The organism is Paenibacillus oenotherae (assembly GCF_019443105.1).
GTDB lineage: Bacteria > Bacillota > Bacilli > Paenibacillales > Paenibacillaceae > Paenibacillus_Z > Paenibacillus_Z oenotherae.
The window spans coordinates 1-57671 of the sequence record NZ_JAHZIJ010000019.1 but is presented as its reverse complement, the minus strand read 5'-3'; the positions used below and the strand labels follow the sequence as shown (position 1 = coordinate 57671).

Genomic DNA, 57671 nt, shown 5'->3' with positions numbered 1-57671 from the left:
GTTTTAATTCAGCAAGCGTCTGGCTTCGCCGATGACGCTGCTCTGAAGAGGTGCATAGCGATCGATCATAGATACAATCGGGATAAGCGAGATCCTTCATACACCACTGCCCATTCTCAAGTGTGTACCCAGCTATGCCTGTTCTTTCGGGATGGAAGCATGATGAAGGATCAAACACGTATACCAGCATCCCAAGCTGCTTCCCAAGTTGGCAGAGCTTGCGGCAGAAAGCATCCTCCGGCACGGCAATCGGCCCGCCGGATGGCTGCTCAAGCAGACCTGGCCGCTGACTAGCCATAATGCCAATCGTTGTATTCACTGTCTTTGATCGCATCATGCTTCAACCCTCCTTGCAAGTCGATCATCTGGATTAGCGGCTAAATGGAGCATCATATGGTCAGAAATCAGCCAAATGTCTGGCGTAACGTATCATATTGCGGACGGATGGCCGAATCTTCTGATCCTGCAAGGGAGTATTATCGTTCTTGGATGGCTTGGAGTTGACCTCCAGCAGCCAGACTCGGCCGTTGGTGTCAAGGGCCAGATCGATGCCAAGCTCGCCGAAATGAGCGGGAATGTTGGCGTCGATTCCTTTGGCGATTTCGAGCGCAGCGCGCTGGAGCCGAGCAGGCGCATCATGCCCTTGAGAGGCGGATAAGCAGGATTTCGCAACGGCTTCCCGAACGGTGCTGAGTGTTCCGCCGCGAGCCAAGTTGGATACGAAATGATGGCTGCCTGCCGTTCGGGCAACGATGGAGGTCACCGTCCATTTGCCGGTTTCATTCTTTTGCACGAGCGCCCTGAAGTCAACGGGTCTGCCATGAATGTCTATGAGCTGCAGTCCTTGCTGGATCTGATAGCGTACGGTTTTCATTTTGCCGGAGATGGTTGAGAAGAGTTTGAGCAGGCTGGGGAAATGTTGTTTGCGCGTCCCGCCGACTGTTGTATACAGGGCTTGGTAAGTTTCCTTGTCGATTCTGGAAATACGGATGATTCCTTTGCCGAGACTGCCTCGAACCGGCTTGAGGAACACCACCGGATATCTCGAGCACATTGCCTTGAGCATCGTATAATTGCGCAGAACATGGGACTCAGGCAAGTACTTTACAATGGTCGAGTCCTTGCTTAATGCTTCGAAAACCTCGGGCTTATCAAGGAACTTTTCATTGAATACAACGGTGTTATGGCGGAATTTTACCTCTTTCATAAAATGCTGAACGCTAGGTTTATTCTCCAATTTGCGTGAGGTAAGCCGGTTGTTGACGATGTCGGGCGCTGGCACTGCCGCTTTGCGCCAACCATCCGAATAGATCCAGCCCTCCAGACAATTGTAGTTGTCAGCAATCTGATTCGGTGTGAAAAAATAAACATGAGCGCCTTGTGCGGCACATGCGTCGACGAGCTCCTTGCAGAACATGGTTATGGAGCCGAAAGGCCGATCACGCACATTAGGATCGTCGCGGCTTACGAGTACCCCGATCAATGGGCCGAGTGCAAGTGTTGCAGTCGCACTGCGATATTGGATTCGCAGGGAGGTGCTGGAGTATATGCCCATCTTTCTCGCCAGACTCTGCCCGATACGCAGCCCTTCGAAGCGCTCGACCGGCATCACCTTGACAGGCTGCTTGAGCGCGCCGAATTTCAGCGTGACCGGCTGTCCATGCGGGATCTTCCATTGTTTCAAATAAGCTTCGCCGAGCATGATCGCATCATCCGGCAAGACGCCGGAGCTGATCACCTGTACGGCGACTTTCGATTTCAGCATCGCGGTTCTCCTTCCAAGCTGGAGGATGACGACGTACAGCTAACGGCCTTTAGGTGGTTTACACGAATTAATTCATCATATGAGGACATCTACCCCTTGGTGATTGACCGCTCTTGCACAAAGGTGAAGAAAATTCGGCCATCAAGCATGGAATACTGCGGTTGGACATTGTTGGCCGAAAGGTTTGTCACCCGCTCAAGACGTTGCCGTCTCTGCATTTGATAGGGGAACTGTCCAACTGCTTGCTGCAGCGGCGCTTTGCATGCAGAAGCTATAATATTTGGGCGAAAGCTGACTAGCGTTCCTGTAATGAGTGTCCGGTACCAGACCGGCGAACATGCCTGCAGGAAAGCAGCTTTTCTTTCGTTTCAGCCTGTCTGAAGATGAAATGCCTGCCAAAGTGCAGGTATTCCGTCGTATTCGCCCGATATAGGCCCAATCCGCCATAAATGCCTGCGCTTACGCAGGCATTTGCTCTCAGGGGCTTATTGTGGCCGAAATTCCTGCGCTTACGCAGGCTTCCCTCTCCCTACGAACCGGATATGTTGTAGTTAGTCACTCGCCGATCCGTTGTCAACAGCGGTTCAGCGGCAGCACGTTTGGAGCGCGTGCAGCTCCAGCGAAGTGGGGCGATACGGGGAGGGGGCGGTGGGTGTCAACGCCTGGTTGACTGCCGTACGATGAAGCCAATTGCCTGAATCGATTAGATTTTCTGCATCGATTTTTTCCCCGGTTTCGTATTCGGCATCTTAATGGTGAATGTAACCCCTCGTTCAAGGTCGGAATCCACGGTTACTTGGCCGTTATACCTGGCAGCGCGCTCTCGCACATTGGCGAGATCCAGTCTAGTATGTCCATCCGCTTTGGCGGTTTCGCCAGGCTGGAAGATTTGGTCGATCTGATCGCGTGTCAGCTGGCTTCCTCGATTCGTTACGGTAATATACAGCTCCCCGCTATGGAGATACATCTCCAGTTGAACCTCGCGCTCGGCTGGTGGCAGCATGACGGCTTCATTGAATACGTAATCGACCAGATTGCCGATCATCCGGACGAGATCGATGCTGGTGACGGAGCTGAAGGTCAGCGAGGTTGTATGAATGAGATAATCGAACCGGATCCGCTTTTCAAGCGCAATGGCGGACTTCGCTTGTATGAGCGCAGCCAGTGCAGGAGAGGGGAGCTCAACAACCGCCACATTCATCGATTCAATCTCGTTTACAACCTCCTCCGTATACGTTCGCAGCTGGTCATGCTTCTTCAAAGCGAGCATGGAATACATGACCTGCACATGGTTGGCGAAGTCATGGCGCTGTCCGCGGATGGAGGCGAACATTTTGTTCAAGTCGCCAAGATACGCTTCCTGGGATTGGTGAACCCCTTCGAGACGCGCCTGGGTGATGATCTGAATGATCTTGATGGTCATGTAAATGAAGAGAGCAATAGAGATGATAAATACAATTTGTGTGGTGAGCGTCGTGTGGAGATCATGCGGTCTAATAAAAATTCGGGAAAAAAATGCAAACAGCAAAGAGACTTGAAATATAACTAGAATGAACAATGTTAAATGCGGGACCGACTTGATATGGATAATAAATTGACGAATCTTTTTTGCTGCATAAATCTTTTTCCATTGCATAAATCCGGTTATTAGAGCCATTATGCCAATTGGAGGCCAAAAGAAAAGCATTTTAAATACCGGAATATTGTACAGCACGGCTTCATAACCGCCAAAATATTGATAGATAAAGGCATAAATAATCTCGAAAATATAAAGCAACATTATCATAAAGAGAATAATCAATATTTTTATTTTTGTTTTTAACTCTGGAAAAACCAATGAAACAAATACGAACATAGAAAATATTGCATTTAGCACATGAATCCAGTTTGGTACGATGAAAAAAAATAGATCAACATATACAGCCTGCAGGATACTGTAAATAATAATTCGCTTTCCAAAGCGTTCCGGAAAAAGTCCCAGAATGACAAAACTAAACCACATACTAACAATGTACTGCGGGATGGACATGATAAAGATCAATTGCAGTGTGTTCGAAATATAATCCGGTGGGAATGTCATAACTCAGAGGCCCCTTTATTTGGCTGGCTTTGTTTTTGCCTGCCCTGCGTTCGGTATCTTAACGGTAAACGTGATCCCTCGTTCAAGGTCGGAATCCACAGTGACAGAACCTTTATAGCTGGCAGCGCGCTCCCGCACATTGACCAGACCCAGTCCGGTATGCCCGTTTGCTTTGGACGTGTCGCCAGGCAGGTTGAATTGCGCGATCTCTTCGCGAGTCAGATGGTTTCCCCGATTCGTTACGGTAATAAACAGCTCCCCGTTATGGAGATACATCTCCAGTTGAACCTCGCGCTCGGCTGGAGGCAGCTTGACGACTTTATCGAATGCGTAATCGACAAGATTGCCGATCATCCGGACGAGATCGATGTTAGTGACAGAGCTGAAGGTCAGCGAAGTTGTATGAATGAGATAATCGAACCGGATCCGCTTCTCCAGGGCAATGGCGGACTTCGCCTGTATGAGTGCAGCCAATGCAGGAGAGGGGAGCTCAACCACCGCCACATTCATTGATTCAATCTCGTTTACAACCTCCTCGGTATACGTTCGCAGTTGGTCATGCTTCTTCAAAGCGAGCATGGAATACATGACCTGCACATGGTTGGCGAAGTCATGGCGCTGTCCGCGGATGGAGGCGAACATTTTGTTCAAGTCGCTAAGATACGCTTCCTGGGATTGGTGAACCCCTTCGAGACGCACCTGGGTGATGATCTGCATGATCTTGATGGTCATGTAAATGAAGAGCGTAATCGAGACTATAAATATGATCTGCAAAGTATGTAAATGAAACGGTTTGATGAATGTGTGACTCACAAATAACATGAATAAAAAAACTTGAACGATAACGAGTACAAAAAGCAAAAAGTATGTTTGAGAGCGAATGTGGACAGCAAAATCACGTATTCGGCGTGCGATGTGAATTTTCTTCCATTGCAGCATTCCGGTTATCAGAGCGATGAAGATATACCCTGGCCAGAAATGTAACAATTTGAACCCGATATGATTATATAATACGGCCTCGTAACCCCCGAAGAACTGTAAGAGATACAAATAAAATAAATCGTAACTCATCGTAGCGACCATCATAAAAAATATTACTAATATAATTATTTTGATCTTTAATTCGGGAAACATGACTTTAAGCAATATAAACAAAGAAAGCAATACATTAATAGCATGAGCCCAAGGGGGGATCAAGAAATAAGGAATATCAAGATAGACAGAATGAATAATGCCAAACAGTATAATGCGTTTCGCATAGCGCTCTGGAAAAAAACCAAGGCTAACGAAGCTGAACCATAAGGCTATAGTGGATTGCGGTATAGATAGTATCACGATCAATTGCAGTGTGTTCGAAATATAATCCGGTGGGAATGTCATAACTTAGAGGCCCCTTTATTTGGCTGGCTTTATTTTTGCCTGCCCTGCGTTCGGTATCTTAATCGTAAACGTGATCCCTCGTTCAAGGTCGGAATCTGCAATTACTTGGCCATTATAGCTGGCAGCACGCTCCCGTACATTGGCGAGACCCAATCCGGTATGTCCGTCCGCTATGACCATGTCGCCAGGCAGGTTGAATTGCGCGATCTCTTCGCGAGTCAGATGGTTTCCATGATTCGTTACGGTAATATACAGTTCATGGTTATGAACAAACATCTCCAGTTGAACCTCGCGCTCGGTTGGAGGCAGCTTGACGGCCTCATCGAATGCGATATCGACGAGATTGCCGATCATGCGGACGAGATCGATGTTGGTGACGGAGCTGAAGGTCAACGAAGTTGTATGCATGAGATAATCGAACCGGATCCGCTTCTCGAGCGCAATAGCGGACTTCGCCTGCACGAGCGCAGCCAGTGCGGGAGAGGGAAGCTCGACGACCGCCACGTTCATGGATTGAATCTCGTTTACAACCTCCTCCGTATACGTTCGCAACTGGTCATGCTTCTTCAAAGCGAGCATGGAATACATGACCTGCACATGATTGGCGAAGTCATGGCGCTGCCCGCGGATGGAGGCGAACGTTTTGTTCAAATCGCTGAGATAAGCCTGTTGGGATTGGTGGATCCCCTCGATACGCGCTTGGGCGATGATCTGCATAATTTTGATGGTCATGTAGATAAAAAGCATAATTGAGATAATGAATGTAACTTGCAGAGCATAAATATTAAGAGGCTTGACAAATAGATGAGCAAAGAAAGCCATAAAAATCAATATTTGCAACATAGATAATGTAAATAGCATGAAAAAAGGCTTTGATCTCATATGAATAACGAAATCACGCAATTGACGTGCAAAATAGATTTTTTTCCATTGCATAAACCCGATAAGGAGCGCGAAGACGATAAAGCCAGGCCAGAATAGCAATATTTTAAAAGGTATTGGGTTGTCTAAGGCAGACTGTGCCCCTCCAAAAAAAGGTATAATGAATCCATATATGACTTCATAGCCCATTGAGGAGATCACTATGAAACACAGAGTTATTATTTTTAACTTGAACTTGATTTCGGGAAAAATGAATCGAATACATATAAAAGCTGAGAGTATATGATTGATTAGGGTAGCTCCAACAGGCAGAAAGAAAAATACAATATCGATATAGAGAGCGTGTATGACGCTGTAGATCAAGATTCTCTTCACATAACGTTCCGGGAAAAATCCCATAATGACGAAGCTGAACCACATGCCAAGGATATCTTGCGGCAAGGAAAGTATAAAAAATAATTGCAGCGTGTCTGAAATATAATCCGGCGGGAATGTCATAACTCAGAGGCCCCTTTATTTGGCTGGCTTTGTTTTTGCCTGCCCTGCATTCGGTATCTTGATCGTAAACGTAATTCCTCGTTCAAGGTCGGAATCCACAGTGACGGAACCGTTATAGCTGGCAGCGCGCTCCTGCACATTGGCGAGACCCAATCCGGTATGTACGTCCGCTTTGGCGGTTTCGCCAGGCAGGTTGAATTGCGCGATCTCTTCGCGAGTCAGATGGTTCCCGCGATTCGTTACGGTAATATACAGTTCCCGGTTATGAACAAACATCTCCAGTTGAACCTCGCGCTCGGCTGGAGGCAGCTTGACGGCCTCATCAAATGCGTAATCGGCCAGATTGCCGATCATCCGGACGAGATCGATGTTAGTGACAGAGCTGAAGGTCAGCGAAGTTGTATGAATGAGATAATCGAAGCGGATCCGCTTCTCAAGAGCAATGGCGGATTTCGCCTGTATCAGTGCAGCCAGTGCGGGAGAGGGAAGCTCAACAACCGCCACATTCATCGATTGTATCTCGCTTACAACCTCCTCCGTATACGTTCGCAGCTGGTCATGCTTCTTCAAAGCGAGCATAGCGTACATGACCTGTACATGGTTGGCGAAGTCATGACGCTGCCCGCGGATAGAGGCGAACATTTTGTTCAAGTCGCCAAGATAGGCCTCCTGGGATTGATGGATCCCCTCAAGACGCGCCTGAGCGATGATCTGTACAATCTTGATGGTGATGAGAAGGAAGATTGCAATGGACACGATGTACATCATTTGCAGAAATTGAATAGGAAGCGGCTTAATAAACACATCGGATAAGATAAGCATATACAGCAGTAACTGCAAGAAAATTAGCGCAACCAGCGTGGTGTACGGTTTGGAGCGAATATGAACGACAAGGTTGCGTATCTGGCGCGCCAGATACATTTTTTTGTGCTGCAAAAATAAAGTGATAAGTGCAACGGCAAGGAATCCTGGCCAGAAGAGTGCTATCTTGAAAGGAACGGTGTTATAGAGTACATGCTCATAACCGCCGAAGTGCAAAGAGATATAAGCATAAACCATGTCGAAGATTACGGAGACTGCCATCATAAAAAAAATAATTAATAACCGCATCTTAATTTTTGCTTCGGGGAACAGGAAGGCCAGGAATATGAAGATAGAAGTTTGTGAATGCAGCATATAAGCCCACGAAGGAAGCAGAAAGAAGTTGCCGACGATATAAATGGATTGTACGATGCTATAGACAATAATGCGCTTGGCGTAGCGTTCCGGGAAGAAGCCGAGGCAAACAAAGCTGAACCACAATGATGTTGCGGCCTGCGGGATGGACATAATAAACAGCAGCTGCAGTGTGTTCGAAATATAATCCGGCGGAAAAGTCATGAGGAAAGCCCCTTCGTCAATTAAGCCTGCTTGGTTTTTACCTGCTTGCTATTCGGTATCTGAATCGTAAACGTGATCCCTCGTGCAAGGTCTGAATCCACGGTTACTTGACCATTGTAGCTGGCAGCGCGTTCCCGCACATTGGCCAGACCCAGTCCACAATGTCCATCCGCTTTGGTCGTGAAGCCAGGCTGGAAGATCTGTTCGATCTCTTCGCTGGTCAGATGCTTCCCCCGGTTCGTTACCGTAATATACAGCTCCTGGTTATGGATATACATCTCGAGTTGAACCTCGCGCTCGGCTGAAGGCAGCTTGACGACCTCATCGAATGCGTTATCGACCAGATTGCCGATCATGCGGACGAGATCGATGCTGGTGACAGAGCTGAAGGTCAAGGACGTTGTATGAATGAGATAATCGAATCGGATCCGCTTCTCAAGTGCAATGGCGGCCTTCGCCTGTACGAGCGCAGCCAGCGCGGGTGAAGGCAGATCAACGATGGCCACGTTCATCGATTGAATCTCGTTGACGACCTTCTCCATATACGCCCTGAGCTGGTCATATTTTTTAAGAATAAGCATGGAATACATGACCTGCACATGGTTGGCAAAGTCGTGGCGCTGCCCGCGGATGGAGGCGAACATTTTGTTCAAGTCGTTAATACAGGCTTCCTGGGACTGGTAGATCCCGTCAAGCCGCGCTTGCGCAATGATCTGCATGATTTTGACGGTCATGAAAATAAAGAGCGCGATCGACAAGATGAACATGATCTGCAAAGTATTGATTTGCAGCGGTTTAATGAACGTATGGGAGAAAAATATGAAGAACAGAAATACTTGCAAAAAAACGAGCGAGAACAGCATAATATAAGGCCTGGATCGAATATGGACAGCCAAATCCCGGATTTGGCGCGCGATATGAATGTGCTTCCATTGCATGAAACCGGTTACAAGTGCGGTGCAGAGGAATCCCGGCCAGAACACAGTTAGTTTGAATAAAATGGTGTTGTGCAATACGTTCTCATATCCGCCGAGGAATGAGCTGAGATAAACATAGGTCAGATCGAAGGCGCTGGCGACGACCATCATGAAAAAAATGACCAGAATTCTAAGCTTGATTTTTGTCTCGGGGAAGATGAAAGAAAAGAACAAGAAAGTAGACGCTATCGAATTTATGATATGAGCCCATGTAGGGAGCAGGAAGAAAAGACTGGCAACATAAGTGGATTGCAGGATGCTGTAGATGATCATCCGCTTGGCATAGCGTTCCGGGAAAAATTCCAGACAAACAAAGCTGAACCACAGGGAAGTCAACGTCTGAGGAATGGATATAAGCAACAATAATTGCAGCGTGTTCGAAACATAAGTCATAAGTAAAACCCCTTCATCAATTAAGCCTGCTTGGCTTTTGTCTGTTTTGTATTCGGTATCTTAATGGTAAACGTGACCCCTCGTTCAAGGTCGGAATCTACGGTTACTTGGCCGTTATAGCTGGCAGCACGCTCCCGTACGTTCGCGAGACCCAGTCCGGTATGTCCATCTGCTTTGGTAGTGAAGCCAGGCCGAAAGATCTGCTCGATGGCTTCGCTGGTCAGAATGATTCCCCGATTGGTTACTGTAATATAAAGCTCTTCTTTATGGATATACATCTCCAGCTGCACCTCCCGCTCAGCGGGAGGCAGCTTAACAACCTCATCAAATGCATTATCGACAAGATTGCCGATGATCCGCACGAGATCAATGCTGGTGACGGAGCTGAAGGTTAAGGAGGCCGAATGAATGAGATAATCGAACCGGATTTTCTTCTCAAGAGCAATGGCTGTTTTCGCTTGAATGAGCGCAGCGAGCGCGGGAGAGGGAAGCTCGACGATTGCTACATTCATGGACTGTATCTCTTCCACGACCTCTTGCATGTACGTTCTGAGCTGGTCGTATTTGTTAAGGGAAAGCATGGAATACATGACCTGCACATGGTTGGCAAAATCATGTCGCTGCCCGCGGATGGAGGCGAACATTTTGTTCAGATCGCTAATGTACATCTCCTGAGATTTATAACTCCCCTCAATACGCAGCTTGACGATGATCTGCATGATTTTGATAGCCATATAGATGAAGAGGCCAAAAATGATTATAAATGCAACCTGCAGCATAGGAATGGGGAACTGTTGGAAAAATAAATGAGCAAAAAACAGCATGAAAAGAATGACTTGAACAATAAGGAGTATAAACAGGAAGAAATACGGCACTGACTTTATATGAATAATAAACTGGCGAATCTGTTTCGCAGCATGGATTTTTTTCCATTGCAGGAATCCGGTGATGAGGGCAATCAAGCAAATACCGGGCCAGACTATTGATATTGTGAATGCTGGATAATTGTAGCGAACCGCATCGTAACCTCCGAAGTATTGCGAGATATAACTATAAAATACTTCGAAGCTCGCACAAACGATCATCATAAAGAAGATCACCAAAATTCGCAGCTTTATTTTAAATTCCGGGAAAATGAATGAAATAAAAACGAACATGGACAGCAATCCGTTGATGGCATGAATCCAGGTCGTGATCATCAGAAAAGGAATCGCGACATAGATAGATTGCAGAATGCTGTAGATCACAATGCGTCTGCCGTAGTTCTTGGGGAATAGCCCCATGCAAACAAAGCTGAACCACATTGCTACCAATGTCTGTGGAATATTTATAATAAATACAAGCTGAAGGGTTTTCGAAAAGTAATCTGGCGGTAACGTCATAATTTGGTACTGTCCCCTTTTAACGAATGATGCTTATGCGTTTAAGTTGATAGCTATTGTTAGTTGTCTATGTATCTCTCTACTCTCTAATTTACTTGTTTTCTGCTAAAATGGGAATATGAAAAGCAGCATTATGTATGAGTATTGGGGGAGTTTGAGTGACTTTAGGCCCACAAGGCTTTGACGCGCCAACAAAACACGAGCGTTTGATGCTATATATTGGAAAGCTTGGAATTGGAACGAAAATATCGGTCAGAACAATGGCGGAGGAGCTCGGAGTTAGTGAAGGCACCGCCTACAAAGCAATTAAAGAAGCGGAGACGCTAGGACTTGTCACGACGAAAGAAAGAATCGGTACTGTGCGGATCGAGCGGAAGAAGAGGGGCTCGCTGGATCGTCTGACCTTTGCCGAGGTTGCGGACATTGTAGAAGGCCAGCTATTCGGAGGAGCGGCGGGACTGGATAAGACTCTTCACAAGTTCGTCATTGGAGCGATGGAGCTTGATGCGATGGTCCGCTATATCGATGCAGGCAGCCTGCTTATTGTCGGCAACCGTGAAAAAGCCCACCGATGCGCCATCGAGCAAGGAGCAGGGGTACTTATAACGGGCGGCTTCGGCACAAGCGATGAAGTGAAGAAGCTGGCGGATGATCATGGGCTGCCGATCATTTCCTCCAAGCATGATACGTTTACCGTCGCTTCCATGATAAACAGAGCCATGTTCGACCGCTTGATCAAGCAGAAAATTGTGCTTGTCGAGGATATTGTCACCTACAGCCGTCCGGTTGAGACGATGCGTCTGGGTGAGACCGCCGCCGAATTTCATGAATTGTCCGGACGTACCGGGGGCTCGCGATTCCCTGTACTTGACGACCGCAGGCGGGTAGTCGGAATGATGACGGCCAAGGATGCCGAGGGTGCTTCTCCGGCCCAGCTTGTGGACAAGCTGATGTCCCGCCATCCCATTACGGCTGCGCCCAACATTCCCATCGCATCCGCTGCTCTTACGATGGCGGCGGAAGGGATTGACCTGCTGCCAATTGTGGACAAGAACAGGAAGCTCCTTGCCGCGCTCAGCCGCAGCGAAGTGCTGGAGGCTATGCGTTATACGGGCAAGCAGCTGGAGTCTGGCGATACATTCGACGATCTGATAAGCGCCGGGTTCGAGAAGATTGGCGGTGATCCGGGGGGAGCGTGGATCTACAGAGGGCGGATAACGCCGCAGATGTCCGGCTCGTTAGGCACGATATCCGAGGGCGTTCTTGTTACGCTGATGACGCAAGCCATGCATGGGCTTGTAAGGGAGCTCGGCAAACGGGATCCTGTTGTCGAAAGCATGACAACATACTTTGTCCGGCATGTCCAGCTCGACAGTATCGTTACCATAAAGCCCAAGCTGCTCGAAATGAGCCGCAAAAACGTCAAGCTGGAGATCGAGCTGGAGGATCAGAGCGGGCTGGCCGCCAAAGCGATGCTGACGGCGCAGCTGATTGATCCCTTCTGATGGCGCTCCCGTCAGGGCTTCATCGCGTTGTAGACGCTGTGATTGCGCAGCCCGGCAAACAGGTTGAACAAACCGATCAGCAGAAACAATGATCCGATGATCACTTTTATTGTAGAGCCGCTGTAAGCCAGCATGAAGAAGATAGCGATAAGCAGAAGCATAATTCCCATGCTCATATTCAATCGTGCAGCATACAAGCCGCGCAACCGGACATCATGTTGGCGACGCGCTTTAAGGCTGAAAAATACAGAGAGCAGGGATGTAAAGCAGATCCCGATAACAATAATCCAGTGCAGGGCAGTAACCATAATTGGACGTGCAGCTCCTTATTATTTCGTTGCGTACCTCAATATTGTAACAGAAAGACAGTGAATTGGCGAAATCAGTCATGGATGCTGCAAGCCCGCAAGGAGGCGGCTCCGCTAACCGGGCGGACGTTCGTACAATTTGGCTTTAAACCAGACGCGGAGCACATTATCGACGATCAGCATCGTTTTGATCTCTACCGTGTACTCCTTGCTGCCTGCCTCATATATTTTTCTGTTCAGAAGAAGTCTGGCCAGCTCTGCATTGGAATCAATATCATAAATGCTCGTTCCGATGAATACATTCAGATCTTTCTTTAATCTCCGTTTCAGCTCCGCCTTGGTCAACTCATCCACATTCTTCTTAATCACTCCGTCTTCCCTGGTTTCGAGCAAGATCGGCAGCACATTGTGAATGATAGAATGCTGGTTCCTGTATTGTGTCAATTTATGAATTCGGTCCTCATAGTCTGCCAGCTTGTCCTCAAGCTCGGAATTGGTGCTGCGGAGCGCATTGAAGTTCATCAGAAAGATGGCATGATAGACCATAGCTCCGATCAGCGCTCCTATCAAGGCAACAGCGGCGGCCTGTGTGAAGGATGTGTAGCGGTCAAAGGGGGGCACTCTCATCGTCAGACTGCTCCCTTGCAGAGCCAGCGAATAAGCTCGGTTCCCATGTGAGCGCCAAGAAAAGCGCATGCAATATACCCGATCTGCAGGGCGACCGGATGCAGATGGCCCTCCAGCATGTTGCTCTCAATCACTCTTAGCGGATCGATCGTGCCGCCGACGGCAGCGACGACTGCCCATATTTTGAGCCTTGATGCGGTTTCAAGCATAACAACAGCAGGGGTGGTCAGCACGAACACAGAACCAATGCCTGCTAGCATAGATCCACCGAAGACAACTCCGAAGGCGATGAAGAAGTCGATTGCCGATTTTTGCATAAAGGAATCCATAAGGGTCACCCGCTTTATAAATTCGAAGAGCTACTTGTCCCTTTCATTCTATGGGCTAGGAGAGGGCAATATGATAAACTGGTTAAAACGGACGTTTCGATTGAAAGAAGGAATGTGTAGTGATGAGCGGGGGCAGTGAATTCGTGCATTTGCACGTTCATAGTGAATATAGTTTGCTCGACGGTGCGGTACGCATCCGCGATCTGGTGGCGCGGGCAGCAGAGCTTGGGATGAAGGCGCTGGCGCTTACGGATCATGGTGTTATGTACGGTGCCATTCCTTTCTATAAAGCATGCCTGGAACGGGGAATAAATCCTGTTATCGGCTGTGAAGCCTACTTGACGACGGGCTCGCGATTCGAGAAAGGCACCCGCAAGGATAATCCGACCTATCATCTGATTCTGCTTGCCCGCAACGAGACTGGTTATCGCAATCTGATGAAGCTGTGCTCTATCGGCCATTTGGAAGGCTTTCATTACAAGCCGCGCATCGATATGGAATCGTTAGCTGCGCATGCGGAAGGGCTTATATGTCTCAGCTCCTGCCTGGGGGGCGAAGTATCGCAGCATCTGCTCCACGACCGGATGGAGGAGGCGCGGCGGGCGGCGCTTCGCTACTATGATATATTTGGCGAGGACTTCTATCTGGAGCTTCAGGATCACGGGCTGCTTGAGCAGAAGAAGGTTATGCTGGCGATGATCCAGCTTTCCCGCGAGACGGGAATCCCCCTTGTCGCAACCAATGATGTCCACTATATGAAGGAATCCGATGCCGCCGTGCAGGATGTGCTGATCTGCATCGGCACCGGCAAGACGGTGGAGGACAGTGATCGTCTGAAGATGGGCACGGACCAGATGTATCTCAAGAGTCCGGAGGAGATGGCCCTCTTGTTCAGGCATGTGCCTGAAGCAGTTGCGAGAACGGTCGAGATCGCGGCCAAATGCAAGCTGGAGCTGACCTTCGGGCGGGCGATGCTGCCCTCCTTCCATCCCATACCGAATGAAATGACTTCGGCCTCTTATTTGGCGAGATTGTGCCGTGAAGGGCTGGAGAGCCGCTATGCGGGGGGAGCCGAGTGGAGTGCGGACCCTGCTTTTAAGGCGAAGGCCGTTCAGCGTCTGGAGTATGAGCTCTCTGTGATCGACAGCATGGGGTTTAGCGATTATTTTCTTATTGTGTGGGACTTTATCCGGTTTGCTCATGAGAGCGGCATCCGCACGGGACCCGGGCGGGGTTCCTCTGCAGGCAGCCTGGTCGCCTACACGCTTCATATTACGGATGTCGATCCGCTCAAATATAAGCTGTTGTTCGAACGGTTCCTCAATCCAGAGCGGATCACGATGCCGGATATCGATATTGATTTCAATGATGAGCGTCGTGATGAGGTCATCAGTTATGTATTGGCCAAATACGGCGAGGAGCATGTTGCTCAAATTATTACGTTCGGAACGATGGCGGCCAAGGCGGCGGTAAGGGATGTCGGACGGGCGATGGCAGTGCCCTTCGCTGAGGTGGATCGGGCGGCGAAGCTCATTCCGCATCAGCTTGGCATCACGCTTGAGGAAGCGCTGCGGATAAGCCCTGAGCTGCGTGACGCCTGCGAGCGCCAGCCCCGCACGGACGGCATGTTTAAGATGGCATTGAAGGTGGAGGGAATGCCCCGCCATGTTTCCACTCATGCAGCCGGCGTTGTCATCTCCGGTGAGCCGCTGACGCATTATGTCCCGCTGCAGGAGGGCACGGAGAGCACGCCGCTTACGCAATATTCCATGGAGCATCTGGAGGCCGTAGGTCTGCTTAAGATGGATTTTCTCGGCCTGCGTACGCTGTCGATACTGGAGCGGACGGTAAACTGGGTGAAGCGGCAGCATGGCATTACGATTGATTTCCGCCATATTGAAGACGATGACCCTGCTACGTATGCGATGTTGGCGCGGGGTGAGACGACCGGAATTTTTCAATTGGAGTCCGCCGGGGTCCGCCGGGTGCTGCGGGAGCTGAAGCCGACTGGCTTCGAGGATATTATTTCCGTAGTCGCACTGTACAGGCCGGGACCGATGGAATTTATCCCTAAATATATACAGGGCAAGCACGGGACAGTGGGGATTGAATATCCGCATCCGTCTCTGGAGCCGATTCTATCAGACACCTATGGCATTATTGTATATCAGGAGCAAATCATGCAGATTGCCTCTTCCATGGCAGGCTTCTCGCTTGGTGAAGCAGACTTGCTGCGCCGCGCAGTATCGAAGAAGAAGCGCGAGGTGCTGGATGAGCAGCGTGCGCATTTTGTAGAGGGCAGCTTGAAGCAGGGTTATTCCGCTGACGAAGCGAATTATGTCTATGACATGATCGTTCGTTTTGCGGATTATGGGTTTCCGCGTGCGCATGCCGCTGCATATGGCGTGCTTGCTTTTCAGACGGCGTGGCTGAAGGCGAATCATCCTGTTCCTTTCATGGCGTCCATGCTCGCTTCTGTAACAGGCAATCAGTGGAAGACTGCGGAATTCGTTGATGAATGCCGCCGCATGGGCATCGATGTGCTTCCGCCGGATGTCAATGAAAGCGATGTGACTTTCACGCCAGTGGACGGAGCGGTTCGATTCGGGCTTGCAGCTATCAAGAATGTCGGCACACAGGCTATCGAATCGCTGCTGAAGGAGCGTGCCGAGCGGCCGTTTGACAGCCTGCTTGATCTTTGCCGCCGCGTTGATCTGCGCGTTGTGAACAAGCGGGTGCTGGAATCGCTGGTCCAGGCCGGAGCTTGTGATACATTGGCCGAGCATCGGGCACAGCTTGTCGCTGTTCTGGAGGAGACGGTGGAGGCGGCGTTGAAGTGGCGCAAGGAGCGCGAGGAGCTGCAGATCGAGATGTTCGGATTCGATGAAGTGCAGAACTGGGACATTGCGGTGCCGGATGTGAAGCCGTATACGACCGGACAACTGTTGGCGCTGGAGCGGGATCTGCTCGGGCTCTATCTGTCCGGCCATCCGCTGGATGACTATGAGGAGTCCCTGAGCGAGCTGCCGCTTGACCGGCTGGTCGAGCTGGGCGAAGCTCCGGAAGGCGGCTTGGCGATAGTCGCAGGCATGATTGTAGCAGCGAAGCCTTTCACGACGCGCAAAGGGCAGGGGATGGCGTTCCTCGAGGTCGAGGATCGCATCATGCGCGTCGAAGCGGTCGCGTTTCCGACCGTTTGGAAGCGGCATGCTGCGCTGCTGGAACCGGGCAGTCTCGCCATCCTTCTGGCGAAGGTGCAGCACCAGGACGACGACTTCAAGCTGCTGGTCGAGGACGTCGTCCCGCTTGGCCGTCCGGAGCTGGACCTTGCGTCACAGGTCCGGCGGCTGGAGCAGGCTCGCGCACGAACTGCGCGAGCAGGGGCGCCGACTGCGCCGGCGGCAGCGCAAGTGCCCGCAGAGGCGGTGCGCCAGCAGAGCGGCGCTGGAGGGCCCGCGGCAGGCGAGCGCCGGCAGGGCGATGCGCCGCAGCCGCAGCGCCGCGCTGAGGGGGGCGCAGCAGGGCGCCGAGCATCGGCTGCGCCTGAGCTGGCAGCGAAGCCGAGGCCGCAGCAGCGGCTCTACATCAAGATCGCTGCTGAACGAGAGGAGCCGCATGCTTTGGAGCAGTTGAAGTCGCTGCTCACCAGCCGTTCAGGCCCGCTGGAGACAGCGCTTTTCTATGAGAGCAAGCAGAAGACAGTAGCGCTTAGTGACGCTTTTCGCGTAAAGCCATCACCAGAGCTCATTTTGCAAATTGAATCGCTGTTTGGCAAAGGGTCAGCAGTTGTGAAATAACGGCTTATTTATTCATCCTGTGAAAATAGCCAGCTAATACATGCACATGTTGCACCTTGCCGGCATACATTAGGAGACACGGAGCTCTGCGCTGATGCCGCTGACGCGGCTATGGGCTGTCTCGCTCCAGAACTAACGCCAGCTGAACGATGACAAGCGGGTGTCATCATTGTGATGATACAACGTTCCGCCTCGCTTCGTACAAGCTGCGGCAGGGAGATGAAGCGGTGTCGTCCGAAATGGAGAAATGGCTGGAAAGACGCGGTGTAACAGTTGCCAATATTGCGGAGATTGTTTATTCGCTGCAAAGTCCGTACAATCCGAGCCTGTCGCTTGAGGAGTGCGAAGATAGTGTGCATACGGTGTTGTCCAAGCGGGAAGTGCAATATGCGCTTTTTACCGGTATTGCATTAGACGAGCTTGCGGAGCAGAAGCTGCTTCCAGCCCCGCTGCAAGCGATCATGGAAGCGGACGAATCGTTATTTGGCGTGGACGAGACGCTTGCGCTGGGGATCACGAATGTGTACGGGATGATCGGTCTCACGAGCTTTGGTTATCTGGACAAAGTCAAGCCGGGAATTATACGCACGCTCAATGAGAAGGGCCAGCATATCCATGTGTTTCTCGACGATCTAGTAGCTGGTGTCGCCGCAGCCGCATCTGCGCGAATTGCCCATAAAGATCCCAAGGCAACGCGATATTCCATACCTGAAATTCCATAAGCTTACAGCAATTAACGGGCTTCAAAAACGGTTTCCATTCATGCGCCGTTGCGGTGAAAAGCGAATTTATGCTATCATTATGACATTATATGCCCTGAAAGCATCTATTTGTGTAGCGCAGGGCCTTTGGGCTGTTACGGCAGCGGTCAGAGAGTATGAAGGCTCCAATCTATCCCGTTTCTTATTGGATAAAGTTTTATTAAGCTCAGGGGGTTCCTTTCATGTGGACGGTTATCTATATTGCGCCGACAGCAAAAATTGCCGAGAGCATCAAAAACCGGCTAACGCAGGAAGGGTTTCTCGTAAAGATCAGACCGATTAATGTTTCTAAGCAGCAATACGAAATATTGGTCCCTTCCGGCGAACTGGATGAAGTGCAGGAAGTGCTGAACAACATTTTGAATTCGCAGAGGTAGAATTAAAATCTACTGCGCCGCTAAAGAGGTGTCTCTTGTGTTCAAGGACTTATTTCATAAAAAAAAATATGCCACAATACCTTCCGCCCAACCGAGAACGAAGCCGGATATTCCGGAAGGCCTGATGTCCAAATGTCCCAAATGCGGGAACATTCAATTCAGCAAGGAAATTGAGAAGAATCTCAAAGTTTGCCCGAGCTGCGGTCATCATTTCCGGTTGAATGCCTGGGAACGGCTTAACATGGTGCTTGATGAAGGGACCATGGTAGAGCATAATGCTGAGCTGGAGTCGGAAGACCCGCTCAGCTTCCCGGGTTATGCCAAGAAGCTGGAGGCCCAGAAGGAAAGCTCCGGCCTGCGCGATTCCGTCGTGACCGGTGAAGGGTTGATCGGCGGATTTCCTGTTGTTGTTGCCGTTATGAGCTTTGACTTTTTTGCGGGGAGCATGGGTTCGGTTGTCGGCGAGAAAATAACGCGTGCGATCGAACAAGCCCATGAGAAGGGGCTGCCGCTTATTATTTTCTCCACCTCAGGCGGAGCGAGGATGCAGGAAAGCATTCTCAGCCTGATGCAGATGGCGAAGACAAGCGCTGCACTGGCGAAGTTCCAAGGCGAGGGTGGCCTGTATATCTCGGTTCTGACTGATCCGACGACAGGCGGTGTCACCGCGAGCTTTGCTACACTTGGCGATTTTAATTTGGCCGAGCCGGGGGCACTGATCGGTTTTGCAGGACGTGTCGTTATTGAGCAGACGATCCGCCAGAAGCTTCCGGATAATTTTCAGACCGCGGAATTTAATCTACAGCATGGACAGCTGGACAAAGTCGTACATCGCAAAGATTTGAAGTCGTTGTTGACCAAGCTGCTTGATATGCATTCGGTAAAGGGGGATATCGCCCATGGCGGGTGAGCTGCCGTTCGAAAAGCCGCTTAGCGACCTACGTCTAAAGATTGATGAATTGAAAAAGCTTGGCCAGGAATCCGGTATTGATTTTACGGATGAAATATCCCGTCTTGAGCAAAGATGCAATCAGCTGCAGGAAGAGCTGTATAATGAATTGTCGCCCGCTCAGAAGATGCATTTGGCCCGCCATCATGGCAGGCCTACATCGCTGGATTACATAGGAGCGATTTTTACAGATTTCATTGAGCTTCACGGGGATCGTCTGTTTGCGGACGATCTTGCAATAGTTGGCGGTTTGGCCAAGCTTAATGGTGTGCCGGTTACCGTTATTGGCCATCAGCGAGGCAAAGATACGAAGGACAACATCGCTCGTTTCTTCGGCAGCCCGCATCCCGAAGGGTTCCGCAAGGCGCTCCGGCTGATGCAGCAGGCGAACAAATTCGGCCGTCCGATCGTCACGTTTATTGACACTAAGGGTGCGTATCCCGGCAACACTGCCGAGGAACGGGGCCAGTCGGAAGCGATTGCCCGCAACCTGCGCGAAATGGCAGTATTTGGCGTGCCTATCATCTGTGTTGTCATTGGCGAGGGCGGAAGCGGAGGCGCGCTTGCACTCGGGGTAGGCAACCGTGTTCTGATGCTGGAGAATGCGATCTATTCGGTTATTTCGCCTAATGGAGCCGCGTCTATTCTGTGGAAGGATGCATCACGTGCGGATGAAGCGGCTGCGGTTATGAGAATCACGGCGAATGACATGGTCGATTTCGGCATTGTCGAGGAGATCATTGCAGAGCCTCAGGGCGGTGCGCACCGTGATTTGGCGGCGCAATCCGAGACGATCAAGGAAGCGGTATGGCGCCATTTGCAGCAGTTATCCAAGTTTACACCGGAGCAGCTCATAACGGATCGTTACGACAAGTTTCGCCGTATTGGGAAGTTCCGTGAGCCGGAGCCTGAAGACGGGCAGGAGCAGCCGGTTTCCGAGCCTGCTGGCACCGCCCAAGTGTGAAGATTCTGGCCATATACTGAATAAGCAGCATCGAATTATGTAATTTAAAATCAGACATGCTATGCATTTAACGGAGGATGGAAACTACTCATGCGCAAAACTAAGATTGTATGTACGATTGGTCCTTCCAGCGAATCACTGGAGAACACGAAGAAGCTTATCAATGCTGGAATGAACGTTGCACGTCTCAATTTCTCGCACGGTGATTTTGAGGAGCACGGCAACCGGATTATCAACATCCGTCAAGCATGCCAAGAGCTGGGCACAACAGTAGCGATTCTGCTTGATACGAAGGGACCAGAAATTCGTTTGGGCAAGCTGAAGGAAGAGCCGATCGAGCTGAATCAAGGAGACACGATCACGCTCACGACAGAAGAGATTCTTGGCGATCGCAACCGTATTCCGGTTACCTACGCGAATCTGCCTGCTGATGTCAGCATTGGCTCTACGATTCTGATCGATGACGGTCTCATCGGTTTGACGGTAGAAGAGGTTGCAGGCACGGAGATCAAATGCCGCATCGTAAACTCCGGCCCGATCAAGAGCAAGAAAGGCGTTAATGCGCCGGGCGTTCATATCTCCCTTCCTGGCATTACAGAGAAGGATGCGAATGATATCATCTTCGGTATCGAGCAAGGCGTTGATTTCATCGCTGCATCGTTCGTGCGCAAAGCAAGTGATGTTCTTGAGATCCGTGAGCTGCTGGAACGCCATAATGGCAGCCATATCCAAATTATTTCGAAGATTGAGAACCAGCAGGGTGTAGATAACCTGGATGAAATCCTTGAGGTATCCGATGGTCTGATGGTTGCGCGTGGAGACCTTGGCGTGGAAATTCCTGCTGAAGAGGTGCCGCTGGTACAGAAGCAAATGATTCAAAAGTGTAACCGCGCCGGCAAGCCGGTCATTACGGCAACACAAATGCTGGATTCCATGCAGCGCAATCCGCGCCCGACTCGTGCAGAAGCAAGTGACGTTGCGAATGCGATCTTTGACGGTACGGATGCGATCATGTTGTCCGGTGAGACAGCCGCTGGCAAATATCCGGTTGAATCTGTACAAACGATGTCACGAATTGCGGTTCGTGCAGAATCCGCTCTTGAGTATCGCGAGATCTTCACGAAGCAAGCGAATGCTCAACAAACAACGGTTACGGAAGCGATCAGCCAAGCTGTAGCCAACTCGGCGCTTGATCTGAGTGCGAAAGCGATCATTACTTCAACAGAGAGCGGTTATACCGCACGGATGATCTCGAAATATCGTCCGAAATCTCCGATTGTTGCTGTGACGCCTGTAGAGCAAGTAATGCGTCGTATGGCGCTTATATGGGGTGTTATTCCAGTTAAAGGAACACCTGCAAATACAACGGACGAAATGTTCGATATTGCGGTTCGCGGCGGTATTGATTCCGGCCTTGTTAAGCTTGGTGATACGGTTATCATCACTGCAGGCGTGCCAGTAGGACGTTCGGGATCGACGAACCTGATCAAGATCCACACCGTTGGCGAGCTGCTTGCCAAAGGACAAGGCATCGGCGGTCAAAGCGCAACGGGCAAGATCGTTATCGCCCGCACTCCTGAAGAAGCTGTCGCGAAGACGACAGAGGGCTCCATTCTTGTTACGGTATCGACCGACAAGGAATATATGCCTGCAATCAACAAAGCTGCAGCCGTAATTACTGAGCAAGGCGGCGTTACGAGTCACGCGGCTATCGTTGCACTTAATCTGGGTATTCCGGTTATCCTTGGCGTTCAGGATGCATCCCAAATTTTGCGTGACGGCATGGAAGTTACGGTATATGCTGAAGTAGGCATCATCTACTCCGGTCAAGCCAAAGTATTGTAAGAACTGCTCTTTAGAGGGCTGTCATAACGGATAAATACAACAAGAGCGATGGTGCGCGACACCGTCGCTCTTGTTCTACATCGACATGAGAAGCGAGAATAGAGCAGCAACGGATAAGGAGGACGTGGCAGGTGGGAGATTGGGGAATCGTAACGAAAGATACATATTGGCACTTGCATCCGTTAAGAGTACGATATCAGGAAACGGATCAGATGGCCGTGGTTTTTCATGCTAACTATGTGAACTGGTTTGAGATCGGCCGAACGGAGCTTGTCAGGCATTTGGGTATGCCCTATGGCGAGATCGAGAAGAGGGGCTTGCTGCTTCCGGTTGTAGATTTGACTTGCAAATACATATTGCCTGCCCGCTACGATGACCGGATCATTGTGTGCACATCTGTTCAGCAGTATTCGACCGTTCGTATTGCGTTTCGTTCAGAAGTGAGGCGGATTGCCGATGATGAGATCATCCCTGCTGAGTGGAATGGCGCTGAACCTCCAGGCGAGCTGCTGGTGAAGGGTGGAACGCGGCATGTGTGGGTCAGTACAGATTGGAGGCCCAAGCGGCTGGACAAGGCGCTTCCCGAGCTGTATGACATTATCCAAAAGGTAGCAGGCGGGGACGAGAAAGGAGACTGTTAATATGCTGAAGTGGATTATTGCAGCTATTGTCATCATACCCGCCATCGAAATATGGGGCATCATCCAAATGGGGCAGCTTATTGGGGGCTGGGCGACATTCGGCTTGATCCTGCTGACTGGCTTTGCCGGGGCGAATGCTGCAAGAATGGAAGGGCGCAAAGCGCTTATTGAGGTGCAGAAGCAGCTGCAGCAGGGACAGCCTCCCGGACATGCAATGCTGAATGGACTGTGTATTCTGATTGGCGGCTTGCTGTTGATGGCGCCGGGCTTCTTCACGGATATCATCGGAATAACGCTTCTGCTCCCCTTAACCAGACCGCTATATCGCATACTGATCCTTAGGTGGCTGGAGAAAAAACTCCGCAACGGCAACGGCACATTTAGGATCAACAGATAATGCTGCTAAAAACGCCCGGCCATCCAACGAAATGCGGAAGGCCGGGCGTTTTTGATTGCAATGCAGGCTACTGAGGTTGACCGACCGCCAACCGCCGTCCGTCATACGGCGAAACACTGCGTGCTGTGACTGCACGTGGTGCATAGCAGAATATTGGAGGAAGGAAGGGGGAAAGGTGCAAGACGGCAGGTATTTTGGTTTAAATAAGTTATGCTTAGAGAATGCCTGCGAATGTGCTGCTTTTTAAGCTGATTTTGACCAGTTTCAGCGAATCACGACGAAATTCCTGCTCTTTGGCAGGTATTCAGCCTTCAGTAGCCTCTTGGGGAAAGAAAACATGCGTTTTCGCAGGAATGTTCGCCTATGAAGCTTAGACACCACCCAAGTCGCAAGTCAAGGATCGGTGGATTCGTCGCTATCGAATGGGAGCGGCCTCCTACTTATATCCCCTCACAATAAACATATACAAATCTTTGAACACATTGGCACGGTTAAAAGCATCCAAAATGACGAGGGAGACAGGGCCGATAATAAGTCCCAGCACGCCAAAGAGCTTGAGCCCGACAAACATCGCGATCAGAGTAGGGAGAGGGTCAAGTCCGACGCTGCTGGCAAGCACCTTCGGTTCGAGAATTTGCCGGGCAACGAGGATGACAGCATACAGCACAGAAAGCCCGATCCCGAGCGAGATGTCTCCATAAATGAATGTATAGGCGATCCAGGGAACCATTGCGGCACCCACCCCGAGGTAAGGCAGCAGGTCGATTAATCCGATAAGCAGACCAATCGTAATGGCATAATCCACATCCAGAATAAGCAGGCCGATGATCACGACGACAGCGGTAATGGAGATCATAATGAGCTGGGCGCGCAAGTAGCCGAACAATGCTTTTTGGAGATCGTTCCAGACTGCGGACGTTGTTTTTCTAACCGAACCGGGGAACCAGCTCTGCATTTTGACGAGGTGGCGGTACCAGTCTTTACTGATGAAGAAAGCAGCAAGAATGACGACAATCATAATTGTAGCGACATTCGGCAGTGACGAAATAATGCTGACAATGCCATTCACGAAGTAACTGATAATATCCGAGCTGGTTTGGGCGAGCAAATTCGCCGTATCGGAAATTCGCGTATTGATCGTTTCCTGATAATTAGGATTTTCCTGATAGAACGTACTGATCTTCTGAATTATGCTTTGGATTTCCGGAAGGGCAACGATCCGGTCGAATTCATTTTTCCACCAGGCTACCGTGCTTTCGAGTGATTTGGACAGATGGATAATTTCGACGACGATACGGGTTACAAGTGCTGATACGATGGTCAGCATGGCGATGACGAACAGCAGCAGAGAAATCGTGACGCCCAGCCAGCGCGGCAGCTTCAGCTTGCGCTGCATGAGATTAACGACAGGGTTGAGCATATAGGCGAGCAGCCAGCCCAGAACAAACGGATAAACAAAAGGAGTAATATAGATAACAGCCAGTATAAGAGACACAATTCCAACAACTACAAGCAGCGCACGACCAACCCGCCGCCATAAAGTACGATCCATACTCCTTCACTCCCCCAAGTTTTCTGTGTCAGCCTGCAAACCAATCGGATTTTCGGCTTCTGATCGTGAGCGTATTGTTGTATATTGTATCATGACGGATCATGTTTACCAAAATAAAACAGGCTAAAGCAAGTCCCTTTACGCTCCATTTACAATCCATTAACATGAGAGTAACAGTAATGCTACATAATGAAGACAATTACGTCGAAGCCCGTATACATAGGGTGAGATAGAACTGCTGCGCGATCATATCGCATTGCAAGCTGTATGTGGCTTCTGACTGCATTTCGAGTGCGCAGCACCGCTGTACAACGCCTGAGGAGGATCTTATCGTGACCAGACCACTGCCGTATTATGTCAACCGTGATTTGAGCTGGATCGAGTTTAATAGACGCGTATTGGAAGAAGCCCAGGATACCGGCAGTCCGCTGCTTGAGCGGGTGAAATTTCTGGCGATCATGTCCAGCAATCTGGACGAATTTATGAGTGTCCGTGTTGCAGGCATTCAAGATCAGATCAAGGCCGGTTATACGAAAAAGGATTTTACGGGCTACACGCCTGCCGGACTCTGGAAACGTCTCATGAAGCGGACGGCCCGCATGGTGGCGGACCAATATAAGGTCTACCGCGAGGTGCTTCGCGATCTGACCAAGCAAGGCATATGCTTCCGCGATATCGATGAGCTGAATGCCGCCCAGACGAAGGCGATTGATGATTATTTTCAAGAGATCGTATTTCCGGTGCTTACTCCGATGGCGGTCGATCAGAGCCGGCCGTTCCCGCTGCTTCATACGAAGGAGCTGTATTTGTCCGTCCTGCTGGGCCGGGACAACGTTCCGCCAGAGGAGGAGCCTTTCATTGCGATCGTACAGGTTCCGTCTATTCTGCAGCGCTTCGTACCGGTACCAGGGAGATTGAACAGCAAGAAGACTGAATTCATCCTGCTTGAAGATCTGATTGAACGTCATATTAATACATTATTCAACGGTTATACAACGATTGATGTGCACCCGTTCCGATTGACGCGAAATGCGGATTTGACGCTTAACGAAGAAGGAGCGGAGGATCTGCTGGAAGAAATCGAGAAGGAGATACGGCGCCGCCGCTGGGGGATGCCGGTCCGGCTGGAGTACGGCAAGGGGATGCATCCTTACGCGCTTCAGGTGCTGCAGGAGGAGCTGGAGCTTGGCGAGAACATTATGGAGATTGACGGGCCGCTCGATCTGAGCTTTCTGATGCGATTCGCCAGCTCTCTGCCGGGCTATGATTCACTTCGATTCGAGCGCACGGAGCCCGTCTATCCTCAGGAATTCGATCATGCGGAAGATATGTTCACGATTCTTCGTGCGGAGGATGTGCTGGTGTACCATCCATACGAATCCTTCGAGGCCGTGAATGATTTCGTCACAGAGGCGGCGCATGACCCCGACGTGCTGGCGATCAAGATGACCTTATATCGGGTCAGCGGACAGTCGGCGCTTGTTCAAGCGCTTGCGGAGGCAGCTGAGGCGGGCAAGCAGGTTACGGTAGTCGTTGAGCTGAAAGCAAGATTTGACGAGGAGCGCAATATTGCGTGGGCGCGCCAGCTGGAGAAGGCTGGCTGCCATGTCGTGTACGGGCTTGTCGGTCTCAAGACACATGCCAAAATAACGCTTGTCGTGCGCAGGGAGCAGCAGATGCTGCGCCGTTACGTGCATGTAGGCACAGGCAACTATAATGACAATACGGCGAAGCTATACACAGATTTCGGATTGTTCACCTCCCATCCTGTCATTGGCGCGGATGCGTCAGCGCTGTTCAATGAAATAACGGGCTACTCTTCCCCTTATGAATGGAAGGCATTTGGTGTAGCGCCGACTGATCTGAAGCAGAAGCTGTTCGGACTTATTGACCGGGAGAAGGCGCATGCCTTGGCTGGACAACCTGCGCATATCGTGGCCAAAATGAACAGCCTGTCGAATCAAGAAATGATCGACAAGCTGTATGAGGCCTCGCAGGCTGGCGTACGGATCGAACTGATTGTACGCGGAGTATGCTGTCTGCGTCCGGGCGTACCGGGACGAAGCGAGAATATTCGTGTTATTAGTATCGTGGACCGATTCCTGGAGCACTCGCGCGTCATGTATTTCAATAATGGCGGCGATGAGGAAATCTACTTGTCGAGCGCCGACTGGATGACCCGCAACCTGACCCGCCGGATTGAGCTGATGTGCCCCGTGTTCGATCCGCGGCTTCGCAAGATGATGATCAACGTGCTGCGGCTGAACCTGATCGATAATGTTAAAGCGCGCGAGCTTCTGCCGAGCGGCAATTACGAGCTTGTGACGAATGATTCGCCGCCAATGCGCAGCCAGTTCGAAGCCAGAAAAATTGCCAAATGGAAAAATTAACGATAATCCGGGAGCGTTAAGATAGGGGCAAGCCCCCAAATTTTCTTGAAATCATCTCCAATTGCATCTACTTCCTTGCGCTCGATTGCCAGTACTCCATCTGCCCGTACAGCGCGCAGATGGAGTTTGCCATGCTGGGGTTCGATGACAAGGCGGCCGATCGCCTGTGTCTCACTCCGGTCAAGCGCGATGGCAAGCTGGAGCAGGATGCCGAGCCTGCCAATCAGCAGCAGGTCAGTCTCGTCCAGCATCGGCCTGTAAACGGCCGCAAGCTGTCTCGCGCGATTCTTGCTTTTGTAGGAAGCGATAGCGGCGCAGAGCAGCGTTTCACGATGGGACAGGCCGTGTATATGTGAATTGATCATGAGGTAAAAGGTATGCTTCGTATAGTCATAATAATCGATGCTCGCTCCGATTCGAAAAAGAGTGGAGGCCGTGTCGATTAACAGACGTGCCCGCGCGGGAAACGCATGCAGCGGTTCAAGCGCATCAAACAGCTGCAGTGCAGCACGGTTCACCTGGGAGACATGCTGCTGCGGTGCTTCAGGATGCAGCGCGGCGAGATTATTGACGCTGAACCCCAGCGGATCATCAAGCTGCGGCCGTTCAGGGAAGCGTGTCGCGAAGAATAGCCCGTCCCTGAGACCAGAGCCGCAGATCAAATAATGCGAAGCCTGAATGATTCTTGCGAATTTGCGCAGTATGGCAACTCCGGGCACGATAATATCCAGCCGATCCTTCGAGAGGCCGGCAACCTTGCGCCGCTTCTCAAGCGGCTGCGGCCGCAATGCCCCGAACAGTTCATCGACCGCTTCGTGGGAGATCGGATAATTGTGGAAGCTATCAAACGGATATTTGATACTGGCCTGGTGAACCTTGGCAAGCGAGCGCACGGTGCCGCCGACACCGACAAGCGGCAGTCCCGGGGATTGCCTGAGCCATGCCTCGCGTTGTGCCGCTTTCTCGATCATTTGCTCCAGCGCACCGAGCTGTTCATCTTCCAGCATCCCTTTCAGCGAGAATCGGCGGGTGATGCTGACACATCCAAAGGGGAATGAAACGGACTGCACGAGCTTGCGGTTTCTGAAGAGCGAGATTTCCGTGCTTCCGCCGCCGATATCGATAAGAAAACCATCTGTTATCTCCATGGAGTTGATCATGCCGAGGAAGCCGTAGCCTGCCTCCTCTTCGCCCGAAAGCAGCTCGATGGCAAGGCCGGTCTCTGATTCCACACGTTGAAGAATATGATTGCGGTTGGTTGCATTGCGAATAGCGGCAGTAGCCACTGCGCGGATTTGTCCGGTACGGTGATGTGCGCATATGAGGCGAAAGTGATTGAGCATATCAATGAGATCGCCAATTCTATGATCCGGCAGGCTGCCGGTATCGTCTATTTGTTCGCTGAGCCGCGCTGACCGCTTGCTCCCGTCGATTACGCGATGAGCACCAGCTGCAGTCCGCTCGTATACGACGAGGCGAATCGAGTTGGAGCCGATATCAATAATGCCGATGCGTTGTTCCGTCATAACTTTAAGAACCTCCGGAATTGGGGTGTCGAGTTCTATTCTACAGAACAGTGTACCATTAATGAAACGGAGTCAAAAGAGCGGTTTTTTGTGTTTTGGCAGAATTTAATGTTACGATAGAGAAGTGCGGCGGGAGATGTAAGCTTTTATTGCATAAATATAGGCTTAGAAGTGAAAAATGTAAGACGCTGGGTGTCAAATTCGCGCGGCTGAACCTGCAACACAAAATATTTATGGTGCCGATAAAGCATTTTTATGTCCGTTTTTGTTCACATCCTTGTCAAAATCCGATATGATTAAAGCGACGATTCAGAACCGTAACCATTTATTGCAATTAAAGCATGTATAAAGGAGCGAGAAGAATGACAGCAACCAAAGGACTAGAAGGCATCGTCGCAACGACGTCATCGATCAGCTCGATTATTGACGGCGTATTAACATACCGCGGCATTGATATCGACGACCTGGCGGAGAATGCTTCCTTCGAGGAAGTCGCTTATCTGCTTTGGTATGGCAAGCTGCCGACGCAATCCGAACTGGACGGCTTGATTAAACAGCTCGGCGAGAATGCTGCAGTACCCGCTCAAGTAATCGAGCAATTGAAGCTTTATCCCAAGAATGCGAACTCCATGGCTGCGCTGCGCACCGCTATCTCGAGCCTGGCGCTGTATGATGAATCCGCCAACGACATGTCTGCCGAGGCGAACATCAATAAAGCGATCAAGCTGCAAGCTCAGCTCCCGACGGTTGTAGCGGCATTTGCCCGTATCCGGGAAGGACAAGAACCGGTTGCTCCCAAGACTGGCGTTTCGATTGCGTACAATTTTCTCTACATGCTTACTGGACAAGAACCTGAGGAAGTGGCGGTCAGAGCGCTGGATCAGGCGCTTGTGCTGCATGCAGACCATGAGTTGAACGCTTCTACGTTCGCTGCCCGCGTCACAGTGGCAACGCTGTCTGATATTTACTCCGGCGTCACATCGGCAATCGGCGCTCTGAAGGGTCCTCTTCACGGCGGCGCGAACGAAGCTGTCATGGTGATGCTGGAAGAGATCGGCTCCTTCGACAAGGTCGAGTCGGTTATCAACAACAAGCTTGCCAACAAAGAGAAGATCATGGGCTTCGGTCACCGTGTATACAAGAACGGCGATCCGCGCGCGAAGCATCTGCAGAAGATGTCCCGTGAGCTCGGCAAGCTGACAGGCAATATGGAGCTGTACGAGATGTCCGTCAAGATCGAGGAGCTCGTAACCGGACAAAAAGGGTTGAAGCCTAACGTAGATTTCTACTCCGCATCTGTCTACACCACACTGAAAATTCCTCGTGATCTGTTTACTCCGATCTTCGCGATTAGCCGCGTATCCGGATGGACCGCTCATATTCTGGAGCAATACGAGAACAACCGCCTCATTCGTCCGCGTGCGGAGTATGTAGGACCTGTTAATCAGAAGGTTACACCGATTGGTGACCGCAAATAGAAGACAGTCATTCGGCAGCTCATCTCTGCCGGTATTGTGACGGGGTGTTGGCGTGCAGCGGTTAGAGGCTGCAGGGCCGGCTCCCTTGTGTTATGTTTATTGAGTACTACATACAAGTTATGAAACATCCAAGGAGGAAATTTGATTATGCAATTGGAAAAATTCGCACTGCCTACCGAAGGACAAAAAATTACAATCGACAACGGTGTTCTGCAAGTACCAAACAACCCTATCATTCCTTTCATCGAGGGTGACGGTACTGGCCGCGATATCTGGAAAGCATCGAAGCGCGTGCTTGATGCAGCTGTTGAGAAAGCATATAACGGCGAGAAAAAAATCGCTTGGTACGAAGTTTTTGCTGGCGAAAAAGCATTCAATCAATACGGCGAGTGGCTTCCGGCTGATACATTAACAGCGATTCGCGAATACATTGTAGCGATCAAAGGACCATTGACGACGCCAATCGGCGGAGGCATCCGTTCCCTGAACGTAGCACTGCGCCAGGAGCTTGACCTGTACGTTTGTCTGCGTCCAGTTCGTTACTTTGACGGTGTACCTTCCCCGGTGAAACGTCCTGAGCTTGTTAACATGGTTATCTTCCGTGAGAATACCGAGGATATCTATGCTGGTATCGAATACCAGGAAGGCTCCGCTGAAGTGAAGAAGGTTATCGAATTTCTGCAGAAGGAAATGGGCGTTAACAAAATCCGTTTCCCGGAAACGTCCGGAATCGGCATCAAGCCGGTATCGGCTGAGGGCTCCAAGCGTCTTGCCCGCGCTGCTATCGAGTACGCGCTGAAGCATGGCCGCAAATCGCTCACGCTCGTTCACAAAGGCAACATCATGAAGTTTACCGAGGGCGCGTTCAAGAACTGGGGCTACGAAGTGGCTGAGCAAGAATTCGCTGAGCAAACCTTCACTTGGGGTCAATACGACCGCATCAAGGAAGCAGAAGGAACAGATGCGGCGAACAAAGCACAGAAGGATGCAGAAGCAGCAGGCAAGCTGATCGTGAAGGATGCAATCGCAGATATCGCGCTTCAACAAGTCCTGACTCGTCCAACTGACTTTGATGTTATCGCTACGCTTAACCTTAACGGCGATTACCTGTCCGATGCACTGGCTGCTCAAGTTGGCGGTATAGGAATTGCGCCAGGCGCGAACATTAACTATCTGACTGGCCACGCGATTTTTGAAGCTACGCATGGTACAGCTCCTAAATATGCGGATCTTGATGTCGTTAACCCGGGTTCAGTTATCCTCTCCGGCGTAATGCTGCTGGAGCACCTGGGCTGGCAGGAAGCGGCTGACATGATCTACAAAGGCTTGGAAACATCGATCAACAACAAAACCGTAACTTATGATTTCGCTCGTCTGATGGAAGGCGCAACCGAAGTGAAATGCTCCGCGTTTGCAGACGAAATCATCAACAACCTGTAATCCGTTCTACGATTCGAAGCGTGCGCTGCTCTTAGAGCAGCGCACTATTATATTGATTTCGGGAGGTACTTGAAATATGGCTATCAAACGGAACAAAATTACGGTTGTAGGCGCTGGCTTTACCGGTGCGACCACTGCGTTGATGCTGGCGCAAAAAGAGCTTGGAGACGTCATTCTCGTCGATATTCCGCAGTTGGAGAACCCGACGAAGGGCAAGGCGCTTGATATGATGGAATCCACTCCTGTACAAGGCATTGATTCCCGTATTAGCGGTACTTCCGATTATGCGGATACAGCAGACTCCGATGTTGTCATCATCACTGCCGGTATTGCCCGCAAGCCGGGCATGAGCCGTGATGATCTTGTGAACACGAATGCAGCCATCGTAAAATCCGTTTGTGAGAATATTAAAGCAACCAGCCCGAATAGCTATGTTATTATTTTATCGAACCCGGTTGATGCAATGACTTATGTTGCTTACAACGCACTCGGCTTCCCTAAGAATCGAGTGATCGGTCAATCCGGCGTTCTTGATACTGCCCGCTACTGTACATTTATCGCACAGGAGCTGAATGTATCTGTCGAGGACGTTCGCGGTTTCGTGCTTGGCGGCCATGGCGATGATATGGTGCCGCTTGTTCGTTACTCCAATGCAGGCGGCATTCCCATCGAGAAGCTGATCCCTGCTGACCGCATTGAAGCCATTGTGCAGCGCACCCGTGTTGGCGGAGGCGAAATCGTGAATCTGCTTGGCAATGGCAGCGCATATTATGCGCCAGCCGCGTCGCTTGTCCAAATGACAGAAGCTATTCTGAAGGACAAGAAGCGGATCATTCCAGTTATCGCACTGCTTGAAGGCGAATATGGCTACGACAACCTGTTTATGGGTGTTCCGGTCATACTTGGCGGAGACGGCATCGAGAAGATATTTGAGCTTGAGCTGACGACTGATGAGAAGGCGGCGCTGGAGAAATCCGCAGTGTCCGTCCGCAATGTCATCAAAATTGTAACAGGCTGATAGGCGCCAATATCACTCATGAAGCACATGGGACCCTGACTGAACGTTGTCAGGGTCTTCATTTTGTCAGGAAGAAACGGGGGTACTTTGATGATCGAGCAGGCGCAGCGGATGTTAAAACAGGTTTACGGATATGACAGTTTCCGCAAGGGGCAGGGGGATATCATTACAGGCTTGTTAGAAGGCAGGGATACACTCGCGATTCTGCCAACTGGCGGGGGCAAATCCCTCTGTTACCAGCTCCCGGCGATGCTCCTTCCAGGTACGGCTATCGTCGTATCTCCACTTATTTCATTAATGAAGGATCAGGTTGATGCGCTTGGACGCTTAGGCGTGCCTGCGGCATTCCTGAACAGCTCGCTGGATGCAGCATCCTATCGCGATGTCATTAGACAAACGGCGCAAGGGGTCTATAAATTGCTGTATGTCGCTCCGGAGCGGCTTGACGGCACAATGTTCGAATCTTTCACCGGCCAGATGCATATATCGCTCATTGCGATTGATGAAGCGCATTGTGTGTCACAGTGGGGGCATGACTTCCGGCCAAGCTATCGGCAGCTTGCCAACTGGATTGGCCGTCTGGACAACCGTCCCCCGGTGGCGGCCTTTACGGCGACGGCAACGCCGGAGGTGTCGCAGGATATTGCCGATATGCTGAGGCTGCGCGAGCCGAACATATTCGTAACCGGATTTGCGCGGACGAATTTATCTCTGTCGGTCGTTACGGGTACGGATAAAAGAAAGTTTCTGCGGGATTATGTGAGTCAGAGAGCCGATCAATCCGGAATTATATATACCGCTACCCGCAAGGAGGCGGATGAGGTTTGTGACGCTTTGACCAGACTTGGCATCAGCGCTGGGAAGTATCACGGCGGTCTTGGCGATAAGGAACGGGCAGAGGCGCAGGAGCAATTCCGCTTCGATGATATCCGGGTGATGGTGGCGACGAATGCCTTTGGAATGGGAATAGACAAGCCGAACGTCCGTTATGTCGTCCATTGGCAGATGCCTGGCGATGTGGAATCCTATTATCAAGAAGCGGGTCGGGCCGGTCGTGATGGAGAAGAGAGCGAATGCGTGCTGATGTTTGAGCCGCAGGATGTGCAGGTGCAGCGGTTCTTGATCGAGCGGGGCACAAGCGATGCGGAGCGGCGCACGATACAGCTTAATAAGCTGTATACGATGATGCACTACAGCAGAACGGAGCGATGTCTGCTCCAGTTCATTGTGAGCTATTTCGGTGAAGCGGACGTACCCTCCTGCGGCAAATGCAGCAATTGTCTGGATCAGAGCGAGAAGATTGATATGACGGAGGATGCCCGCAAGGCGCTTTCGTGCGTTGGAAGGCTGAAGGGACGGTTCGGAATTTCAATGGCTGCGAAGGTGCTTAAGGGCTCGCGGGAGAAGCGGATTCTGGAGTTTGGCCTTGACCGCTTGTCCACTTATGGCCTGCTGCGGGATTGGGCGGAGAAGGATGTTACGGATTGGCTTTATTGGCTCGTCGCCGAGGGTTATATGCGTATAAGCGAAGGCGAGTACCCGACTGTCTCCCTGGCTGCAGAGGCACTGCCGGTTCTGGAAGGAAAGGTGAATGTTCTCAGGCGCCGCAGCATGTCTGCCAGACGCCGTGCAGCGGAAGGTGCTGCTGTTGCCAATTCGCCGTTGTTCGAGGCGCTCAGAGAGTGGCGCAAAGAGACGGCGGCGCGGGAGCATGTTCCACCTTTCATGCTGTTCTTCGATGCGGCTCTTAGGGAGATTGCCGACAGGCAGCCCCTGACGACCGAGCAATTGCTGGCGGTTAAAGGTGTAGGGGCAGCCAAAGCGAGCAGGTATGGCAGCGATGTTATTGCGATTGTGCGGAAGTTTCGTACAGATGCAGAAGGGGCTGGCGGAGGACAGGCCCCCCTATCTTCTTACAGCGATGCGGCGGCAACGATTCAGAGGCCGGCTGGCGGGGGACGGGAGCTGCAAGGAGACGATGGTTCAGAATTGTCCAGCCATCTGCAATCCCTGCTGCTGCTTCGTGAAGGCTATACGCTCAAGCAGATTGCCGAGCAGCGCGGCATGACAAAGGTAACGATTGAGAACCATCTGCTCCGCTGCGGTGAAGAGGGCGAGGATATAGACTGGGATGCATTTATCCCTGAGCAGCATGAAGATCTTATTATCCGAACGATTGTGCAGGTCGGCACGGAGCGTCTGAAGCCGATCAAAGAAGCGCTGCCAAGCGATGTGGATTATTTTGCGATCAAAGCGGTTATGGTGAAACATCGTCTCATTTAATTTGCTAATGAAGCGTTTACTTTGAATTTGAATGATTGTTTTAGTATAATAATTATGATTTTATAATGAATCTGCAGGAGGAAGCATAATGTTGGAATTTATGGTGTTGCTGCACACGATTGGAGCAGTAGGGATGGGGTTCTACATCGTTATGCCGCTGCTCGTAGGCAAAGCGTCCAAGCTTGCCGGAGCGGGACAGGCAGGTCTTGCTGACGGACTTATCTCTGCCAACCGGATTGCCCAATATTTTCTGATTGTTCAGCTGCTGACAGGCGGCTATTTGATGTCCAAGGGCGAGTACAGCGTATTGTGGATGATTCTGGTTACGCTGTTGTTCCTGGCTATCGCTGCATTAGGCGGTATCGTGACGAAGCCGCTCAAACGGATTGTAGCTGCTATTGAATCTGGCCAAAGCGCGACCGCGCATATTGGCAAAGCGCGAGTCATGAGCCTGATTGTGCTTGTGCTTTATCTTGTCAATATTTATTTGATGCAATATCCAATGTACAAGTAAGCTCATGTGCTTGGAGCCGTTCAGCGCTGAACGGGGAATTGGAATGTGCTGACGGTTTCATTGTCGGATGACTTTATCATTATTGGATGTCGGATACAAGTTAGGTGGGACGATCCATGCTGGAATCCCAAGCGTCCAAAGGAAAGCGGCGGCGGGAGCAGCTGCTGAATGTATTGAAGCGCCAGGGGCGCATTACGATTCAGGAAGTTATTGAGCGTTTCGGCATATCAGAAGCGACTGCAAGGCGTGATCTGGAGCTGATGGAGCGCGAGGAGCCAGTCATTCGCACGATAGGCGGCGCAATGTACGACGGGATGAACACCGTCAAGGAGCTCCCCTTTGCAGAGAAGGAAGGGCTGTTGTTTCTGGAGAAGGAGCGGATCGCCCTGGCGGCGGCCGCGCTTATCGAGGAAGGCGATGTTGTTGCATTGTCAGGCGGAACGACGAATTATTTGCTTGCGAAGCTGCTCAAGATCCGCAGAGGCATTACAGTCGTAACGAATGCTGTTAACGTGGCGATGGAGCTTGCTGGCAGCGACATTCAAGTTGTCGTCACAGGCGGGCTCATGCGGCATAACAGCTTCGAGCTGTGCGGGCCCCTTGGCGAAGGGATGATCGGTCAGCTCAACATCGGCAAAATGTTCCTGGGTGTAGACGGTGTCTCCACCAGTGGAGGGATTACGACCTATTCCGAGCAGGAAGCGCATATCGCCAAGGCGATGATGGGACGCTCGCAAGCGACTTATGCGATGTTCGACCATACGAAGGTTGGCCGCGCCTCGCTATTCTCCATTGCGCCGCTTGCCGCACTGCAGGCGTTCATCACGGATGAGCCGCTGCCGCAGCAGCTGGCCGCATCTGCGCAAGATCACGGCATTCGCATCTATATTGCGGAACCTGCTAACGATAAATAATTAATGGGGCTGTCTCGAAAGTACTATTTGGAAATCTCAGCTCCTGCTTTAAGAAGCTGTACGATGTGGAATGCCTGCGTCATGGGACTGCCCATGTACTCTCGCCAGAGGACGATCCGTCATTCTAACGCCGGGACAAGCGAGATGCGAGATGCGAGATGCGAGATGCGAGCCAGGCGAAACATGCGAAACCGCAGTTTTTTTCTTGTTTATGACCCCATGAAGGTGAAATGCCTGCCAGCGTGCAGGTATTTCACCTTCATTTTCCCTTAACGGCCGATTTTTGCTCAAATTCATGCTTGATCGCAGGAATTGTACCATTATGGCGTCTTGTAACCGAAATTCATGCACATTCGCAGGCTTCTCACTCCGTCACGCTGCGCTCTCGGTTCAGCGGTGGAGTTGTTTGATGATTCAGAGTCCCTACAAAGTCCCTCATATACAATGAAAGATGCTTCCAGTCCCACTTTTTACTTTATAAGTGGTTTTGGAGGCATCTTTTTACATCTTTTGGGACTGACTCATTGGATAGCGGACTTTCTGGTCGGCCCTATTTTTTAAATTCAGCCACTATAAACACGCCGTCCACGCACCCAGGTTCCTTGAACGCTCAGCAGCGACTGGTCTGTCAGGACGAGGTCGGCCTGCTTGCCGGAGGCGATGCTGCCTGTCAGCTGCTGGAGCCCCAGCCTTGCGGCAGGATTTGCGCTGGCCATGCGGCTAACCTGCATCAGGTTAAGGCCGGTATACGCCATCATGTTGCGGACAGCGTCCAGCATGGTCAGTGTACTTCCTGCAAGGCTGCCGCCCTCGCTTAATCTGGCTACACCGCTTTGCACATCGACTGTAAGACCGCCAAGGTCATACTGGCCGTCGCCCAGTCCTGCTGCGGACATCGCATCCGTAATCAGAATCAGCTTGTCACCGGGCTTGGAAGCAGCCAGCAATCTGATGGCCGCAGGGTGGACATGATGGCCGTCCGCAATGAGCTCGGCATAAATGCGGTCATCCGTCAGCACAGCTCCGGCTGTTCCCGGCTCGCGATGGTGCAGCCCGCGCATGGCGTTGAAGGTATGAACAGCATGGGAGAGGCCTGCATCAACAGCGGCTTCGATCTCTTCATAAAGGGCGTCCGTATGGCCGCATGCGGCAATAATTCCATGCTCTGCAAGCCAAGAGACGAGCGGCAGCGCGCCCTCTTTCTCCGGGGCCAGCGTCAATAATTTGACGATGCCAGGCTTCTCTCTGTTCCATCGCTGAAGCCAGTCCAGCCTTGGGGCTGTAATATAAGCCGGATTCTGTGCGCCGGGCCAGCGTTCGCTGATGAATGGCCCCTCCACATGGACTCCGGCCAGCGATGCATAGGGCATGGATGCCTCTATATAGCTTGCAGTGGCGTCAATAACCGCTTCGATAGCCTCTGGCGATGCTGTAACCGTTGTGGCTAGCATCGTTGTCGTGCCTTTGGAGGCATGAAAGGAAGTAATGGTGTCATATGCCTCATGTGCGGCATCCATGAAGTCTGCTCCATATCCGCCATGCACATGCAGATCAATAAAGCCGGGAAGCAGCCACCCGCCCTTGCCGTCCACGATTGTAACATTGTCCGCTTCCTTCGCAGGCAGGGAGGAGGAGTCCTCTCCTTGTGTGATGGAGACGATTAATCCGTCCTCTATCATCAGACTTCCCTCGATTATGGCATCCTCTGCTACGATATGAACATTCCTTATCCAGCACTTTTCCATCCTATGCGCCATTGTTATAGCAGCCTCCCTGCTTCTCGATCAAGAAGTACGATCACATTCGCATGTGTTTGCAGCAATGATGCCGGGCATTCCGTCGTTATTGGGCCTGTTAGCGCTTGTTTGACAATTTCGGCCTTCTCCTTGCCTTTCACAGCAAGCAGGATCGTGCGTGCTTTCAAGATGGAGCCGATGCCCATCGTAATGGCTTGCGTCGGCACATCGTCCAGCGTCTCGAAGAACCGCGCATTGGCTTCTCTCGTCTCTGATTTCAGTTCAACGATATGAGTACCGCCCTGCAGCGCATGAGCCGGTTCATTGAAGCCAATGTGGCCGTTGTGGCCAATGCCGAGCAGCTGCAGATCGAGTGGCTGCTGCGCAAGCAATTGATCGTATTGTATGCAAGCATCGGTTAGATCATCAGCCATCCCATGCGGGATATGGGCGCGCTCCGGCGGCAGATCGATATGGGAAAACAAGCGCTCCTCCATAAAGGCAGCATAGCTTTGACTGCTGTCGCGGGGCAAGCCGACATATTCATCAAGGTTAAAGGTTGTCGCTGATTGGAAGGATAGCTCTGCATTCCGATGCATATCAATTATTTTTTCATAAATTCCGATCGGTGTCGAGCCTGTGGCTAGTCCAAGCACAGCATGAGGCTTGGAAGCCAGCATGTCCGCAAATATTCGGGCTGCATACAAGTCGAGCTCACCGGTGCTGTCAAACTGTTTGATGTTCATCTAGGCTGCCTCCTCATTCCCTGTTTCAACTTCATTGTATGACATATCAATTTTTAAAACAATGAAAATGATTGTAAAAATCAAATTTATGATTATAAAAATCATTATAATGAATATTAAATGATTGAAAAAATGGCAAGGGGGTGGAGATGCGGATGGTGAAGGGCCGATATCCAATAAATTAGCAGGAAATAAAAAATAATAGTCTAAAAATTTGCAATAATGTTAAAACAGTATTGCTCTCAGGATGATCATTATGTGATGATAGGATTAGATTTGCAAAATCAAGGCATTTTTTGGTAAATGTCTTGTGAGGAGGTGTTATAATGAAGCGTGTTGCATTGACGGTAATCGCTGCGGCAATTATGTTTACTGCTTTTAGCGGAGCGGTGGCAGGAGCAAGCAATGTATTGAAAACAAGACATGATACAGTGAAAAACTCTATCGGCAATATCAGATAATTTTGTTGTATAAAGGGGCCTCCGGTTAAGCCGGGCAGGCCTCTTTGCTATGTCTGCTTCACTTACAATCATCGGATTTGCTCCTGCCGTTCCATAATGTGATATGATGGTAGAGATGCTTTTTTTGGGACTATGGAAATAACGAAGCGATCGCGGCAGGCTGCGATAACGGACAAACCTATAATTGTTGGGGGATTACAGGCATGGCGGAAGATCGGGTATCTAATCAGGAACAGTTTGAGCTGACAGCGAAGAGAAAGGGAGAGCATATTCGCATCTGTCTGGAGGAGCCGGTGCAAAGCGTCGGCGTAGAGCCGGGCTTCGGGCGTTACAGATTCCGTCATAGCGCACTGCCGAATGTGGCGTTTGACGATATTGATACAAGCTGTACATTTCACGGCATTCCTATGCAGGTTCCGCTGCTGATCAGCTCGATGACAGGCGGCACACAGGAAGCGGCAGCGATTAATCGGCGTTTGGCAGAAGCGGCAGAAGCGCGCGGCTGGGCGATGGGGCTCGGATCGATGCGCGCGGCGATTGAGAATGAGGAGCTTGCCGATACGTTCAAAGTACGGGCGGAAGCGCCTACAATACCGATTATTGCGAATCTTGGCGCTGTCCAGTTGAACTATGGCTATGGCGTCGATCAATGCCGCCGTGCTGTTGAGCTGGCGGAAGCAAATGCGCTGGTTCTCCATCTGAACAGCATGCAGGAGGTATTCCAACCGGAAGGGGACACCGACTTTCGCGGCTTGCTGGAGAAGATCGGCCAAGTATGCCGTTATGCGGACGTTCCGGTCGGCGTCAAGGAGGTTGGTTGGGGCATTGACGGGGATACAGCGGCTGCGCTTGTTGAAGCAGGCGTATCCTTTATTGATGTTGCAGGAGCAGGAGGCACCTCCTGGAGCCAGGTCGAGAAGTACCGTTCAAGGGATTCGCTGCGTGAAGCCGCCGCAGCGGCATTCGCCGATTGGGGCATCCCGACCGCGGAATGTGTGCGCGAGGTTCGCGCCAAGCTCCCTCATGCGAGCATTATCGCGAGCGGAGGTCTCCATTCCGGTGTTGATGCAGCCAAAGCGATTGCGCTGGGCGCAGATGTTGCCGGATTCGGCAGGTCGCTGCTGGCAGGAGCGGCTGTCCCTGCTGGCGATGCCGAGGCCGGTGGCCTGCACGCGCAGCTGGAGCAGATCGAGTTCGAGCTGCGCACGGCCATGTTCGGCATCGGATCCGGTTCATTGAAGGGGCTTCGCGCAACTGATCGTCTGATCCAGCGCTAGCTTGCCTAAACTACCAGTGCCTGTAATATGGGGGACAGAGATGACAAGGAGCTAATCGGAAATTCCGGTGCCCTCAATCGTTATTTTGGCAGTGACGTCGAATTTTAATTGAGGATAGATGGTTTGCCATCTCTTCCAGGTTTGCTCACTGCCTTTATGTGTGGCGCGGTAGCGTAGTCCGAACCCTAAAGGGTCCACTCCAGCTTGCTGAATTTTCTTCAGCAGGCTGTTAGCTTCAAACTCATATTGCTTGTTAAACGCTGCCTCCAGCTTTGCCCAATCCGCAGAATATACGCCCATTGGCGCCTCCTCGAAAATTCCGCTTATCTTTATTGTCATCCGCAGCATATGGGAGCCATCCGCTTCTTTCACGATTTTGTAGCGCGAGGTTATTTTGTTGACAGACAATACCATAATTTCGCCATTAACGTTCGCTGTGACCGTCGATTTCGTCATATGATGGCTAATCTGATTGAAAATCTCGGTTTCGCTCGGAGTCAGCGCTGCAACGGCCTTCTCCTTGTCCAGCAAAGCTACTCTGGTAATGATATATTCTTCCTTCTCCTTGCGCATGATGGGCAGTACAGGGTCCAGCCCATGCTCTCCCACTCTCCGGACAAAATCAAAGATATAGGTAGAAATAATGTAGGAGGACTCTGTGCCGTCCTTGCCGAATTGAAGAAACAGCGTGTTGCCGGGATAACGTTCCGCCGGGGGATTGCTCTGAATAATCGTGCGGGCATCCGGCTTGCCGATGGCGAGATAGGCTACATTCTGTATATCACGGCGACGGGACACCCAATTAATGGCATCGGTATATCCCTGCTGCGCCAAGCTATCTCCCAGCATATAGATTTTGCAGTGGCCAAAATCAAGCTCTTTATCCACATAGGATTTAATCAACCTGACCGCTTCAGCGATAGTCGGCGCTTCTACGGATTCGATTTGCGCCTTCGCTGCACCGGGTTCAATCTTGGGAGAAGGGACGGCCAGCTTTAATGTAACCAGGTAATTTTTGGGGTTGTCCGCAGGCCGGTCAATGCCGATCGCCACAACGAAGAATCGTTTGTCTATATCCTTGAAGCCGCATCCTGACAACGCCGCTGCCAGCAGGGCAAGAATAAGGGCTACAATACTAGGTTTGTGCTTCATGAGGACGCCCTCCTCCATCTTACACATAATATAAACAGTCCGATGACAGTAATGCTCTCAACAAATAAACGAAGGATAAGCCAGCCTGATGCAAACTGAAAGCTTTCTTTTTCATTGAAAAAATATAGATGCAGCAGCGTCAGCACGCCAAACACGGAAGTAATGATCCAATTGCTCAAAGGCACCTTCCGTTGATCGACATCCGGCTTGTTGGCGGGAAAGCAGCTTTTGACGAATTCCATCGCCTGATGCCAGCCCGAGGTTGTGTAGATCAGTGTCAGATTCAAATAGAGGATCAGAAATACGAAGATGACCCGCTCGATGAATCCATAATTCATAATCAGGGCATCAGAAGTAACACTCCATAGATAAATATAGTGGACGACAGTCTCTGTGCCGTGGAACCCGATTGGAACAAAGAACGATATCAGCATGAAGACGGTGCCGAACACGGGGACGATCCAACGGTATCTAAGCCGAAAGTTGGGCGGTGTAAGCCGGTTGTAGATCGCAAAATTAATATAGCCGGTAAAAAGATAGCTTGCTGCCGCAACCGGGGCCAATTGAGGCATTTGCTGCCAGTAATTTGCTACGGTACGGATGGCGTCCCAGCTCATATTTTCACTGCGGACAGATTTCATCAGTATAAAGAGAATAAGGGGAGTATTGATGATCAGCCCCATCTCCATCATGAACATCACGCTTAACGATGACCGGGTCGCTGCATAGATGCAGACCAGACATAGGAGAGCAAGCACGATCATGGCGCTCGTATCCGGATTGAAGAAGCGATTGATAAGCACAGCATAGCCGATAAGGGCAATGGAGGAAGCGATGAACCACATGGCTGCCATAAACAAGAGGGTCGGAATGACCACAGCCCGTGGAAGGAATAAATACAATATTTCCGGCATTCCTTTTCCCGGGAAGGTTTGAATGACATAGGTGAACGTATAGGACAGAACCGTTCCGATCACAACTGCAACGGCCATGGACGAAATCGCTCCGGTGTATCGATACTTGACGAGTATGTGTGGAATGAACAGCATCAGGTTGAGCATCGTTCCGAGAACTACATTATAGTAGAAGTAACGGTTCATTCTTCTCTCACCTGCCCAATGTCGCCTGCATGCGCTTTGATCGGACCGAAAATTCGGATATAGGGCTTGCCGAAGCTCCGCAAATGGGTCATGTAGCACACCAAGGCGAAGATGCCGACCGTAACGCCGGTTATCCCGAAGAAAATGGCGGGGATAATGAGCGGGTATTTCACAAAGCGGATCGCAATGGACATGTTGTTCACTGGCACGACGAAATTGGAGATCGCGACGACAGAAGTAACGATAATCATGATGCTGCTGACAAGCCCGGCTTGCTGCGCCGCTTGGCCCAGAATAAGTCCGCCTACTGTTGTAGCTGTCGAGCCGATATATTTGGGAAGCCTCAAGCTGGCCTCGATCAGAGATTCGATCATAAACAGCATAATGAACACCTCGACAAACGAAGGGTAAGGTACGGCAGAGCGGCTTCCCGCAATAGAGAACGCAAGCTGAACACGGAACAGCTCCGGGTTATAGGAGACGACGGCGATATACAGTGCGGGCATCGTTATGGTCAGAATAACAGCGATATAGCGCAGCAGGATCAGCATGCGCGTCATCCAGAAGGAATCATAATCGTCATCGACGGCATGCATAAATTCATAGAAGGTCGCGGGCAGCACAATGGCAAACATCGAGCCCTGCATTAGCAGAATGACCTTGCCTCTCTGCAGGCAGTTCACGATCCGGTCAGGCCGCTCGGTAATCATCATCGTAGGCAGCAAGCTGCGCTTTCCGTTCAGTTTTCTCTCAAGCTGGCCCGTTGCGTTCAGAAAGTCGATTCGGATGGATTGGAGCTTCAATCTGGCTTCGCTCAAAACATTGGGATCCACATGGCGGTTGTCATAGAGCATCATAAGCCGGGTCTGCGACATCGAGCCGACTGTCTTCTCCTCAATGCCGAGATCCGGAGAGGGGTAACGGCTGCGAATGATATTGATGGAATCGACAAGGTCCTCGCTAAGGGCGAGCTGAGGGCCGAGAATGGCCGTTTCCACCTGGGTTAAAGGGGTCTCATTCCGGATAATCCGTGCCGTGTCGAGCGAATAAATTTTGCCCTTTACCGAGAGAAGCACAAATCCGCGAAGAATGATATGGGTCCACATGGCGGGATCATGAACGAGCTGAAATTGCGGATTCCGTTCCAGAATCAGGTCGAAGGGCTGCTGCTCCTTCTGGAAGGGGACAAGAATAAAGTCACTGACCTTACTCTCATCGCATAACGAGCTGATATAGGCAATTTCAATAATCATCTCGTTATTCTCAATGCGAAGGGCGTTGAGATCCTTCGCATCGGCAAATAAGGTCGAAATTCGATTCAGCATTCTAATTCCCTCCAGCTTCTTAACGACAGGTCGGTACAGGATAGTATGCGCGGGGAAGGAATGAAATATGTTCCACGCATGCGTCCTTTTGCCAGAAGCTTCGTCCTTGCAGTACAATATACACGTAGAAACAGCGGTATTAGCAGAAGCTGCAACAGCAATAGCAGCCCTCCTTGGAAGCTGATGCAGCATTCTGCTTCCGGAGGAGCGCAACAAGGAGGAACCTACAGTGAAAGCATGGTATGAGAGAAGTTTTGGCTCTGATTATATGTTGGTGTACAAGCATCGGAATTGGGAGCAGGCAGAGCAAGAGGTGCAGCGAATGTCGGGATGGCTGGAGCTGCGGAAGAACGACAAGGTGCTTGATATCGGCTGCGGCATGGGAAGGCATTCTCTGGCGCTGGCGGAGCTCGGGTATGAGGTAACAGGAATTGATTTATCTGAGGAGCTGCTTCAGGAGGCACGGCGTCATAATGAGGATGGCCGGATTAAGGAGCTAATCCGTGGCGATATGCGGGAGCTGCCGTTTGCGGAGGGCAGGTTTGATGCAACAGTCAATCTGTTCACATCATTCGGATATTTTGAACAAGAGAACGATAACAAGCGTGTTCTGATGGAGATTCGCCGGGTGCTGCGAGAGGGAGGGCGGTTTCTGATTGATTTTCTCAATCCTGTCTATGTTGAGCATAATCTGGTGCCGCGCTCAGAGCGGGTGGATGAAGCATCTGGCCTTCGCATCGTAGAAACAAGAGCGGTCTCGGACGGATGGGTTGTGAAAGGGATCAGCATCGGGGCGCAAGCAGATGGCAGTGATGAGCGGCAATACGAGGAGCGGGTTCGATTGTATCCGCTGATGTGGTTCCAGGCGGCGCTCGCAGAGGCGGGATTGGAGCTTGAGCATGTATATGGAGATTATGAGGGCAGAGCCTATGAGGAAGTGGCATCGCCGAGAATGATCTTAACGGGGAGGGCAGTATGTTGACAGAATCCAGCATGACGAGTACGACGGTCTGGCCGAAAGGCATTATCCAGGTGAAGGTGCCGCTGCCTTTCTCGCTCAAGTGGGTGAACAGTTATTTGCTGCGGGACGAGAAGGGCTATACGCTTATCGACCCGGGCTTGCATACGCCGGAATCGATAGAGACATGGAATGCCGCATTGGCGGAGCACGATATTGTGATTCAAGATATACATACGATCGTTCTTACCCATCAGCATCCCGACCACTATGGACTGGCCGGCTGGTTCCAGCAGCGGACGGGAGCGCCTGTGCTGATCTCTCCCAGGTCCTACGCCTATATTGTGAAAATGTGGGGGAAGGACCGCTCCTACGCGGCCGAACTGGTAGCGCTGTATCGGCAGCATGGCATGCCTGAGCATCTGCTGGATGCTATGCCGCCCCATCTGGAGAGCTTCATGGATAAGGTGTCGCCACAGCCGGAGGTCACGTTCATTGAGGCAGGGGGCGTGCTGCGAATGGCGGGTATGGATTGGCAGATGATTGATGCACCCGGGCATGCCAGCGGTCAGCTATGCTTCTACGCGCCCGAGCGGAAGTGGATGATCTGCGGTGATCAGGTTCTGCCGAATATTACGCCCAATGTAAGTGTTGTTCCCGGCGATGAAGGCGGGGAGCTGGAGCAGTTCCTTGGCAGCTTGAAGCAGCTTGGCGCGTACGAGGTTGAGCTTGCCTTTCCGGGCCACCGTGACCCGTTCACCGGATTCGGCTTGCGTATTGAGGAGCTGATCGATCATCACAAGCGGCGATTGGAATCGATCGCTGAACGGGTCAAGGAGGAGGGCTGCACAGGCTATGCCATGTGTGAGCGATTGTTCGGCGCAAGGATTGCCGGCAATCCGCATAACCTGCGGTTTGCGATGTCGGAGACGCTGGCGCATCTGTTCCATCTGGAACAGAGGAACGAGATCAGCAGCAGCATCCGCGATGGAGTCATCGTTTATCAAGCTTGATTAAAGACGGTTAAAAACGGTTATCAAGCTTCGCAAATGTTGGTATAATGAATGGGATTCATTACTAATTAAACTCATTCCATCATAGCGCCTAAAAGGAGTCTGTTGTTCCATGTTCGTATCACGCTCGGAATCACGTCAGCAAGATAAAAATCGCAGAAGCAGGCGAATGCGCAGACTAATCATCGTTAATCTATCGATGCTTGCGGTCATTTGCATCCTCGGAGCCGTTCTGTACGGGGCTTATTTCAAGGACGATGAGCTTGACAAGGTTCCGAATGGCGGGACGGATCAGCTGGCGGAACAGGAAACTCCGGACAATAGCAAGACTGGCAACCATGATTTACCTGACGGGACGCTCCCGCCAACTGATGGCAATAGCGAGGAGATCGTGCCGCCGGACAAGGAGAATCCGCCAGCAGAAGAAACACCTCTCCCGTCCCGCAATGGGGGAGGGGATGGGGACGGCGATGATCCGGCGGAGCCGGATAACAAGCCGTCTCCCGGGGATGAAGGGAGCGCTGCCGGAGAACCGGATGGCAAGACGATCAAGCTTAGCTTTGTCGGGGATATTCTGCTTGCATCCTCGGTTGAGGCTCTGATGAAGAGCCATGGCTTTGACTACCCGTATGCCAAAGCGCTGCCTTATTTGACGAAGCCTGATCTATTGGCCGGCAATCTGGAGAATCCGATTACGACGCGAGGTGTGCCCGCGCTCAACAAGCAGTATGTATTCAAGGGAACACCGGATTCGCTGCCTGCCCTGAAGGAAGCGGGATTCGATGTTGTTAACCTGGCCAATAACCATACATTGGATCAGGGCGTTGAAGGTCTGCTCGATACAATCGGTCATCTCGATGAAGCAGGAATGCCTAATATGGGCGGCGGCAATGACGAAACGGAGGCCTATAAGCCGGTTCTGCTGGAGGCTAACGGAATTAGTGTGGCCTACGTCGGTTTGTCGCGGGTACTGCCTGTCGGCGAGTGGAAAGCAACAGACAAGCGCCCGGGACTCGCCGAAACGTATGACTCGACCCGTGCGGTCAAGACGATCAAGGAAGCGAAGGGGCAGGCGGATCTCGTCGTTGTTATGGTTCACTGGGGAATTGAGCGCGCAGATCATCCCAACGCGGATCAGAAGCGGCTCGCTCGTGAATATATCGATGCGGGGGCTGATCTTGTTATCGGCAGCCATCCCCATGTTCTGCAAGGGTTGGAGCAGTATAAGGGCAAGTGGATTTCCTACAGCTTGGGCAATTTTATATTTAATATGACGAAGACAGAGAACACCAAGGATACCGGCGTTCTGGATGCCGTATGTACGGTGGCAGGAGACTGCTCCCTGCAATTCCACCCCATGCGGGCTGTGGCATCGCAGCCGACTCCGCTGGAGGGGGAGCAGGCGAAGGTGCTGCTTGAACGCTTGTCCAGCTTATCGATCAATGCGCAAGTCGATGCGGAAGGCTATGTGAAGCCGAAGGGGAAATAGCGGTGATGAACAATCCATGTGTAGCCCATCGCGGGGCATCCGGCCATGCTCCGGAGAATACGCTGGCGGCGATTCGAGAAGCGTTGGCATATCCTTACGTACAGTGGATCGAGCTTGATGTTCAGCTGTCCCTTGATGGAATTCCTGTCGTTATTCATGATTCATTGCTTAACCGGACAACGAATGCAGTCGGCAGAGTGGCTGATTATACAGCCGCTGCTATGTCCCGTATCGACGCTGGCCGCTGGTACGGCAGGAGGTTTGCAGGTGAAGGCGTACCGCTGCTGGAGCAGGTGCTGCAGGAAACGAAAGGCCGCTGCCGGCTCAATATCGAGTTGAAAACATACGGGGGCCTCTACCCCGGGCTTGAGCAGGGGGTCGTTCAGCTTCTGCACGACCATGGCCTTCAGCATGAGGCTGTTATTACGTCTTTCGATGGGGAGGCGCTGCGGAAGGTACGCCAGCTGTCTGGCGATATCCGTACAGGTCTGATCGTCGATAAGATCACTCCTGCCGCTGCAGTAACGGAACTCCGGCAGCTGGACGCGGGTCTGCTGTCCATCGGCTATCGGAGTGTCTCGCAGGAACTGATGGCACGGATGCATGGCGAGGGAATTGCCGTCATGGCCTGGACTGTGAACCACATGGCTGCGATGCGGCGGCTTGCAGCCATTGATCCGGCCATTATGATATGTACGAACTATCCGGATCGCTACGGTCAGCTGTTCAAGAATGGATAAGACCGGCCATCAATTCACGATGGCCGGTCTGCTTGTCTGCGTATTAATCAATATCCTTGTAATTATCGCGTATCTGCAGCAGCTTGGGAAGCTGCTTGAAGAAGATATCGACAAGGCGGGGATCGAAGTGCCGTCCCCGCTCCTCTTCGAACAGCCGCAGGATCAGATCGAGCTCCCATGCTTTCTTATAGACCCGGTCGCTGCCAAGCGCATCGAATACGTCGGCAATGGCTGTAATGCGGCCGTACAGATGAATGTCCTCGCCGCTTAGTCCACGGGGATAGCCTGATCCGTCCCATTTCTCGTGATGCTCATAAGCAACGATAGAAGCCATTTTCATCAGATCGCGGCCAGATGCTTTGAGCAGATTGTAGCCGATGGTCGTATGCCGCTTCATGAGCTCGAACTCTTCTTCTGTCAGCTTGCCAGGCTTGTGCAGCACCGCATCCGGAATGGCTACCTTGCCGATATCGTGCATCGGGGAGACCATCTTCAGCTGCTCCGCTTCTTCCGTGCTGAGCCCGTAACCTATAGCGAGTACATAGGAATACTCGGCAACCCGGTTCACGTGATTGCTCGTTTCCTTGGAGCGGCTCTCGCCGATCTCCCCCATGGCCAGAATGATATCGCGCTGCGTATCGACAATCTCCTCGTGCAGCATAACCGACTCAAGCGATTTGCCTGCGTAGGATGCGGCGAGTGTCAGGTACTCGAGATCAAGAGGGGTAAATACGGCGTCGGTGCCGACTTTGTTGATAGCCTGATAAGCGCCGATTATACTGCCATCGTTGCCTACGAACGGCACAGTTATAATCGACTTGGTCCTGTAACCGGTTCGAAGGTCGTTCTCCGCGTTATGACGGGGGTCGTTGTAAGCGTCCTCGACCAGAATCGGCTCTCCGGTCGTAATGGAATGGCCGACGAAGCCAGAGCCGAGCGGAATGCGGATTTCATCCACGCCATGTGCGACTGTCGTAAATAATTCGTCGCGAACATGATCGATGAGCCACACCGTGCACCGGTCGGCCATGATCATCTCTCTGCCCATGTTGGCCATAAGCAGCAGAACATTTACGAGTGTGCGCTCGTTGGCGATTTTGGTTGTATATTCAAAAATAATTCGAAGCAGCTGCTCTGGAGATGTTCCGTTTGAATCAGAGTGCGATGTATGATTGGTGGTGTAGTTCAAAGGATTCACTCCCCTGATCGTAGATTCTGCCCTAGTTGAGATAGGAATTTCGACGCAAAGGTGTATGAATCCTGCTTTTGCGCCGTGCAGTGACAAAAAATATATCGAAAAAAGTCGAAAAAGGAGTGTGGACGATGAATGGCTGGTTTGAACATTGGTGGATCTCATTCGCTGTTGGGCTTCTAGGCGGCGGGATGATCGCGATAGCTGCTTATCGCTCGGGTTCATTATCTGCTTCGGGAGCTTGGTCGGCTGTTATTATGGGGACGGGCTTTGTTACGCTGGGCGGTCCGGTCTGGTTCGGGACACTGCTGGCGTTCTTTATCTCCTCCACAGCATGGTCCAAATGGAAGCGGCACCATCGCCAGAAGCGGGCAGCTGAAGCCAATTATGCGAAGAGCGGCCGCAGAGATGCCGGTCAAGTATGGGCGAACGGCGGTATTGGCCTTGTGCTGTGCGCCGGAAATGCGCTGTGGCCCAGTTCGGACTGGCTGTACGCTTTTGCAGGGGTAATGGCGGCGGTGAACGCCGACACCTGGGCAACCGAGATCGGCGCGTTAAGCCGCACCGCGCCGAGGCATATATTGGGCGGCAAGCCTGTGCCGCCCGGTACAAGCGGCGGCGTAACGCCGCTTGGCAGCGCCGCTGCAGCGGCCGGCGCCGCCTTCATCGGCGCAGTCGCAGCGCTGCTGGCGCCCGCAGAAACTGCGGCCACGCCGGGCGCGCTCATCGCCGTCGCGGCTGTGGCCGGCACGGCCGGCGCCTTCGCAGATTCGCTGCTCGGCGCGACCGTGCAAGGGATGTACCGCTGCCGCATCTGTGGCAGCGATACCGAGCGCAGCGAGCATTGCGGCGCCGCTGCTGACGCAGTGCGCGGCTTCGCATGGATGACGAACGACAGGGTGAACCTGCTGTCGTCAGTCGCCGCTGGCTTGCTCGCCTGGGTGATCGGCACGGCCATAAGCTGAGCCGGCCGTGTTGATCGAATCAGGCATAATATCGTTGCTGCAGGGCCGGGGGAAAGCTCATTGTTTCACAGGGTGTCGCTTCCCTTTGGCCACTATCCCCTTCACTCAGAGAGAAGCAGGCTGCAGCCCGTGACCTTGACCCGTCGGGAGGAGGAAAGGCGCTCATCAAGCCTGTAATCACAATCATCTGGATGAGAGTATACTGCTCCGGCACCGCCCATCTGAGCGAAAGGGATAGTGGCCATAAGGAAAAAAATAGCAAACAAGCCGCCTGATAATTCATAGTTGACAGGTAGGAATAATGCGTATAAAATTACGTTTAACTTCATCAGCTGCTGCATCTACCGGTAAACCGGAGATTTCCTGACTGACGCTTCCTGCGGGGAGGTTGGATCATGTGAAATCTCCTTTTTTTATTTATTCAGGATGTGTGTATCAAACAATAGTGAATACGAAAATGGAGTGTGGTCATGATGCCGAAAGTTGTTATTGTAACCGGTAGTCCGAATGCAGGGTCGCGTCTGAATGGCATATCGGGTTATGTGGAGAAGTCGCTCCAATCACGCGGCTGGCATGTTGATGTATTGCCTGTCGTTTCCCTGCCGGCGGAGGATCTGATTCTGACCCGATGGGACAGCCCGGCTATAACGAAGGCAAATCTTCTGGTGGAAGAAGCCGATGCGGTTATCATAGCAAGTCCGGTGTATAAGGCCTCTTATTCCGGTGTTCTGAAGACGTATCTGGATTTGTTGCCGCAAAAAGGATTGGAGGGTAAAATCGTTCTGCCGCTCTTCATCGGCGGGACGATCTCTCACCTGCTTGCGATCGATTATGCGTTGAAGCCAGTTCTATCCGCGCTCTACGCCCGCCATATTTCACAAGGGGTGTATGCGGTGGACTCGCAAGTTCAGCGGACAGAACAGAGCCAGTTTGTGCTGGATGAGGACTTGACGAAACGGCTTGACGCAGCAATCGGTCAGTTTGCCGAAGCGACACTATTGTTCACAGGGCAAGCAGAGCCGCTGCTATCCTAGTTGATTGGACCAATTCACTGAGAGGAGAAACGAGGATGGCGATTGGACAAAAAATATATGAGCTGCGGGAGCAGAGAGGTTATTCAGACCAACAATTGGCGGATGCCCTTTCTCTGGCTATAACCAAATACCGGAGTCTGGAGCTTGATGCCAATGAGTGGACAGTACAGCAGCTGATTCAGGCAGCTGATTTCCTTCATGTTTCGATTGACGAACTGCTGGGCCGGAGCGCCGCTGAGCCCGAATCCGCCAGCCCTGATCTGAAGACGCTGCTCCAGCAGGGAGCTTCGTTCGAAGGAAGATCCTTGACAGCTGAGGAGTCCAAAGCAGCGATGGATCTGCTCCACCAATTCTCCCTGCAATGGCAGAGATTGCGGGATTTGACCGAATTAATTCGAAGCGACGCCAATCTTGTGAAGAAGCTGCAGGAGTTGAAGATTGTAAGCTCCAAGCTGGATAGTGAGGCGATAGTCAAAACGCTCGACAAGTCATTAATCGGTACGTACAGCATATAGCAAGCCGCGGAATAACAACGGGGCTGTCTGGAAAGTTCTTTAAGGAAATCTCAGCTCCCACTTTTAAGAAGCCGTACGATGTGGAATGCCTGCAATCATGGGGCTTTTGCCGTGCTCCTCGCCAGAGGACGATCCGTCATTCAAACGCCGCCAGGAGACGGGCGCGATACGGAAAAAAGCGACAAGCGAGATGAGAGCTGGGCGAAACATGCGAAACAGCATTAATTTGCTCGTTTCCGGCCCTATGAAGGTGAAATGCCTGCCAGCGTGCAGGTATTTCACCTTCGTTTCTCCTTAACAGCCGATTATCCCAAAAAATCATGCCTTATCGCAGGAATGTTACCATTATGGCGGCTTGTAACCGAAATTCCTGCACATTCGCAGGCTTCTTACTCCGTCACGCTGCCTTCAAACCACACTTGGAGAGGGGGCCAGTCCCCGCTAAATCCCCCTATACAACGAAAAAGATGCTTCCAGTCCCACTTTTTAGTGGTAGGGAAGCATCTTTTCATATCAATCGGGACTGACTCATTGGTTAATGGACTTTTCGAACAGCCCCTTGTCTGTGTCTGGATAGCGTTATTTCGTCAACTGCTCCATCTGCTCGATCAGCTCTTCGAAGACACTCATCGCTTGTTCAATCGGCTCTGGCGTGGACATGTCTACGCCGGCTTTTTTGAGAATATTGATGGAGTAGTCACTGCCGCCGCTCTTGAGGAAGCCGAGATACCGCTCGACCGCAGGTGCGCCTTCTTCAAGAATTTGCTTCGAGAAGCTGGTAGCCGCAGAGAATCCGGTCGCATATTTGTACACGTAGAAGCTGGTATAGAAATGCGGAATGCGAGCCCATTCCATCTCGATATCCTTGTCGATGACCATGCCTGGACCGTAGTACTTCACATTGAGGTCATAGTAAATCTGGCTTAGCTCCTGTGGCGTAAGCGAATCGCCCTGCTCGGTTCTCTCATGCGTAATTTTCTCGAACTCGGCAAACATCGTCTGACGGAATACGGTTGTCCGGAACTGATCGGCATAGTAAGTGAGCAGGTACATTTTTTCCTTGGGATCTGTCGATTTTTTGAGCATGTAATCCATCAGCAGCGCTTCATTAAGCGTCGAAGCAACCTCTGCAAGGAAGATCGTATATTGCGCATCACGATAATCCTGATTGCCATCGGAATAATAAGAGTGGAGGGCATGGCCCATCTCATGGGTCAGAGTGAACATGCTGTTCAGGTTGTCCTTGTGGTTCAGCAGCACATAAGGATGTGTGCCGTATGCCCCCCAGCTGTACGCGCCGCTGCGCTTGCCTTCATTCTCATAGACATCGATCCAGCCGTTATCAAAGCCGTCCTGAAGGACGTTCAAGTAGTCCTCGCCCAGCGGCTTCAGACTTTCCTTGACGGTTGCTTTGGCCTGCTCGAATGTAATGTCCATCTTGAACTCGTCCACGAGTGGAGCGAACAGATCATACATATGAAGCTCATCCACCTTGAGAAGCTTCTTGCGCAGTTCCATATAACGGTGCATAAGCGGCAAATGCTTGTGAATCGTATCGATCAGGTTCGTATAGACTTCCTTCGGAATATTGTCGCCATAGAGCGACATCTCCAAGGTGGACGGATATTTGCGAGCCCGGGAATAGAAAATATTTTTCGTAATATTCGCATTCAGCGTTGAAGCGAGCGTATTCTTGAGCTTGCCGTAGGTTTCATACATCGTCTTGAAGGCAGCGCTGCGAACCTCGCGGTTCTTGCTCTCCAGGAATTGAATGTAGCGGCCATGGGTCAGTTCCACCTCTTGTCCGCTCTCATCTTTCACTTTGGGGAACTTCAGGTCGGCATTGTTCAGCATGCTGAAGATCGTGCCTGGAGCCTGGCTTACATTGCCTACTTGAGCAAGCAGCGCTTCTTCCCCTTTGGATAGAATATGAGCCTTCTGACGACGCATTTCTTCCAGGGTGTGGCGGTATTTGGCCAGCTCGGGATTATTAATCATCGCGTCAAGCGCTTTATCATCCAGGCTGAGCACTTCCGGGGTAATAAAGGAGAGCGCTTCGCTCGTTTCGACGCTCAATTTCTTGGATTTGTCGGAGAGAGCCTGATAGGAGGGCTCTGCAGTATCTTCATGATGCTTCATGTTCGCATAGACATACAGGCGCTCAACATGCAGCGAGAGATCATCCTCAAGCTCGAAGCATGCCTTCAATTGACCGGGGTCAGCCAGCTTTCCTTGAAAAGCGGCGGCTTTCTTGATCTGCTCCTTGGCTTCTGAATATTCCTTGTCCCAAGCGGCCTGGCTCGCAAATAAGTCTTCGAGCTTCCAGCGCTGCTCGGGTGCGGTTTCGGAACGTTTCGGTACGTGGTTCATCGGAATCCTCCTCGGTTTGTTCGAAATAGTTGACGCCGTCACAGTGGGATTAGCGGACGGTGAATCGGTATGTATGCCGGAGATCGGCAATAGAGACAGGGATAGAACAAGGGACAGCCATCTCACAATGGATCACGCTCCAATGCACGGTTTGTCCTCTAGTGTGGCCCGTCTACCGTTATGTTATGTTCCCATTGTTGTAAAGCTGTACACAATTAGAAAAAAAGCAAACGCAATGAAAAAAATGGCGGAGACCGCCACCCACCTTCGCAGGGGGGCGGGAATGTTGTTCCGCTGCAGGATGGCAACGACGCCAAGTGCAAATGCGGCGATGATGAATATAATTGTAGTTGTCGTATTCAACGGGTAAGGCTCTCCTCTCCGCTTAGGTCATGCTTGGACGCATTCTGTTATGTTCGCTGCAAAGGATAGATTTTCCTGCCGTACAGCACTTGCTATATTGCTTTGAAGCTCTCCATAATTTCATTGCGCTCTTCCTCGCGCCCTACAAAGTCGGCTGGGCGAAAGCGGTTCTCGGCCCAATGGAGCATTTCCGGCCGGCTTACAAAGGTATGGCATTCTTCCCCCCATTGATCGCTAATTTCCCGAACGATGAGTGTCTTGCCCTGCACCTCTACCGTCAGCATATTGTATTTGTCCCGCTTATAAATTTGATGTTTCTTGAACATTCCAAATTCCTCCATCATCAACAAGTTGTATCCTTCAATCATAGCCATAATCAGGGGTAGAAATCAAATGTAAAGTGTGATACGATGTGGAAACTATTCCCTGAATGCAATCAAATTTGCCGAGTGAGCGGGAGTAGGAGCTGAGATGAGAAGAGATGAGCGGAGGCGAGCGCAAGATGAGAGGTTATGAGCAGATTGGCGTGGCAATGACATGCCGCAGTTTCGATGAGTATGTGAATATGTTTGATCTGACGGCTGAAGAAGAGCTTCAGTCGGGCCCGATACTGGATATCGCGGCAGGTGGTTCCTCCTTTACAGCCAGCGCCAGAGAGCGTGGATATGAAGCAACTGCAGTTGATCCCAGATATGCCCTGGAGTCGATCCAATGGATCGAGGAGGCAAGAGCGGAGATTGCAACCTCTACAGCCAAGCTGGAGCGGATTAAGGATAATTTCGACTGGACTTACTATGGCGATTTAAGTCGGCATCAAGCGGGACGGGAGGCTTCCCACCAACGTTTCGCAGCGCATATTGGCACTGCCGAGGGTCGCTCTCATTATAAAGAAGGCAGCCTGCCGGAGCTTCCCTTCGAGGACGGACAGTTCTCTCTTGTGCTCTGCAGTCACTTCTTGTTTCTGTACGGGGAGCAGTTTGATTATGGCTTTCATGAAGCGGCACTGCTTGAGATGATGCGCGTGTGCAGGCCTGGGGGCGTCATTCGTGTATATCCCATCATGACGCTGCAGTGGGAGCGTTACCCGCATCTGGACCGTGTCATGGAATCTATTCGCAGCCATGGCGGAACGGCCGAGCTGTATGCGAGCAAGCTTCCATTCATACCGGGTGCGGATGCTGGTTTAGTCATAAGGCGTTAAGTTGCAATTCATTCCAGCTGGCATTATAATGGGAATACTCGTCGGGCAAACGACGTTATTTTAGGAGGTTGTTAACTTGAAAGGAACAGTCAAGTGGTTTAACGCAGAGAAGGGCTACGGTTTCATCCAAGTCGAGAATGGTGAAGATGTATTCGTTCATTATTCTGCTATCCAAGGCGATGGCTTCAAGTCTCTGGAAGAAGGTCAAGCAGTTGAATTCGACGTTACAGAAGGTAATCGTGGCGCTCAGGCAGCTAACGTTATCAAATTGTAAGATCTCGCGTATCTTATCGGAACCTACTCATTGAATGTTAGAGCCTATACGAAACCCCGACAGCTTGATTGTCGGGGTTTTTCTTATGAGAGAGCGGGGCAGTTCTTTTCTAGCACGTTGTGTTGTGAGAGGAAAGGGCTTTGACCGATGTGCTTTTCTAGTGATAAACTGATCTTTGGAATGAAACGTCAGAGGAGAGATCGTTATGCCAAAATTCAAACTGTTTAAAGACCGTAAAGGTAAGGCCGATCAGGCTAAAAATAATAAATTCGTCAAGCTTGCCCGCGAGATTTATGTGCATGCGCGCAAAGGCGGTCCAAACCCGGAGTCTAACTTTGCACTCAAAACAGCAATCGCGGCGGCACGCGCTGAGCAGGTGCCCGCAGACAATATCGAACGTGCGATCAAGAAAGCGACAGGGTCTACGGACAGTGTTGAGTATGAGGAAATTATGTATGAGGGTTACGGGCCAGGGGGCGTGGCGATTATGGTGCGCTGCCTGACGGACAACCGGAATCGGACGGCTGCCGATGTCCGCTCCATCTTCAACAAACGCGGCGGCAACATGGGCGAGAGCGGCTGCGTCTCGTACATGTTCGATTACAAGGGGCTGCTGGTTATAGACCGCGAGCAATTCGAGACCGACGAGGACACGATTATGATGCAAGGCCTCGAAGCCGGTGCCGAGGATGTTCTCGTCAATGACGACAGCTACGAGGTCATTACACATCCGCATGAGTTTGAGCAGGTGAAGACTGCGCTGGAGCAGGAAGGCTATGAGTTCACGAGCGCTGGAGTCCGCTGGCTGCCGCAGAATACGGTGAAATCCGAGGGCGAGAATGCGGAGAAGCTGATCAAGATGATGGATGCTTTCGAGGATAATGATGATGTACAGGATGTTTACGCCAATTTCGATATCGAGGGCGAAGAAGAGTAAAACGATGTGGAATGCCTGCGGTCATGGGACTGTTGACGTACCAGAGGCCGATTCGTCATTCAAACGCCGAGACAAGCGAGATGCGAGATACTAGATAAGAGCTAGGCGAAACCTGCGAAACGGCATTTATTTGCGCGTTTCTGACCCCATGAAGGTGAAATGCCTGCCAGAGAGCAGGTATTTCACCTTCATTTCCCCTTAACAGCCGATTTTTTCTCAAATTCATGCTTCATCGCAGGAATTTAACCATTATGGCGTTTTGTAACCGAAATTCATGCACATTCGCAGGCTTTTTACTCCGTCACGCTGCTTGGAGAAGGGGATGTCCAGAAGTCCCTATATACAATGAAACCAGCTAATGTTTGTCAAGCATTGATGACTTGGAATTTGAGAAAAATGGTGCTATACTTTTTGTACATGCCAAAGAACCTCCGGTGGTGCGGAGGGTATTGGTTAAATATGGAATTATGT

Annotated in this window: 51 protein-coding genes (1 of these 51 running past the window's edge); 28 read left to right on the top strand and 23 right to left on the bottom strand. The window is 51.3% G+C overall.

All coding sequences use genetic code 11. The features are described 5' to 3' along the window. From K0T92_RS20200 to K0T92_RS20165, 8 genes are all read right to left on the bottom strand, one after another. Nucleotides 1–337, bottom strand: partial view of a YheC/YheD family endospore coat-associated protein gene (locus K0T92_RS20200; protein ID WP_219874291.1) — the 5' portion only. 875 nt of this gene lie to the left of the window's left edge; 337 of the gene's 1212 nt are visible here — the first part of the coding sequence; its start codon is at nucleotides 335–337; its stop codon lies beyond the left edge, outside the window. A gap of 60 nt (nucleotides 338–397) precedes the next feature. Next, a complete protein-coding gene (locus tag K0T92_RS20195; protein ID WP_219874290.1) occupies nucleotides 398–1765 on the bottom strand; it encodes a YheC/YheD family endospore coat-associated protein in 1368 nt (455 codons plus the stop codon). Between the two features lie 703 nt (nucleotides 1766–2468). Next, nucleotides 2469–3551: a sensor histidine kinase gene (locus K0T92_RS20190; RefSeq protein ID WP_219874289.1), complete on the bottom strand. Its 1083-nt coding sequence runs from the start codon at nucleotides 3549–3551 to the stop codon at nucleotides 2469–2471. 309 nt (nucleotides 3552–3860) lie between these two features. Beyond that, nucleotides 3861–4577, bottom strand: coding sequence for a sensor histidine kinase (locus tag K0T92_RS20185; RefSeq protein ID WP_219874288.1), 717 nt, complete (start codon nucleotides 4575–4577; stop codon nucleotides 3861–3863). Nucleotides 4578–5240: 663 nt separating this feature from the next. Further along, a complete protein-coding gene (locus K0T92_RS20180; RefSeq protein ID WP_219874287.1) occupies nucleotides 5241–5957 on the bottom strand; it encodes a sensor histidine kinase in 717 nt (238 codons plus the stop codon). A 663-nt stretch (nucleotides 5958–6620) separates the two neighbouring features. Further along, entirely contained in the window at nucleotides 6621–7985 is a 1365-nt protein-coding gene (locus K0T92_RS20175; protein WP_219874286.1) for a sensor histidine kinase, read from the bottom strand. Between the two features lie 20 nt (nucleotides 7986–8005). After that, nucleotides 8006–9355, bottom strand: a complete 1350-nt coding sequence (locus tag K0T92_RS20170) for a sensor histidine kinase (RefSeq protein WP_219874285.1) — start codon at nucleotides 9353–9355, stop codon at nucleotides 8006–8008. Nucleotides 9356–9375: 20 nt separating this feature from the next. After that, nucleotides 9376–10737, bottom strand: a complete 1362-nt coding sequence (locus K0T92_RS20165; RefSeq protein ID WP_219874284.1) for a sensor histidine kinase — start codon at nucleotides 10735–10737, stop codon at nucleotides 9376–9378. A gap of 209 nt (nucleotides 10738–10946) precedes the next feature. On the opposite strand from K0T92_RS20165, the gene K0T92_RS20160 reads away from it, so the two are divergent. Continuing rightward, entirely contained in the window at nucleotides 10947–12242 is a 1296-nt protein-coding gene (locus tag K0T92_RS20160; RefSeq protein WP_219874330.1) for a DRTGG domain-containing protein, read from the top strand. An 11-nt stretch (nucleotides 12243–12253) separates the two neighbouring features. Here the strand turns inward: K0T92_RS20160 and K0T92_RS20155 are convergent, their stop codons facing one another. The 3 genes from K0T92_RS20155 to K0T92_RS20145 all read right to left on the bottom strand — a co-directional run bounded on the left by K0T92_RS20155 (nucleotide 12254) and on the right by K0T92_RS20145 (nucleotide 13506). Beyond that, nucleotides 12254–12550 (bottom strand): YtpI family protein, encoded by a 297-nt coding sequence (locus K0T92_RS20155; RefSeq protein WP_219874283.1) that lies wholly within the window; start codon nucleotides 12548–12550, stop codon nucleotides 12254–12256. A gap of 114 nt (nucleotides 12551–12664) precedes the next feature. Continuing rightward, the gene (locus tag K0T92_RS20150; RefSeq protein ID WP_219874282.1) at nucleotides 12665–13177 is read right to left on the bottom strand and encodes a sporulation membrane protein YtrI; all 513 of its coding nucleotides are present in this window, start codon (nucleotides 13175–13177) and stop codon (nucleotides 12665–12667) included. Between the two features lie 2 nt (nucleotides 13178–13179). Further along, nucleotides 13180–13506 (bottom strand): YtrH family sporulation protein, encoded by a 327-nt coding sequence (locus K0T92_RS20145; protein ID WP_219874281.1) that lies wholly within the window; start codon nucleotides 13504–13506, stop codon nucleotides 13180–13182. Between the two features lie 122 nt (nucleotides 13507–13628). Between K0T92_RS20145 and K0T92_RS20140 the strand changes: the two genes are divergently transcribed. The 8 genes from K0T92_RS20140 (at nucleotide 13629) to K0T92_RS20105 (ending at nucleotide 23237) form a co-directional block, all read left to right on the top strand. Beyond that, on the top strand, nucleotides 13629–17303 hold the full coding sequence (locus K0T92_RS20140; protein ID WP_219874329.1) for a DNA polymerase III subunit alpha: 3675 nt from the start codon (nucleotides 13629–13631) through the stop codon (nucleotides 17301–17303). 239 nt (nucleotides 17304–17542) lie between these two features. After that, entirely contained in the window at nucleotides 17543–18025 is a 483-nt protein-coding gene (locus tag K0T92_RS20135) for a phosphatidylglycerophosphatase A family protein (protein ID WP_246628311.1), read from the top strand. Nucleotides 18026–18246: 221 nt separating this feature from the next. After that, nucleotides 18247–18441, top strand: coding sequence for a glutamate decarboxylase (locus K0T92_RS20130; RefSeq protein WP_219874279.1), 195 nt, complete (start codon nucleotides 18247–18249; stop codon nucleotides 18439–18441). A gap of 37 nt (nucleotides 18442–18478) precedes the next feature. After that, nucleotides 18479–19351 (top strand): acetyl-CoA carboxylase, carboxyltransferase subunit beta, encoded by an 873-nt coding sequence (accD, locus tag K0T92_RS20125; protein WP_219874278.1) that lies wholly within the window; start codon nucleotides 18479–18481, stop codon nucleotides 19349–19351. Then, nucleotides 19341–20354 carry an acetyl-CoA carboxylase carboxyltransferase subunit alpha gene (locus tag K0T92_RS20120; RefSeq protein WP_219874277.1) on the top strand — a complete coding sequence of 338 codons (1014 nt, stop codon included), beginning with the start codon at nucleotides 19341–19343 and terminating at the stop codon, nucleotides 20352–20354. Before accD ends, K0T92_RS20120 begins: the two co-directional genes overlap by 11 nt. Before the next feature lie 90 nt (nucleotides 20355–20444). Further along, nucleotides 20445–22199: a pyruvate kinase gene (pyk, locus tag K0T92_RS20115; protein ID WP_219874276.1), complete on the top strand. Its 1755-nt coding sequence runs from the start codon at nucleotides 20445–20447 to the stop codon at nucleotides 22197–22199. Between the two features lie 131 nt (nucleotides 22200–22330). Beyond that, nucleotides 22331–22840, top strand: coding sequence for an acyl-CoA thioesterase (locus tag K0T92_RS20110; RefSeq protein ID WP_343223752.1), 510 nt, complete (start codon nucleotides 22331–22333; stop codon nucleotides 22838–22840). A gap of 1 nt (nucleotide 22841) precedes the next feature. Beyond that, complete coding sequence (locus K0T92_RS20105; RefSeq protein ID WP_219874275.1) at nucleotides 22842–23237, top strand: FxsA family protein; 396 nt, start codon at nucleotides 22842–22844, stop codon at nucleotides 23235–23237. Between the two features lie 436 nt (nucleotides 23238–23673). On the opposite strand, the gene ytvI is transcribed toward K0T92_RS20105, so the two are convergent. Continuing rightward, the gene (gene ytvI / locus K0T92_RS20100) at nucleotides 23674–24789 is read right to left on the bottom strand and encodes a sporulation integral membrane protein YtvI (protein ID WP_219874274.1); all 1116 of its coding nucleotides are present in this window, start codon (nucleotides 24787–24789) and stop codon (nucleotides 23674–23676) included. 332 nt (nucleotides 24790–25121) lie between these two features. Here ytvI and ppk1 point away from each other — a divergent pair, with 332 nt between their 5' ends. Further along, the gene (gene ppk1 / locus K0T92_RS20095) at nucleotides 25122–27179 is read left to right on the top strand and encodes a polyphosphate kinase 1 (RefSeq protein ID WP_219874273.1); all 2058 of its coding nucleotides are present in this window, start codon (nucleotides 25122–25124) and stop codon (nucleotides 27177–27179) included. On the opposite strand, the gene K0T92_RS20090 is transcribed toward ppk1, so the two are convergent. Continuing rightward, complete coding sequence (locus tag K0T92_RS20090) at nucleotides 27176–28705, bottom strand: Ppx/GppA family phosphatase (protein WP_219874272.1); 1530 nt, start codon at nucleotides 28703–28705, stop codon at nucleotides 27176–27178. The two genes, ppk1 and K0T92_RS20090, sit on opposite strands and share 4 nt — an antisense overlap. Nucleotides 28706–29067: 362 nt before the next feature. Between K0T92_RS20090 and citZ the strand changes: the two genes are divergently transcribed. The 6 genes from citZ (at nucleotide 29068) to K0T92_RS20060 (ending at nucleotide 36352) form a co-directional block, all read left to right on the top strand. Next, nucleotides 29068–30183, top strand: coding sequence for a citrate synthase (gene citZ / locus K0T92_RS20085; protein WP_219874271.1), 1116 nt, complete (start codon nucleotides 29068–29070; stop codon nucleotides 30181–30183). A gap of 147 nt (nucleotides 30184–30330) precedes the next feature. After that, nucleotides 30331–31623, top strand: a complete 1293-nt coding sequence (icd, locus tag K0T92_RS20080; protein WP_219874270.1) for an NADP-dependent isocitrate dehydrogenase — start codon at nucleotides 30331–30333, stop codon at nucleotides 31621–31623. A gap of 76 nt (nucleotides 31624–31699) precedes the next feature. Beyond that, complete coding sequence (mdh, locus tag K0T92_RS20075; RefSeq protein WP_219874269.1) at nucleotides 31700–32641, top strand: malate dehydrogenase; 942 nt, start codon at nucleotides 31700–31702, stop codon at nucleotides 32639–32641. 111 nt (nucleotides 32642–32752) lie between these two features. Continuing rightward, the gene (gene recQ, locus K0T92_RS20070) at nucleotides 32753–34924 is read left to right on the top strand and encodes a DNA helicase RecQ (RefSeq protein ID WP_246628307.1); all 2172 of its coding nucleotides are present in this window, start codon (nucleotides 32753–32755) and stop codon (nucleotides 34922–34924) included. An 88-nt stretch (nucleotides 34925–35012) separates the two neighbouring features. Further along, nucleotides 35013–35438, top strand: a complete 426-nt coding sequence (locus K0T92_RS20065) for a hypothetical protein (protein WP_219874267.1) — start codon at nucleotides 35013–35015, stop codon at nucleotides 35436–35438. Nucleotides 35439–35554: 116 nt separating this feature from the next. After that, entirely contained in the window at nucleotides 35555–36352 is a 798-nt protein-coding gene (locus K0T92_RS20060; RefSeq protein WP_219874266.1) for a DeoR/GlpR family DNA-binding transcription regulator, read from the top strand. 563 nt (nucleotides 36353–36915) lie between these two features. On the opposite strand, the gene nagA is transcribed toward K0T92_RS20060, so the two are convergent. Together nagA and nagB are read right to left on the bottom strand one after the other, a co-directional pair. Next, nucleotides 36916–38109: an N-acetylglucosamine-6-phosphate deacetylase gene (gene nagA, locus K0T92_RS20055; RefSeq protein WP_246628306.1), complete on the bottom strand. Its 1194-nt coding sequence runs from the start codon at nucleotides 38107–38109 to the stop codon at nucleotides 36916–36918. 2 nt (nucleotides 38110–38111) lie between these two features. After that, nucleotides 38112–38834, bottom strand: coding sequence for a glucosamine-6-phosphate deaminase (gene nagB, locus K0T92_RS20050; RefSeq protein ID WP_219874265.1), 723 nt, complete (start codon nucleotides 38832–38834; stop codon nucleotides 38112–38114). 326 nt (nucleotides 38835–39160) lie between these two features. On the opposite strand from nagB, the gene K0T92_RS25340 reads away from it, so the two are divergent. Together K0T92_RS25340 and fni are read left to right on the top strand one after the other, a co-directional pair. Then, on the top strand, nucleotides 39161–39295 hold the full coding sequence (locus tag K0T92_RS25340) for a hypothetical protein (RefSeq protein ID WP_281423172.1): 135 nt from the start codon (nucleotides 39161–39163) through the stop codon (nucleotides 39293–39295). Nucleotides 39296–39498: 203 nt separating this feature from the next. Then, nucleotides 39499–40572 carry a type 2 isopentenyl-diphosphate Delta-isomerase gene (fni, locus tag K0T92_RS20045; protein ID WP_219874264.1) on the top strand — a complete coding sequence of 358 codons (1074 nt, stop codon included), beginning with the start codon at nucleotides 39499–39501 and terminating at the stop codon, nucleotides 40570–40572. 51 nt (nucleotides 40573–40623) lie between these two features. Here fni and K0T92_RS20040 read toward each other — a convergent pair whose 3' ends face one another. From K0T92_RS20040 to K0T92_RS20030, 3 genes are read right to left on the bottom strand one after another with little or no spacing between them, the layout of a single operon-like run. After that, a complete protein-coding gene (locus K0T92_RS20040) occupies nucleotides 40624–41724 on the bottom strand; it encodes a Ger(x)C family spore germination protein (protein ID WP_219874263.1) in 1101 nt (366 codons plus the stop codon). Next, nucleotides 41721–42824, bottom strand: a complete 1104-nt coding sequence (locus K0T92_RS20035; RefSeq protein WP_219874262.1) for a hypothetical protein — start codon at nucleotides 42822–42824, stop codon at nucleotides 41721–41723. The genes K0T92_RS20040 and K0T92_RS20035 overlap by 4 nt, the downstream gene beginning before the upstream one ends. Continuing rightward, nucleotides 42821–44149, bottom strand: a complete 1329-nt coding sequence (locus tag K0T92_RS20030) for a spore germination protein (protein WP_219874261.1) — start codon at nucleotides 44147–44149, stop codon at nucleotides 42821–42823. The genes K0T92_RS20035 and K0T92_RS20030 overlap by 4 nt, the downstream gene beginning before the upstream one ends. A gap of 229 nt (nucleotides 44150–44378) precedes the next feature. On the opposite strand from K0T92_RS20030, the gene K0T92_RS20025 reads away from it, so the two are divergent. The 4 genes from K0T92_RS20025 to K0T92_RS20010 all read left to right on the top strand — a co-directional run bounded on the left by K0T92_RS20025 (nucleotide 44379) and on the right by K0T92_RS20010 (nucleotide 48349). Then, nucleotides 44379–45131 carry a class I SAM-dependent methyltransferase gene (locus K0T92_RS20025; protein WP_219874260.1) on the top strand — a complete coding sequence of 251 codons (753 nt, stop codon included), beginning with the start codon at nucleotides 44379–44381 and terminating at the stop codon, nucleotides 45129–45131. Then, entirely contained in the window at nucleotides 45125–46120 is a 996-nt protein-coding gene (locus K0T92_RS20020) for an MBL fold metallo-hydrolase (protein WP_246628305.1), read from the top strand. Before K0T92_RS20025 ends, K0T92_RS20020 begins: the two co-directional genes overlap by 7 nt. Before the next feature lie 112 nt (nucleotides 46121–46232). Continuing rightward, entirely contained in the window at nucleotides 46233–47609 is a 1377-nt protein-coding gene (locus K0T92_RS20015; RefSeq protein WP_219874259.1) for a CapA family protein, read from the top strand. A gap of 5 nt (nucleotides 47610–47614) precedes the next feature. Continuing rightward, nucleotides 47615–48349 carry a glycerophosphodiester phosphodiesterase gene (locus tag K0T92_RS20010; protein WP_219874258.1) on the top strand — a complete coding sequence of 245 codons (735 nt, stop codon included), beginning with the start codon at nucleotides 47615–47617 and terminating at the stop codon, nucleotides 48347–48349. 43 nt (nucleotides 48350–48392) lie between these two features. Here K0T92_RS20010 and K0T92_RS20005 read toward each other — a convergent pair whose 3' ends face one another. Next, nucleotides 48393–49547 (bottom strand): HD domain-containing phosphohydrolase, encoded by a 1155-nt coding sequence (locus K0T92_RS20005; protein WP_425517671.1) that lies wholly within the window; start codon nucleotides 49545–49547, stop codon nucleotides 48393–48395. A 125-nt stretch (nucleotides 49548–49672) separates the two neighbouring features. Between K0T92_RS20005 and K0T92_RS20000 the strand changes: the two genes are divergently transcribed. The 3 genes from K0T92_RS20000 to K0T92_RS19990 all read left to right on the top strand — a co-directional run bounded on the left by K0T92_RS20000 (nucleotide 49673) and on the right by K0T92_RS19990 (nucleotide 52055). Beyond that, nucleotides 49673–50506 (top strand): DUF92 domain-containing protein, encoded by an 834-nt coding sequence (locus K0T92_RS20000; protein ID WP_219874256.1) that lies wholly within the window; start codon nucleotides 49673–49675, stop codon nucleotides 50504–50506. 473 nt (nucleotides 50507–50979) lie between these two features. Next, nucleotides 50980–51540, top strand: a complete 561-nt coding sequence (ssuE, locus tag K0T92_RS19995) for an NADPH-dependent FMN reductase (protein WP_219874325.1) — start codon at nucleotides 50980–50982, stop codon at nucleotides 51538–51540. 35 nt (nucleotides 51541–51575) lie between these two features. Next, on the top strand, nucleotides 51576–52055 hold the full coding sequence (locus tag K0T92_RS19990) for a helix-turn-helix domain-containing protein (protein WP_219874255.1): 480 nt from the start codon (nucleotides 51576–51578) through the stop codon (nucleotides 52053–52055). A gap of 63 nt (nucleotides 52056–52118) precedes the next feature. On the opposite strand, the gene K0T92_RS19985 is transcribed toward K0T92_RS19990, so the two are convergent. The 4 genes from K0T92_RS19985 to K0T92_RS19970 form a co-directional block, all read right to left on the bottom strand. Next, entirely contained in the window at nucleotides 52119–52337 is a 219-nt protein-coding gene (locus K0T92_RS19985; RefSeq protein ID WP_219874254.1) for a hypothetical protein, read from the bottom strand. A gap of 297 nt (nucleotides 52338–52634) precedes the next feature. Next, entirely contained in the window at nucleotides 52635–54425 is a 1791-nt protein-coding gene (gene pepF / locus K0T92_RS19980; protein ID WP_219874253.1) for an oligoendopeptidase F, read from the bottom strand. 183 nt (nucleotides 54426–54608) lie between these two features. Next, nucleotides 54609–54788 carry a hypothetical protein gene (locus K0T92_RS19975; RefSeq protein ID WP_219874252.1) on the bottom strand — a complete coding sequence of 60 codons (180 nt, stop codon included), beginning with the start codon at nucleotides 54786–54788 and terminating at the stop codon, nucleotides 54609–54611. Between the two features lie 92 nt (nucleotides 54789–54880). Beyond that, entirely contained in the window at nucleotides 54881–55114 is a 234-nt protein-coding gene (locus K0T92_RS19970) for a hypothetical protein (protein ID WP_219874251.1), read from the bottom strand. A 176-nt stretch (nucleotides 55115–55290) separates the two neighbouring features. On the opposite strand from K0T92_RS19970, the gene K0T92_RS19965 reads away from it, so the two are divergent. From K0T92_RS19965 to K0T92_RS19955, 3 genes are all read left to right on the top strand, one after another. Further along, the gene (locus K0T92_RS19965; protein WP_246628303.1) at nucleotides 55291–55989 is read left to right on the top strand and encodes a class I SAM-dependent methyltransferase; all 699 of its coding nucleotides are present in this window, start codon (nucleotides 55291–55293) and stop codon (nucleotides 55987–55989) included. 76 nt (nucleotides 55990–56065) lie between these two features. After that, nucleotides 56066–56263 (top strand): cold shock domain-containing protein, encoded by a 198-nt coding sequence (locus K0T92_RS19960; RefSeq protein ID WP_219874249.1) that lies wholly within the window; start codon nucleotides 56066–56068, stop codon nucleotides 56261–56263. 205 nt (nucleotides 56264–56468) lie between these two features. After that, nucleotides 56469–57200, top strand: coding sequence for a YebC/PmpR family DNA-binding transcriptional regulator (locus K0T92_RS19955; protein ID WP_219874248.1), 732 nt, complete (start codon nucleotides 56469–56471; stop codon nucleotides 57198–57200). The last annotated feature ends 471 nt before the right edge of the window (nucleotides 57201–57671 follow it).

Coding starts and splice junctions, on each gene's coding strand:
- K0T92_RS20105 (WP_219874275.1), top strand. CDS start 22,842: ATGCTGAAGTGGATTATTGCAGCTATTGTCATCATACCCGCCATCGAA.
- K0T92_RS20065 (WP_219874267.1), top strand. CDS start 35,013: ATGTTGGAATTTATGGTGTTGCTGCACACGATTGGAGCAGTAGGGATG.
- K0T92_RS20040 (WP_219874263.1), bottom strand. CDS start 41,724: ATGAAGCACAAACCTAGTATTGTAGCCCTTATTCTTGCCCTGCTGGCA.
- citZ (WP_219874271.1), top strand. CDS start 29,068: ATGACAGCAACCAAAGGACTAGAAGGCATCGTCGCAACGACGTCATCG.
- K0T92_RS20000 (WP_219874256.1), top strand. CDS start 49,673: ATGAATGGCTGGTTTGAACATTGGTGGATCTCATTCGCTGTTGGGCTT.
- K0T92_RS20030 (WP_219874261.1), bottom strand. CDS start 44,149: ATGCTGAATCGAATTTCGACCTTATTTGCCGATGCGAAGGATCTCAAC.
- K0T92_RS20170 (WP_219874285.1), bottom strand. CDS start 9,355: ATGACTTATGTTTCGAACACGCTGCAATTATTGTTGCTTATATCCATT.
- K0T92_RS20135 (WP_246628311.1), top strand. CDS start 17,543: ATGGAGAAATGGCTGGAAAGACGCGGTGTAACAGTTGCCAATATTGCG.
- nagB (WP_219874265.1), bottom strand. CDS start 38,834: ATGAACATCAAACAGTTTGACAGCACCGGTGAGCTCGACTTGTATGCA.
- K0T92_RS25340 (WP_281423172.1), top strand. CDS start 39,161: ATGAAGCGTGTTGCATTGACGGTAATCGCTGCGGCAATTATGTTTACT.
- nagA (WP_246628306.1), bottom strand. CDS start 38,109: ATGGCGCATAGGATGGAAAAGTGCTGGATAAGGAATGTTCATATCGTA.
- K0T92_RS20120 (WP_219874277.1), top strand. CDS start 19,341: ATGGCGGGTGAGCTGCCGTTCGAAAAGCCGCTTAGCGACCTACGTCTA.
- K0T92_RS20035 (WP_219874262.1), bottom strand. CDS start 42,824: ATGAACCGTTACTTCTACTATAATGTAGTTCTCGGAACGATGCTCAAC.
- mdh (WP_219874269.1), top strand. CDS start 31,700: ATGGCTATCAAACGGAACAAAATTACGGTTGTAGGCGCTGGCTTTACC.
- K0T92_RS20140 (WP_219874329.1), top strand. CDS start 13,629: ATGAGCGGGGGCAGTGAATTCGTGCATTTGCACGTTCATAGTGAATAT.
- ssuE (WP_219874325.1), top strand. CDS start 50,980: ATGCCGAAAGTTGTTATTGTAACCGGTAGTCCGAATGCAGGGTCGCGT.
- K0T92_RS20185 (WP_219874288.1), bottom strand. CDS start 4,577: ATGACCATCAAGATCATGCAGATCATCACCCAGGTGCGTCTCGAAGGG.
- K0T92_RS20190 (WP_219874289.1), bottom strand. CDS start 3,551: ATGATAATGTTGCTTTATATTTTCGAGATTATTTATGCCTTTATCTAT.
- K0T92_RS20015 (WP_219874259.1), top strand. CDS start 46,233: ATGTTCGTATCACGCTCGGAATCACGTCAGCAAGATAAAAATCGCAGA.
- K0T92_RS19970 (WP_219874251.1), bottom strand. CDS start 55,114: ATGTTCAAGAAACATCAAATTTATAAGCGGGACAAATACAATATGCTG.
- K0T92_RS20090 (WP_219874272.1), bottom strand. CDS start 28,705: ATGACGGAACAACGCATCGGCATTATTGATATCGGCTCCAACTCGATT.
- K0T92_RS20150 (WP_219874282.1), bottom strand. CDS start 13,177: ATGAGAGTGCCCCCCTTTGACCGCTACACATCCTTCACACAGGCCGCC.
- K0T92_RS20175 (WP_219874286.1), bottom strand. CDS start 7,985: ATGACTTTTCCGCCGGATTATATTTCGAACACACTGCAGCTGCTGTTT.
- K0T92_RS20180 (WP_219874287.1), bottom strand. CDS start 5,957: ATGACCATCAAAATTATGCAGATCATCGCCCAAGCGCGTATCGAGGGG.
- K0T92_RS19965 (WP_246628303.1), top strand. CDS start 55,291: ATGAGAGGTTATGAGCAGATTGGCGTGGCAATGACATGCCGCAGTTTC.
- K0T92_RS19955 (WP_219874248.1), top strand. CDS start 56,469: ATGCCAAAATTCAAACTGTTTAAAGACCGTAAAGGTAAGGCCGATCAG.
- icd (WP_219874270.1), top strand. CDS start 30,331: ATGCAATTGGAAAAATTCGCACTGCCTACCGAAGGACAAAAAATTACA.
- pyk (WP_219874276.1), top strand. CDS start 20,445: ATGCGCAAAACTAAGATTGTATGTACGATTGGTCCTTCCAGCGAATCA.
- K0T92_RS20160 (WP_219874330.1), top strand. CDS start 10,947: ATGCTATATATTGGAAAGCTTGGAATTGGAACGAAAATATCGGTCAGA.
- K0T92_RS20145 (WP_219874281.1), bottom strand. CDS start 13,506: ATGGATTCCTTTATGCAAAAATCGGCAATCGACTTCTTCATCGCCTTC.
- K0T92_RS20060 (WP_219874266.1), top strand. CDS start 35,555: ATGCTGGAATCCCAAGCGTCCAAAGGAAAGCGGCGGCGGGAGCAGCTG.
- K0T92_RS20165 (WP_219874284.1), bottom strand. CDS start 10,737: ATGACGTTACCGCCAGATTACTTTTCGAAAACCCTTCAGCTTGTATTT.
- fni (WP_219874264.1), top strand. CDS start 39,499: ATGGCGGAAGATCGGGTATCTAATCAGGAACAGTTTGAGCTGACAGCG.
- K0T92_RS19990 (WP_219874255.1), top strand. CDS start 51,576: ATGGCGATTGGACAAAAAATATATGAGCTGCGGGAGCAGAGAGGTTAT.
- K0T92_RS20155 (WP_219874283.1), bottom strand. CDS start 12,550: ATGGTTACTGCCCTGCACTGGATTATTGTTATCGGGATCTGCTTTACA.
- K0T92_RS20010 (WP_219874258.1), top strand. CDS start 47,615: ATGAACAATCCATGTGTAGCCCATCGCGGGGCATCCGGCCATGCTCCG.
- pepF (WP_219874253.1), bottom strand. CDS start 54,425: ATGAACCACGTACCGAAACGTTCCGAAACCGCACCCGAGCAGCGCTGG.
- K0T92_RS20195 (WP_219874290.1), bottom strand. CDS start 1,765: ATGCTGAAATCGAAAGTCGCCGTACAGGTGATCAGCTCCGGCGTCTTG.
- K0T92_RS20130 (WP_219874279.1), top strand. CDS start 18,247: ATGTGGACGGTTATCTATATTGCGCCGACAGCAAAAATTGCCGAGAGC.
- ytvI (WP_219874274.1), bottom strand. CDS start 24,789: ATGGATCGTACTTTATGGCGGCGGGTTGGTCGTGCGCTGCTTGTAGTT.
- recQ (WP_246628307.1), top strand. CDS start 32,753: ATGTTAAAACAGGTTTACGGATATGACAGTTTCCGCAAGGGGCAGGGG.
- K0T92_RS20020 (WP_246628305.1), top strand. CDS start 45,125: ATGTTGACAGAATCCAGCATGACGAGTACGACGGTCTGGCCGAAAGGC.